The 57,671-nt window shown below is 72.8% G+C and carries 53 protein-coding genes and 1 tRNA gene (2 of these 54 cut by a window edge); 17 read left to right on the top strand and 37 right to left on the bottom strand.

The window, feature by feature from the left end; genetic code table 11:
• Positions 1 to 101, bottom strand: partial view of a class II fructose-bisphosphatase gene (gene glpX, locus FB462_RS04990; RefSeq protein WP_114848921.1) — the 5' end (the start) only. The gene continues 889 nt to the left of window position 1, outside the view; 101 of the gene's 990 nt are visible here — the first part of the coding sequence; the start codon lies at positions 99 to 101; its stop codon lies beyond the left edge, outside the window.
• A gap of 121 nt (positions 102 to 222) precedes the next feature.
• On the opposite strand from glpX, the gene fbaA reads away from it, so the two are divergent.
• Positions 223 to 1,251, top strand: a complete 1,029-nt coding sequence (gene fbaA, locus FB462_RS04985; protein ID WP_114849170.1) for a class II fructose-bisphosphate aldolase — start codon at positions 223 to 225, stop codon at positions 1,249 to 1,251.
• A 104-nt stretch (positions 1,252 to 1,355) separates the two neighbouring features.
• Entirely contained in the window at positions 1,356 to 2,612 is a 1,257-nt protein-coding gene (locus FB462_RS04980; protein ID WP_141860522.1) for a M18 family aminopeptidase, read from the top strand.
• A gap of 29 nt (positions 2,613 to 2,641) precedes the next feature.
• On the opposite strand, the gene FB462_RS04975 is transcribed toward FB462_RS04980, so the two are convergent.
• Together FB462_RS04975 and FB462_RS04970 are read right to left on the bottom strand one after the other, a co-directional pair.
• Positions 2,642 to 3,310, bottom strand: coding sequence for a DUF6264 family protein (locus tag FB462_RS04975; RefSeq protein ID WP_058741755.1), 669 nt, complete (start codon positions 3,308 to 3,310; stop codon positions 2,642 to 2,644).
• A complete protein-coding gene (locus FB462_RS04970) occupies positions 3,307 to 4,371 on the bottom strand; it encodes a 4-hydroxy-3-methylbut-2-enyl diphosphate reductase (RefSeq protein ID WP_141860520.1) in 1,065 nt (354 codons plus the stop codon). Before FB462_RS04970 ends, FB462_RS04975 begins: the two co-directional genes overlap by 4 nt.
• A gap of 148 nt (positions 4,372 to 4,519) precedes the next feature.
• Here FB462_RS04970 and xseA point away from each other — a divergent pair, with 148 nt between their 5' ends.
• The 5 genes from xseA (at position 4,520) to FB462_RS04945 (ending at position 8,988) form a co-directional block, all read left to right on the top strand.
• Entirely contained in the window at positions 4,520 to 5,761 is a 1,242-nt protein-coding gene (xseA, locus tag FB462_RS04965; protein WP_141860518.1) for an exodeoxyribonuclease VII large subunit, read from the top strand.
• A gap of 144 nt (positions 5,762 to 5,905) precedes the next feature.
• A complete protein-coding gene (locus FB462_RS04960; protein ID WP_141860516.1) occupies positions 5,906 to 6,175 on the top strand; it encodes an exodeoxyribonuclease VII small subunit in 270 nt (89 codons plus the stop codon).
• A complete protein-coding gene (locus tag FB462_RS04955; RefSeq protein ID WP_141860514.1) occupies positions 6,172 to 6,810 on the top strand; it encodes a DUF4245 domain-containing protein in 639 nt (212 codons plus the stop codon). The genes FB462_RS04960 and FB462_RS04955 overlap by 4 nt, the downstream gene beginning before the upstream one ends.
• Positions 6,811 to 6,847: 37 nt before the next feature.
• Positions 6,848 to 7,462: a carbonic anhydrase gene (locus FB462_RS04950; protein WP_141860512.1), complete on the top strand. Its 615-nt coding sequence runs from the start codon at positions 6,848 to 6,850 to the stop codon at positions 7,460 to 7,462.
• A gap of 95 nt (positions 7,463 to 7,557) precedes the next feature.
• A complete protein-coding gene (locus FB462_RS04945) occupies positions 7,558 to 8,988 on the top strand; it encodes a class II fumarate hydratase (protein WP_167510019.1) in 1,431 nt (476 codons plus the stop codon).
• Positions 8,989 to 9,074: 86 nt separating this feature from the next.
• Here FB462_RS04945 and phoH2 read toward each other — a convergent pair whose 3' ends face one another.
• The 3 genes from phoH2 to FB462_RS04930 form a co-directional block, all read right to left on the bottom strand.
• On the bottom strand, positions 9,075 to 10,436 hold the full coding sequence (gene phoH2, locus FB462_RS04940) for an RNA 5'-3' helicase PhoH2 (RefSeq protein WP_188868842.1): 1,362 nt from the start codon (positions 10,434 to 10,436) through the stop codon (positions 9,075 to 9,077).
• Positions 10,437 to 10,691: 255 nt separating this feature from the next.
• A complete protein-coding gene (locus tag FB462_RS04935) occupies positions 10,692 to 11,801 on the bottom strand; it encodes an aminotransferase class V-fold PLP-dependent enzyme (RefSeq protein WP_141860510.1) in 1,110 nt (369 codons plus the stop codon).
• Positions 11,802 to 11,931: 130 nt separating this feature from the next.
• Positions 11,932 to 12,717, bottom strand: a complete 786-nt coding sequence (locus FB462_RS04930; protein WP_114848914.1) for an isoprenyl transferase — start codon at positions 12,715 to 12,717, stop codon at positions 11,932 to 11,934.
• Between the two features lie 69 nt (positions 12,718 to 12,786).
• On the opposite strand from FB462_RS04930, the gene trhA reads away from it, so the two are divergent.
• Positions 12,787 to 13,482 (top strand): PAQR family membrane homeostasis protein TrhA, encoded by a 696-nt coding sequence (gene trhA / locus FB462_RS04925; RefSeq protein WP_058742782.1) that lies wholly within the window; start codon positions 12,787 to 12,789, stop codon positions 13,480 to 13,482.
• Between the two features lie 136 nt (positions 13,483 to 13,618).
• Here the strand turns inward: trhA and FB462_RS04920 are convergent, their stop codons facing one another.
• Both FB462_RS04920 and mca read right to left on the bottom strand, forming a co-directional pair.
• A complete protein-coding gene (locus tag FB462_RS04920; protein WP_141860508.1) occupies positions 13,619 to 13,915 on the bottom strand; it encodes a hypothetical protein in 297 nt (98 codons plus the stop codon).
• Positions 13,912 to 14,802, bottom strand: a complete 891-nt coding sequence (mca, locus tag FB462_RS04915; protein ID WP_181819151.1) for a mycothiol conjugate amidase Mca — start codon at positions 14,800 to 14,802, stop codon at positions 13,912 to 13,914. The genes FB462_RS04920 and mca overlap by 4 nt, the downstream gene beginning before the upstream one ends.
• Before the next feature lie 224 nt (positions 14,803 to 15,026).
• On the opposite strand from mca, the gene FB462_RS17220 reads away from it, so the two are divergent.
• Complete coding sequence (locus tag FB462_RS17220) at positions 15,027 to 15,350, top strand: DUF4307 domain-containing protein (RefSeq protein WP_167510018.1); 324 nt, start codon at positions 15,027 to 15,029, stop codon at positions 15,348 to 15,350.
• Positions 15,351 to 15,417: 67 nt separating this feature from the next.
• Positions 15,418 to 15,906: a transcription elongation factor GreA gene (gene greA, locus FB462_RS04905; RefSeq protein WP_141860506.1), complete on the top strand. Its 489-nt coding sequence runs from the start codon at positions 15,418 to 15,420 to the stop codon at positions 15,904 to 15,906.
• A 159-nt stretch (positions 15,907 to 16,065) separates the two neighbouring features.
• Here the strand turns inward: greA and FB462_RS04900 are convergent, their stop codons facing one another.
• From FB462_RS04900 to FB462_RS04890, 3 genes are all read right to left on the bottom strand, one after another.
• Positions 16,066 to 16,557 carry a hypothetical protein gene (locus FB462_RS04900; RefSeq protein ID WP_141860504.1) on the bottom strand — a complete coding sequence of 164 codons (492 nt, stop codon included), beginning with the start codon at positions 16,555 to 16,557 and terminating at the stop codon, positions 16,066 to 16,068.
• Between the two features lie 95 nt (positions 16,558 to 16,652).
• Positions 16,653 to 17,912 carry a threonine ammonia-lyase gene (gene ilvA / locus FB462_RS04895; RefSeq protein WP_114848909.1) on the bottom strand — a complete coding sequence of 420 codons (1,260 nt, stop codon included), beginning with the start codon at positions 17,910 to 17,912 and terminating at the stop codon, positions 16,653 to 16,655.
• A 63-nt stretch (positions 17,913 to 17,975) separates the two neighbouring features.
• Entirely contained in the window at positions 17,976 to 19,214 is a 1,239-nt protein-coding gene (locus FB462_RS04890) for an AI-2E family transporter (RefSeq protein ID WP_114848908.1), read from the bottom strand.
• Positions 19,215 to 19,307: 93 nt separating this feature from the next.
• Here FB462_RS04890 and FB462_RS04885 point away from each other — a divergent pair, with 93 nt between their 5' ends.
• Positions 19,308 to 20,573: a winged helix-turn-helix domain-containing protein gene (locus FB462_RS04885; protein WP_141860502.1), complete on the top strand. Its 1,266-nt coding sequence runs from the start codon at positions 19,308 to 19,310 to the stop codon at positions 20,571 to 20,573.
• Positions 20,574 to 20,613: 40 nt separating this feature from the next.
• Here FB462_RS04885 and FB462_RS04880 read toward each other — a convergent pair whose 3' ends face one another.
• On the bottom strand, positions 20,614 to 21,195 hold the full coding sequence (locus tag FB462_RS04880; protein WP_141860500.1) for a LemA family protein: 582 nt from the start codon (positions 21,193 to 21,195) through the stop codon (positions 20,614 to 20,616).
• Between the two features lie 242 nt (positions 21,196 to 21,437).
• Between FB462_RS04880 and FB462_RS04875 the strand changes: the two genes are divergently transcribed.
• Positions 21,438 to 23,909 (top strand): Ig-like domain-containing protein, encoded by a 2,472-nt coding sequence (locus tag FB462_RS04875; protein ID WP_141860498.1) that lies wholly within the window; start codon positions 21,438 to 21,440, stop codon positions 23,907 to 23,909.
• 106 nt (positions 23,910 to 24,015) lie between these two features.
• Here the strand turns inward: FB462_RS04875 and FB462_RS04870 are convergent, their stop codons facing one another.
• From FB462_RS04870 to FB462_RS04835, 8 genes are all read right to left on the bottom strand, one after another.
• Positions 24,016 to 25,365, bottom strand: coding sequence for a threonine/serine exporter family protein (locus FB462_RS04870; protein ID WP_141860496.1), 1,350 nt, complete (start codon positions 25,363 to 25,365; stop codon positions 24,016 to 24,018).
• 40 nt (positions 25,366 to 25,405) lie between these two features.
• Positions 25,406 to 25,479, bottom strand: a tRNA-Leu gene (locus FB462_RS04865).
• Positions 25,480 to 25,566: 87 nt separating this feature from the next.
• On the bottom strand, positions 25,567 to 27,042 hold the full coding sequence (locus FB462_RS04860) for an NAD(P)/FAD-dependent oxidoreductase (protein ID WP_058743367.1): 1,476 nt from the start codon (positions 27,040 to 27,042) through the stop codon (positions 25,567 to 25,569).
• Between the two features lie 43 nt (positions 27,043 to 27,085).
• Positions 27,086 to 27,634: a DUF501 domain-containing protein gene (locus FB462_RS04855; protein ID WP_114849163.1), complete on the bottom strand. Its 549-nt coding sequence runs from the start codon at positions 27,632 to 27,634 to the stop codon at positions 27,086 to 27,088.
• A 35-nt stretch (positions 27,635 to 27,669) separates the two neighbouring features.
• Complete coding sequence (locus FB462_RS04850; protein ID WP_141860494.1) at positions 27,670 to 28,227, bottom strand: FtsB family cell division protein; 558 nt, start codon at positions 28,225 to 28,227, stop codon at positions 27,670 to 27,672.
• A 396-nt stretch (positions 28,228 to 28,623) separates the two neighbouring features.
• Complete coding sequence (gene eno, locus FB462_RS04845; protein WP_058728084.1) at positions 28,624 to 29,907, bottom strand: phosphopyruvate hydratase; 1,284 nt, start codon at positions 29,905 to 29,907, stop codon at positions 28,624 to 28,626.
• Between the two features lie 79 nt (positions 29,908 to 29,986).
• On the bottom strand, positions 29,987 to 31,231 hold the full coding sequence (gene hisS / locus FB462_RS04840; RefSeq protein WP_141860492.1) for a histidine--tRNA ligase: 1,245 nt from the start codon (positions 31,229 to 31,231) through the stop codon (positions 29,987 to 29,989).
• 397 nt (positions 31,232 to 31,628) lie between these two features.
• Positions 31,629 to 32,276 carry a MazG family protein gene (locus FB462_RS04835; protein WP_167510017.1) on the bottom strand — a complete coding sequence of 216 codons (648 nt, stop codon included), beginning with the start codon at positions 32,274 to 32,276 and terminating at the stop codon, positions 31,629 to 31,631.
• 99 nt (positions 32,277 to 32,375) lie between these two features.
• On the opposite strand from FB462_RS04835, the gene nhaA reads away from it, so the two are divergent.
• Complete coding sequence (gene nhaA / locus FB462_RS04830; protein WP_180225602.1) at positions 32,376 to 33,554, top strand: Na+/H+ antiporter NhaA; 1,179 nt, start codon at positions 32,376 to 32,378, stop codon at positions 33,552 to 33,554.
• 149 nt (positions 33,555 to 33,703) lie between these two features.
• Here the strand turns inward: nhaA and mfd are convergent, their stop codons facing one another.
• The 15 genes from mfd to FB462_RS04755 form a co-directional block, all read right to left on the bottom strand.
• Complete coding sequence (gene mfd, locus FB462_RS04825) at positions 33,704 to 37,315, bottom strand: transcription-repair coupling factor (RefSeq protein ID WP_141860488.1); 3,612 nt, start codon at positions 37,313 to 37,315, stop codon at positions 33,704 to 33,706.
• 91 nt (positions 37,316 to 37,406) lie between these two features.
• Positions 37,407 to 37,991, bottom strand: coding sequence for an aminoacyl-tRNA hydrolase (gene pth, locus FB462_RS04820; RefSeq protein ID WP_058742290.1), 585 nt, complete (start codon positions 37,989 to 37,991; stop codon positions 37,407 to 37,409).
• A 31-nt stretch (positions 37,992 to 38,022) separates the two neighbouring features.
• Entirely contained in the window at positions 38,023 to 38,664 is a 642-nt protein-coding gene (locus tag FB462_RS04815; protein ID WP_114848897.1) for a 50S ribosomal protein L25/general stress protein Ctc, read from the bottom strand.
• A 356-nt stretch (positions 38,665 to 39,020) separates the two neighbouring features.
• A complete protein-coding gene (locus tag FB462_RS04810) occupies positions 39,021 to 39,977 on the bottom strand; it encodes a hypothetical protein (RefSeq protein ID WP_141860486.1) in 957 nt (318 codons plus the stop codon).
• 9 nt (positions 39,978 to 39,986) lie between these two features.
• The gene (locus FB462_RS04805) at positions 39,987 to 40,643 is read right to left on the bottom strand and encodes a response regulator transcription factor (protein WP_114848895.1); all 657 of its coding nucleotides are present in this window, start codon (positions 40,641 to 40,643) and stop codon (positions 39,987 to 39,989) included.
• Complete coding sequence (locus tag FB462_RS04800; RefSeq protein ID WP_167510016.1) at positions 40,640 to 41,842, bottom strand: sensor histidine kinase; 1,203 nt, start codon at positions 41,840 to 41,842, stop codon at positions 40,640 to 40,642. Before FB462_RS04800 ends, FB462_RS04805 begins: the two co-directional genes overlap by 4 nt.
• A 96-nt stretch (positions 41,843 to 41,938) precedes the next feature.
• A complete protein-coding gene (locus FB462_RS04795; RefSeq protein ID WP_141860484.1) occupies positions 41,939 to 42,865 on the bottom strand; it encodes a hypothetical protein in 927 nt (308 codons plus the stop codon).
• A 31-nt stretch (positions 42,866 to 42,896) separates the two neighbouring features.
• Positions 42,897 to 44,249, bottom strand: coding sequence for a D-mannonate dehydratase ManD (gene manD, locus FB462_RS04790; RefSeq protein WP_229666765.1), 1,353 nt, complete (start codon positions 44,247 to 44,249; stop codon positions 42,897 to 42,899).
• On the bottom strand, positions 44,246 to 45,529 hold the full coding sequence (locus FB462_RS04785) for a mannitol dehydrogenase family protein (RefSeq protein ID WP_114848892.1): 1,284 nt from the start codon (positions 45,527 to 45,529) through the stop codon (positions 44,246 to 44,248). Before FB462_RS04785 ends, manD begins: the two co-directional genes overlap by 4 nt.
• Positions 45,526 to 46,398 carry a sugar phosphate isomerase/epimerase family protein gene (locus tag FB462_RS04780; protein ID WP_114848891.1) on the bottom strand — a complete coding sequence of 291 codons (873 nt, stop codon included), beginning with the start codon at positions 46,396 to 46,398 and terminating at the stop codon, positions 45,526 to 45,528. Before FB462_RS04780 ends, FB462_RS04785 begins: the two co-directional genes overlap by 4 nt.
• A complete protein-coding gene (locus FB462_RS04775; protein ID WP_229666767.1) occupies positions 46,395 to 47,624 on the bottom strand; it encodes a Gfo/Idh/MocA family protein in 1,230 nt (409 codons plus the stop codon). Before FB462_RS04775 ends, FB462_RS04780 begins: the two co-directional genes overlap by 4 nt.
• Positions 47,621 to 48,460, bottom strand: coding sequence for a sugar phosphate isomerase/epimerase family protein (locus tag FB462_RS04770; RefSeq protein WP_114848890.1), 840 nt, complete (start codon positions 48,458 to 48,460; stop codon positions 47,621 to 47,623). The genes FB462_RS04775 and FB462_RS04770 overlap by 4 nt, the downstream gene beginning before the upstream one ends.
• Positions 48,461 to 48,540: 80 nt before the next feature.
• Positions 48,541 to 49,491 (bottom strand): carbohydrate ABC transporter permease, encoded by a 951-nt coding sequence (locus FB462_RS04765; RefSeq protein WP_058742280.1) that lies wholly within the window; start codon positions 49,489 to 49,491, stop codon positions 48,541 to 48,543.
• Positions 49,488 to 50,474: a carbohydrate ABC transporter permease gene (locus tag FB462_RS04760; protein ID WP_141860483.1), complete on the bottom strand. Its 987-nt coding sequence runs from the start codon at positions 50,472 to 50,474 to the stop codon at positions 49,488 to 49,490. The genes FB462_RS04765 and FB462_RS04760 overlap by 4 nt, the downstream gene beginning before the upstream one ends.
• Positions 50,474 to 51,826, bottom strand: coding sequence for an ABC transporter substrate-binding protein (locus tag FB462_RS04755; RefSeq protein ID WP_141860480.1), 1,353 nt, complete (start codon positions 51,824 to 51,826; stop codon positions 50,474 to 50,476). The genes FB462_RS04760 and FB462_RS04755 overlap by 1 nt, the downstream gene beginning before the upstream one ends.
• A 144-nt stretch (positions 51,827 to 51,970) precedes the next feature.
• Here FB462_RS04755 and FB462_RS04750 point away from each other — a divergent pair, with 144 nt between their 5' ends.
• The 3 genes from FB462_RS04750 to FB462_RS04740 are packed head-to-tail and all read left to right on the top strand — an operon-like array spanning position 51,971 to position 55,166.
• Positions 51,971 to 53,032: a LacI family DNA-binding transcriptional regulator gene (locus FB462_RS04750; RefSeq protein WP_141860478.1), complete on the top strand. Its 1,062-nt coding sequence runs from the start codon at positions 51,971 to 51,973 to the stop codon at positions 53,030 to 53,032.
• Between the two features lie 11 nt (positions 53,033 to 53,043).
• A complete protein-coding gene (uxaC, locus tag FB462_RS04745; RefSeq protein ID WP_141860476.1) occupies positions 53,044 to 54,483 on the top strand; it encodes a glucuronate isomerase in 1,440 nt (479 codons plus the stop codon).
• 50 nt (positions 54,484 to 54,533) lie between these two features.
• Complete coding sequence (locus tag FB462_RS04740; protein ID WP_141860474.1) at positions 54,534 to 55,166, top strand: class I SAM-dependent methyltransferase; 633 nt, start codon at positions 54,534 to 54,536, stop codon at positions 55,164 to 55,166.
• Between the two features lie 28 nt (positions 55,167 to 55,194).
• Here FB462_RS04740 and FB462_RS04735 read toward each other — a convergent pair whose 3' ends face one another.
• Together FB462_RS04735 and FB462_RS04730 are read right to left on the bottom strand one after the other, a co-directional pair.
• Complete coding sequence (locus tag FB462_RS04735; RefSeq protein ID WP_141860472.1) at positions 55,195 to 55,941, bottom strand: response regulator transcription factor; 747 nt, start codon at positions 55,939 to 55,941, stop codon at positions 55,195 to 55,197.
• The gene (locus FB462_RS04730) at positions 55,938 to 57,230 is read right to left on the bottom strand and encodes a sensor histidine kinase (protein ID WP_114848883.1); all 1,293 of its coding nucleotides are present in this window, start codon (positions 57,228 to 57,230) and stop codon (positions 55,938 to 55,940) included. The genes FB462_RS04735 and FB462_RS04730 overlap by 4 nt, the downstream gene beginning before the upstream one ends.
• A gap of 214 nt (positions 57,231 to 57,444) precedes the next feature.
• Between FB462_RS04730 and FB462_RS04725 the strand changes: the two genes are divergently transcribed.
• On the top strand, positions 57,445 to 57,671 hold the 5' portion of the coding sequence (locus FB462_RS04725; protein WP_229666769.1) for an SHOCT domain-containing protein. 22 nt of this gene lie beyond the right edge of the window; only the first 227 of its 249 coding nucleotides appear in the window; its start codon is at positions 57,445 to 57,447; the stop codon falls past the right edge of the window.

The raw sequence follows: 57,671 nt of genomic DNA, 5'->3' as shown, positions 1-57,671 counted from the left end.
TGCGCACGGATCGCGGCGGCCTCCGTCGCACGCACGAGCTCGAGCGCCAGGTTGCGGTCGGGCTGGAGGAACAGGGAACCGGTCTCAGTGCTGGGAGTCACGACCAGAGCCTACCCACCGCCCTCACAGGAGCTACACCGGGTGCACGGACGTGCACCCGTAACGCCTCCAGTCCGCCTGACTAGGCTCGGCGTGGACACCACCACGTCGAAGGAGATCGCAGTGCCCATCGCAACGCCGGAACAGTACGCCGAGATGCTCGAACGAGCGAAGGCCGGCAAGTTCGCCTACCCCGCGGTGAACGTGTCCTCCTCGCAGACGATCAACGCCGTCCTCCAGGGACTCCAGGAAGCCGGCTCGGACGGCATCCTCCAGGTGACGACGGGCGGCGCCGACTACTTCGCCGGCCACACCGTGAAGAACCGCGCTGCCGGCGCCCTCGCGATGGCGCGCTTCGCCCACGAGGTCGCGAAGAACTACGACATCACGGTCGCGCTGCACACCGACCACTGCCCGAAGGACGCCCTCGACGGCTTCGTCCTGCCGCTCATCGCCGCGAGCGAGGAAGAGGTCCGCCAGGGCCGCAACCCGATCTTCCAGTCGCACATGTGGGACGGCTCCGCGGTGCCGCTCGACGAGAACATCGAGATCGCCAAGACCATGATCGAGAAGACGCGGAACATCAACGCGATCCTCGAGGTCGAGATCGGCGTCGTCGGCGGCGAGGAGGACGGCGTCCAGCACGAGGGCACGAACGACGCGCTCTACACGACCCCGAACGACGTCGAGAAGGTCGTCGACGCGCTCGGCCTGGGCGACCAGGGTCGCTGGATCGCGGCGCTCACCTTCGGCAACGTGCACGGCGTGTACAAGCCGGGGGGCGTCAAGCTGCGTCCGGAGCTCCTCGGCGAGATCCAGCGTTCCGTCGCCGAGAAGCACGGCACCGGCGAGAACCCGCTCGACCTGGTCTTCCACGGCGGCTCCGGCTCGACCGACGACGAGATCCACGAGGCCGTCCGCAACGGCGTCATCAAGATGAACATCGACACGGACACGCAGTACGCGTTCACGCGCTCGATCGCCGACTCGATGTTCCGGAACTACGAGGGCGTGTTGAAGGTCGACGGCGAGGTCGGCAACAAGAAGCAGTACGACCCCCGCGCCTGGGGCAAGGTGGCCGAGACGGCCATGGCGGCCCGCGTCGGCGAGGCGGCGAAGGTCCTCGGCTCGGCCGGGCACACCAAGGGCTAGTCCACACCGGACGGGAGGCACGGGGCGCGTCCGACGGACGCGCCCCGTCCTGCGTCCGGTCACCACTGGGCGTCGTGCACCGCGGGCCGTGCCACGATGGTCGGGTGACCGCCGACGCCATCGCCTCCGAGTTCGCCCAGTACGTCACCGAGTCCCCCACCGCGTTCCACGCGGCAGCGGCGGCCCGCGACCGACTCGTCGCGGCGGGCTTCACCGAGCTGTCCGAGCTCGACGCGTGGCCGACCGAGGCCGGCGCCTACGTCGTCGTCCGTGACGGCGCACTCATCGCCTGGCGACTGCCGGAGGGCGCGACCGCGACGACCCCGTTCCGCATCCTCGGCGCGCACACCGACTCCCCCACGTTCCGCGTCAAGCCGAACCCCGCCGTGCGGACCCTCGGGTGGGAGCAGCTCAACGTCGAGGTCTACGGCGGAGCGCTCCTGTCGACGTGGTTCGACCGCGACCTGCAGATCGCCGGCCGGGTGGTCGACGCCGACGGCAGCGTGCGGCTCGTGTCCACCGGGCCCGTCGCGCGCATCCCGAACCTCGCGATCCACCTCGACCGCGGGGTGAACGACGGCAAGGAGATCGACCGGCAGCGCCACACGATCCCGATCGTCGGCGTGGGCGGCGACGACGGCGGCACGGACGTCACCGCGTGGCTGCGTGCCCGGGTGGGCGACGCGGTGTCGTGGGACCTCTTCCTGGCCGACACGCAGGCCCCGGCGCGGATCGGCATCGAGCGGGAGTTCCTGGCGTCCGGACGGATGGACAACCTGACGAGCGTGCACGCGGGACTCCGCGGGATCGTCGACGCCCCCGCGGACGGCGCGCACATCCCCGTGTTCGCCGCGTTCGACCACGAGGAGATCGGCTCCTCGACGCCGTCCGGTGCCGGTGGTCCGTTCCTCGAGGACGTGCTCGGACGCTTGCAGGAGGGCCTCGGCGCCTCGCGGTCCGAGGCTGCCCGGGCGTTCCGTGCCTCGTGGCTGCTGTCGAGCGACGCCGGGCACCTCGTGCACCCGAACCAGCCGGAGAAGCACGACCCGACGAACCGCCCGCGTCCCGGCGGCGGTCCGCTCCTGAAGACCAGCGCGAACCAGCGCTACATGACCGAGGCGAAGGGCGAGGCGGTCTGGGCTGCCGCGTGCGACACCGCCGGCGTGCCGTGGCAGCCGTTCGTCAACGTGAACACGATCCCGGGCGGCTCGACGATCGGCCCGATCGCGGCGACGCGGCTCGGCATCCCGACGATCGACATCGGCGTCGGCCTGCTGTCGATGCACTCGGTCCGTGAGCTCGTGCACGTCGACGACCTCGCGGCACTGCACGGCGCGGTCGCCGCCTTCCTGGCCGGGTAGGGCTCGTCGGGCGCACTCGTCGGGCGGGCTCAGCCGCCGGAGTGCTGCATCACGGCCTGCAGGAACCTGGGGTCCTGCAGCACGACCACGATGAACGCGGTGACGCTGATCGCCGTGGCGACGACCCCGCCGAGGAGCGGCACCCAGAAGGTCCGTCGGCGTGCCCGGAGGCGACGGATCGACCACCACGTCACCAGCGCGAACACGACGACGCTGCCGATCGCACCGACCACGGCCGCGGTGGACAGGGCTGCTGGGTCCGCGAAGGTCGTGTACTGCTGCTCGAAGGTCTCGCGCACCGAGGACGCGACCTGCGACACCGAGAGCGACTGCACGGTCGAGAACAGCCCGGTGACGAGCAGTCCGACCGTCAGCACGAAGTCGAGCGGGGACGCGCCGAACCGGCTGCGCGGTACCTGCTGGGCGGCCGCCGCGGACTTCGCCGTCGCGATCGGCTGCTCCTCGCGGCGCTCCTGGGCTCGACGCTCGTCCTCGCGGCGCTGGGCCTCCAGGACCGGGTTCACCCACCCCTCCGGGGCGTACTCGCCGTACTCCGGTGCCGGACGGCCGTGGACCCGGCCGACCGCGGGACCGGCAGCCGACCCGGCGGAGGCGGGGCGTGCCTCCCGGCCGAGCGCCGTCTCGTCGACGTGACCCGGCTCGCGGGCCGGGGCCGCGGACCAGTCCCCGCCGCTCACCGGCGACGCCCGCCGAGCGCACGCGTCGGGTTGCCCGACGCGTCGGTGCGGAGCTCCTTCGGGAGCGAGAACATGAGGTCCTCGTGCGCGGTGACGATCTCCTCGACGGTGCCGTAGCCGGCGTCCGCGAGCTGCTCGAGCACCTCGGCGACGAGTTCCTCGGGCACCGAGGCGCCGCTCGTCACACCGACCGTGGCGACGCCGTGGAGCCACTCCTGGCGGATCTCCTCGGCGTAGTCGACCCGGTGCGCGGCCTTCGCGCCGTGCTCGAGCGCGACCTCGACCAGTCGGACGCTGTTCGAGGAGTTCGCCGAGCCGACCACGATGACCAGGTCGGCGGCGGGGGCGACCTTCTTCACCGCGACCTGGCGGTTCTGGGTGGCGTAGCAGATGTCGTCCGACGGCGGGTTCTCGATGGACGGGAACTTCTCGCGGAGCCGGCGGACGGTCTCCATGGTCTCGTCGACGCTCAGCGTGGTCTGCGACAGCCAGACGAGGTTGTCAGGGTCCGGGACCTCGAGCGCGGCGACGTCCTCGGGGCCGTTCACCAGGATGGTGCGTTCGGGGGCGTGGCCCATCGTGCCCTCGACCTCCTCGTGCCCGGCGTGGCCGATGAGGATGATCGTGCGCTCGGCCTTCGCGAACCGGGTGGCCTCGCGGTGCACCTTCGTGACGAGCGGGCAGGTCGCGTCGATGGCGTGCAGGTCGCGCTCGGCGGCGCCGGCGACGACCGCCGGGGACACTCCGTGGGCGCTGAAGACGACGTGGGCGCCGTGCGGGACCTCGGTGACGTCGTCGACGAACACCGCACCGCGCTGCTCGAGCGTGGAGACGACGTGCACGTTGTGGACGATCTGCTTGCGCACGTAGACGGGTTCGCCGTACTGCTCCAGGGCCTTCTCGACCGCGACGACGGCCCGGTCGACCCCGGCGCAGTAGCCGCGCGGGGCGGCGAGCAGGACCTTCTTGTCGCCCGGGACCGGCTCGTCCCGCAGGCGACCCCGCGCTGCGTGCACGCGCGGCGGGGCGAGCGGGACCGTTCGGCCGTTGGTGATCGTCACGCCCCCGATGATAGGTGCGCGGGCGGCACGGGGCCTGGGACGGCGGGGTGCGCGGCCCGGCATCGCCGACGGTCGCGCGGCCACGCGGTGTCGCCGGTCGGCGGTCGCTCGGCCCGGCGGTGTCGCCGGGATGCGGCAGCATGGGGGCATGGCGATCGAGCAGGGCCCACCGACGGCCGACAACCCGTGGCCCGTCGCGCTGCTCGGCGCGAAGATCCGCGACTGGATCGACCGGCTCGGCGTCGCCTGGGTCGAGGGCGAGATCACCCAGTGGAACGTCGCCGGCGGCAACGTCTACGGCAAGCTCAAGGACGTCGAGGTCGACGCGACCGTGTCCTTCTCGATCTGGTCGAGCGTGCGCTCCCGCGTGCCGGCGGACCTGAAGCAGGGCGCCCGGGTGGTCGCGGCCGTCAAACCGAACTACTGGGTCAAGGGCGGCTCGCTGACCATGCAGGTCGTCGAGATGAAGCACGTCGGGCTCGGTGACCTGCTCGAGCGCCTCGAACGGCTGCGCCGGACCCTGGCGGCCGAGGGGTTGTTCGACCCCGCCCGCAAGAAGCGCCTGCCGTTCCTGCCGCACCGCATCGGCCTGATCACCGGCAAGGACTCCGACGCCGAGAAGGACGTCAAGCGGAACGCGCAGCTGCGGTGGCCGCAGGTGGAGTTCCGCACGGTGCACACCGCCGTGCAGGGCGAACGCGCGGTGGGCGAGGTCACGGCCGCGATCGTCGAGCTCGACGCCGACCCGACCGTCGACGTCATCATCGTGGCCCGCGGTGGCGGAGACTTCCAGAACCTGCTCGGCTTCAGCGACGAGGGGCTGGTCCGCACCGCGGCGGCCGCGTCGACGCCGATCGTCTCGGCGATCGGGCACGAGGCCGACCGGCCGATCCTCGACGAGGTCGCTGACCTCCGCGCCTCGACCCCGACCGACGCGGCGAAGCGGGTCGTGCCGGACGTGGCCGAGGAGCTCGCCAACGTCCGGCAGGCCCGGGCACGCCTGGGCCTGCGGCTGTCGCACACCCTGTCGGTCGAGGCCGACCGGATCGCCGCGCTCCGCTCCCGCCCCGCCCTGGCGTCGACCGCGTGGCTCGTCGACACCCGGGCAGAGGAGGTGGCGCGCGACCTCTCCCGCGCCCGCGAGCTGCTCGACCGTCGGCTCGAGCGCTCGCACAGCGACGTCGGGCACCTGACCGGCCGGCTCCGCGCGCTCTCCCCGCGGGACACGCTGCGGCGGGGCTACGCCATCGTGCAGACCGCGGACGGCGGGGTCGTCCGCGGCACCGACGACCTGTCGGGGCCGACGCCCGTGCACGTGACGCTCGGGGCGGGCACGGCGACCGGCACGCTCGAGCCGGACGGGCCGGGGCCGGACGGGTCCGGAGCCTGACGGGTCCGGGGCCTGACGGGTTCGGGGCCTGCCGCCGAGCCGGACGCGCCCGGCGCCGCGGGCCGCGGGATCCGGCGCCGCACCGTTCTCCACCGGTCCGGCCGCCGGTACGCCGCGTCGGAGGGTGCTCGGTAGGATCGAGTGGTGTCGACCCAGCAGGAACCCGTGCCGTCCGACGTGCAGTCGCTGAGCTACGAAGCGGCGCGCGACGAACTCGTGCGCGTCGTCACGGAGCTCGAGCAGGGGTCCGCGACGCTCGAGCGTTCGCTGGCGCTGTGGGAGCGCGGGGAGTCCCTCGCCGCCCGGTGCGAGGAGTGGCTGGTCGGCGCCCGCGCCCGGCTCGACGCCGCCCGTGCCTCCACCGCCGGTGCGAACGCGGACGGAGCGGGCGACCAGGACGGAGCGGACCGGTGACCGACGCCGACGGCCGCCCGATCGTCGCCGAGCTCGGCCGCCCCGAGACGGCTGAGGAGACCTGGGCGCGCAAGGACGCCGCACGCCGCACCCGTCGTGAGCACCAGACGGCGTTCAACCTCGTGCTCGCCCTCATCGCCTCACTCGGCATCGTGCTGTTCCTGGTGCTCGTCGTGGTCCGCCCCGACCAGACCGTGGACCGGACCGTCGACTACCAGCAGATCGCGTCGCAGGCGAACGTCCCCGGCGTGACCCTCGCCGCCCCGGACCTGCCGAAGGACTACAGCGCCAACCGCGCCGACTTCCAGGACAAGACCTCCGACGAGGTCAAGGTCTGGACGGTCGGCCTGATCACGCCCGACAAGCAGTACATCGGCCTGCAGCAGGGCATCGACGCGAACGCCTCGTGGGTCGCGAACCAGCTCGACCAGAAGCCGTCCACCGGTGACCGCACCATCGCGGGCACGAAGTGGACCGTGTACGACCGGCGAGCCGAGGGCAAGGACGCGGGCAACCACGCGTACTCGCTGGTCGGTACCTTCGACCGGAACACCATCGTCCTGTCCGGCACCGCCGACGACGCGTCCTTCACGACCGTCGCCACGGCCGTGTCGAAGCAGTTCGCGCAGCAGTGACCCACCCGACGCAGCCCACCCGACCCCGAGGAAGCCCATGCCCGACCGCGCCGCCGCCACCCCGTCCGAGGCCCTCCGCCTGCTCGTCGAGGGCAACGCCCGCTTCGCCGCCGACAAGCGCCGCACCGGCCGGATCGACCCGGACCGCCGTGGTGAGCTCACCGGTTCGCAGGCTCCGTTCGCCACCGTCCTCGGGTGCTCCGACTCGCGCGTGCCGTTCGAGCACGTCTTCGACGCCGGTATCGGCGACCTCTTCGCGATCCGCAACGCCGGGCAGATCGTCGACGACGTCGTCCTCGGCTCGATCGAGTTCGCGGTCGTGGCGCTCGGCACGCCGCTCGTCGTCGTGCTCCGCCACACCCGCTGCGGAGCGGTCGCCGCCGCCCGCTCCGGTGAGCCGGTGCCCGCGCCGCACCTGCAGGCCCTCGTCGACGCCATCGCGCCGAGTGTCGAGCAGGTCCGCACCACCGACGCCGACCTGCCGCAGGAAGCCGTCGGCGCCGCCCATCTCGAGGCCACGCTCCGCCAGGTGATCGAGCGCTCCGGCGCCGTCTCGGACGCGATCGCCGAGGGACGGCTCGCGGTCGTCGGCGCGACCTACGACCTGGGGACCGGCGAGGTCTCCATCGACACCGTAGTCGGACAGGCCTGACCGGCGCCGACGACGCAGGCCCCGACACCGACGGGACCGTACGACCGCGTCGACGCGACCGCGCCGGCGAGCACGACAGGAAGGACCACGACGACGTGACCGACACCACCGCGACCACCGCCCCGGACAGCACCCCCGAGGGCGACTACCGCATCGAGCACGACACCATGGGCGAGGTCCGGGTACCGGCGTCGGCGCTCTACCGCGCCCAGACCCAGCGTGCCGTCGAGAACTTCCCGATCTCCGGTGCCGGCCTCGAGTCGGCGCAGATCGTCGCGCTCGCCCGGATCAAGCGCGCCGCCGCGGTCGTCAACGGCGAGCTCGGCATCGTCGACCCGGCCGTCTCGGACGCGATCGCGCAGGCCGCGGACGCTGTCATCGGCGGGCAGCACCACGACCAGTTCCCGGTCGACGTCTACCAGACCGGCAGCGGCACCTCGTCGAACATGAACATGAACGAGGTCCTCGCGACGCTCGCCACCCGGATCGCCGGGTCGGACGTGCACCCGAACGACCACGTCAACGCGTCGCAGTCCTCGAACGACGTGTTCCCGACCTCCGTGCACGTCGCCGTGACCGAGGCGCTCATCCGCACCCTCGTCCCGGCGCTCGAGCACCTCGCCGAGTCCCTCGAGGCCAAGGCGACGCTCTGGGCCGACGCGGTGAAGTCCGGCCGCACGCACCTGATGGACGCGACGCCGGTCACCCTCGGCCAGGAGTTCGGCGGCTACGCGCGCCAGGTCCGGCTCGGGGTCGAGCGGGTGCAGGCGACGCTCCCCCGCGTCGCCGAGGTCCCGCTCGGCGGCACCGCGGTCGGCACCGGCATCAACACCCCGAAGGGCTTCCCGCAGCGCGTCATCGCGCAGCTGGCGTCCGACACCGGGCTGCCGATCACCGAGGCGCTCGACCACTTCGAGGCGCAGGGCGCGCGTGACGCCCTGGTCGAGGCGTCCGGCGCGCTCAAGGTCATCGCGGTCAGCCTGACGAAGATCAACAACGACCTGCGCTGGATGGGCTCCGGTCCGAACACCGGCCTGGGCGAGCTGCACATCCCCGACCTGCAGCCGGGGTCGTCGATCATGCCCGGCAAGGTCAACCCGGTCATCCCCGAGGCCACGCTCATGGTCGCCGCGCGCGTGATCGGCAACGACGCCACCATCGCGTGGGCCGGGGCCTCGGGCGCGTTCGAGCTGAACGTCGCGATCCCGGTGATGGGCACCGCGCTCCTCGAGTCGATCCGCCTGCTCGCGAACAGCTCGCGGGTCCTCGCCGACAAGACGATCGACGGGCTGCAGGCGAACCTCGAGCGCGCGCGGGCCTTCGCCGAGTCGTCGCCGTCGATCGTGACGCCGCTCAACCGGGTCATCGGCTACGAGGCCGCCGCGAAGGTCGCGAAGTACGCCGTCGCCGAGGGCATCACCGTGCGTGAGGCCGTCGTGGCCCTCGGCCACGTCGAGCGGGGCGAGGTCACCGAGGAGCAGCTCGACAGCGCTCTGGACGTGCTGTCGATGACGCACCCGAACTGACGGGCGCACCCACCGACGGACGGGAGGCACGGTGCCGGCTGGCACCGTGCCTCCCGTCCGTCCCGGGGTCGCGTCCGCCCCGCGCGCTACACCAGGTCCGGCGAGTCGAGCAGGTCCGTCACGAGCGCTGCGATCGCCGAACGCTCGGAGCGCGTCAGCGTGACGTGCGCGAACAGCGGGTGCCCCTTCAGCCGCTCGATGACCGACGCGACCCCGTCGTGCCGCCCGACGCGCAGGTTGTCCCGCTGCGCCACGTCGTGCGTCAGGACCACCCGCGAGTTCTGCCCGATGCGCGAGAGCATGGTGAGCAGGACGTTGCGCTCGAGGGACTGTGCCTCGTCGACGATCACGAACGCGTCGTGCAGGGAGCGCCCGCGGATGTGGGTCAGCGGGAGCACCTCGAGCATGCCGCGCTCGACGACCTCGTCCAGGACGTTGTCGGACACCAGCGCGCCGAGGGTGTCGAACACCGCCTGCGCCCACGGGTTCATCTTCTCGTTGGCGTCGCCGGGCAGGAAGCCGAGCTCCTGGCCGCCCACCGCGTAGAGCGGCCGGAACACCATGATCTTCTTGTGCTGCTGCCGTTCGAGGACGGCCTCGAGCCCGGCGCAGAGCGCGAGCGCCGACTTGCCGGTGCCCGCTGACCCGCCGAGCGAGACGATGCCGATCTCCGGGTCGAGCAGGGCGTCGATCGCGAGCCGCTGCTCCGCCGAGCGCCCACGGAGCCCGAAGACCTCGCGGTCCCCGCGCACCAGGGCGACGGACCCGGCGGTGTGCACCCGGCCGAGGGCCGACCCGCGCTCCGAGTGGATGACGACCCCCGTGTTGACCGGGACACCGGCGAGCTGCGACGACGGGACCTCCTCGCGCTCGTACAGGTCGGCCATCTGCTCGCCCGACACCTGCAGGTCGGTGATGCCCGTGTAGCCGGAGTCGACGGCGAGCTCGGCGCGGTACTCCTCCGCCGCCATGCCGATCGACGACGCCTTGACCCGGAGCGGCAGGTCCTTCGACACGACGACGACGTCGAGTCCGTCGTTCGCCAGGTTCATCGCGACCGCGAGGATCCGGGAGTCGTTGTCACCGAGCTGCAGGCCCGAGGGCAGCACCGACTGGTTGGAGTGGTTCAGCTCGACCCGGAACGACCCGCCGTCGGCGAGGGCGATCGGGAAGTCGAGTCGTTCGTGTTCGATGCGCAGCTCGTCGAGGAGTCGGAGGGCCTGCCGCGCGAAGTACCCGATCTCCGGGTCGTTGCGCTTGGCCTCCAGTTCGCTGACGACGACGACGGGCAGGACGACCGCGTGCTCGGCGAAGCGGAACAACGCCCGCGGATCGCTGAGGAGCACCGATGTGTCGAGCACGAACGTGCGCTGGGCGACCGAGGTGGACGAGTCCGCGGTGTGGTGCTGCTGGGTTCCGCGAGAGACGTTCTGAGAGGTCACGACCACTCCATCCCCGGGCCGCGCGCGGCCCGGTCACTGTCCTCGACGCGGCCGTGGAGCGGGTCCCGAAGCACCGACTGTGGCCGCTTCGATCGGGCGCGGTGCCCGATGGGGCCAAGCTACGTCCGCCCTCCGACAGCGGCATCCCGACACGCTGTTCGGCAGGTTACGGTCACGTGAACGGGACAGTTCCGGCCTGGAGGCTCGAGGCGACGCCGCCGCGCGGCTCGCGTCCGTCCGCGCGCACCTGCGCGACCGGCATCACTGCATGGTCGCGTAGGACAGGCAGGCGTCGCGGAACATGTCGAGCGTCTCGTCCGTCGTGGACGCGAACACCGACACCCGGGCGACCCCGAGCCGCGTCGTGGCGGTGACCCCGTGGTTGTGGAAGGCGGCGGACAGCGCCGTGAGACGGCCCTGCGGCGGCCGGAGCACGACGATCCCGGCGCGCTCGCGCGGGTCGCGGCTCGACTCGACGGACAGCCCGAACTCGTCGGCGATGTCGAAGACCCGCTCGACCCGCTCGGCGACCTGCTCCTGCACCGCGGCCACGCCGACGGACACGAGCCGTTCGAGCGCGACGGCCGTGCGGGCCTGGGCGACCGGATCGGTCCTGGTCATCTGGAACCCGGCGGCCCCGGGCTTCACCGAGGGCACCTCGGTCGGCCAACCGGTGGTGCCCTGCGGGCCGGACAGCGCCGGGCGCAGGCGGTTCAGGGCGCGGTCGCTGAAGGCCGTGAAGCCCGTGCCCCAGCCGGCGTGCAGCCACTTCTGCCCGCCGGTCGCGACGACGTCCGCGAGCTCGTACGGGGCGTCCACGACGCCGAAGCCCTGGATCGCGTCGACGATCAGGAGCCGGTCGCCGATGACCTCGCGGATCGCGGCGAGGTCGGCGAGGTACCCGGTCTGCCAGTCCACGAGGGACACGGCGACCGCGGTGACGTCGTCCGAGAGCCGCGACGCGATGAGCGACGGCGTCATCCACCCGGCGCCGGACTCGACGACGACGGGCTGCACGCGGCCGCCCGTGGCCGAGGCGGCGCTCGCGAGGGCGAGGGGCAGCGACGGGTACTCGTCCGCGGCGACGAGCACGCCACCGGTCAGGCCGAACGCGGTGTGCAGCAGCCCCGGGGTCGTCGCGGTCTGGGAGACGACCTGGTCCTCACGCCGGCCGACCAGCCGCGCGGCGACCGTCCGGACACGGGCGTCCTGCTCGTCGAGCGTCTCCATGGCGCCGAAGCGCATGTGCTCCTGGATGGTCCCGAGCACGCGCTGCTCCTCGAGCACCGCGGTCTGCACGGGACCGAACGCGGCGTGGTCGAGGTAGCCGGGCTCCTCGGCGAAGCCGGCGGCGTACTCGGTGGTGTTCACAGGGGCAACCTTCCGTGGGTGGAGAACCCTGTGAGTGTACTGGGATGCCCGGGCGCGGGCGAACGCAGGCCGCCGGACGCACCGGAGGACGCGGCGCGAGCGGCGACCGCAGGACGGCTCCGGCGCGCCCTCAGCCGCCGAAGCGTCGGGACCGCAGGCCGAAGTCGCGGACGGCGCGCAGGAAGTCCACCTCGCGCAGGTCCGGGTAGAAGGCCTCGACGAAGTAGAACTCGCTGTGCGCGCTCTGCCACAGCATGAAGTCGGAGAGCCGCTGCTCGCCCGACGTCCGGATCACGAGGTCCGGGTCCGGCTGCCCCTGCGTGTACAGGTGGTCGCCGATGAGCTCCGGGGTCAGCACCTCGGCCAGGGTGTCGAGCGTGCCGCCGCCCTCGCCGTGCGCCCGCACGATGCTCCGCATGGCGTCCGCGATCTCGCGGCGGCCGCCGTAGCCGACCGCCAGGTTGACGTGCAGGCCGGTGTGCTCCGCGGTCTTCGCCTCGGCGGTCTCGAGCGCGTCGACGAGCGCCGTGGGCAGCCCCTCGTTCGCCCCGACGTGCTGGACGCGCCAGTCGCGGTGGTCGGCGAGCGTGCCGGCCAGGTCGGCGATGATGCCGATGAGCTGCTCGAGTTCCTCGCCGCCACGGCCGGTCAGGTTGTCCGACGACAGCAGGTACAGCGTCACGACCTCGATGCCGAGGTCGTCGCACCAGTCCAGGAACTCGGGGATCTTCGCCGCGCCGGCCCGGTGTCCGTGCGCCGCGGACTCGAGTCCGAGCTGCTTCGCCCAGCGGCGGTTTCCGTCGACGATCATGGCGACGTGCTTCGGCATCGCCTGTCCGTCGATCTGGCGGCGGATACGACGCTGGTAGGCGCGGTAGAGGATCCCGCGCCCGGCCCACTGCACCCTGCCGCTCACGGCACGACTGTAGTGCACCGATCCTCCGATGTTCGGCTGCCGTTCGGGCAGTGGCCCTACTGTCGCCCCATGCAGGACGAGACCGCGACCCTCCCCCACGTCCCGTTCACCGAGGAAGCCGTCACCGAGCCGCCCCGTCCGGCCTGGCGCGGGTGGATCCACCTCGGCACGTTCCCGTTCGCCGTCGCGATGGGCGTCGTGCTCATCACGCTCGCCGACAGTGCGGCCGCGAAGGCCGGGAGCGCCGTCTTCATGGCGTCGTCCCTGCTGCTGTTCGGCGTCTCCGCGACGTACCACCGGTTCCCGTGGGGGCCGACGGTCAAGAAGGTCCTCAAGCGGATCGACCACACGAACATCCTGCTGCTCATCGCCGGCACGTACACGCCGATCGCGATCTGCGCCCTGCCGCACACGCTGATGGTCGTCGTGCTCTGGGTGATGTGGTCCGGCGCCGCGCTGGGCATCGCGTTCCGCGTGCTGTGGATCGGTGCGCCGCGCTGGCTGTACGTCCCGATCTACCTCGTGCTCGGATGCGCCGCGCTGGGGCTGCTGCCGCAGTTCTTCGCCGCGAGCGTCCCGATGACGGTCCTGGTGCTCTCCGGCGGGCTCGCCTACATCCTCGGTGCGCTCGTGTACGGCTTCAAGCGTCCCGACCCCGCCCCGACGGTGTTCGGGTTCCACGAGGTCTTCCACGCCCTGACGGTCGTGGCCTTCGCCGCCCAGTGGGTGGGTGTGCTCATCGTGGCGCTGCACCCGGTGCGCTGACCGTTCCGGGGCGCGTCACGGACGCGAGGCGCGTGGCGGTCCCGCCACGCCTCCCTCGCAAGCTCGGTCGGCGCGGCCCGCGTGCCGCTGGCGCGTCACCGCTGAGCGGGCCGCGCCAGTCCGTCGGTGGTGCCTTCTACCCGCGTTCGGTGTCGTCGCCCACGTCGGTGCGGCCGTCCTCGGCCGACCGCCGCTCCGGCTCGTCCGTCGCGGTCCCGGCGTCGCCCTGCTCCAGGCGCTCCCGGATCTCGGCGCGGTAGCGCGTCCGCCGGATGCGACGCGTCATGTCGACCACGAGCAGGATCGTCACCACGGCGACGACCGCGATGGCGATGAAGCCCGCGACGCCGGGGGTGACGTCGACGTCCGGGACGGTCGACGGGCTCGGGCTGGGGTTCGTGGCGGCGATGATCGTCGCCGTGATGGTGCTCACGCGGTGGTGTCCTCGTCCTCGGGGATCCCCGCGAACAGGTCGGACTCCGGCAGGTCGGTGGGCACGCGTGCCTCGACGAGCTGGTAGTCCTCGGTGGGCCACACCGTCGCGAGGAGGTCGTTCGGCCAGGAGAAGAAGGCGCTGTCCGGCGGCACCTGGCTCGCGTGCGCACGGAGCGCGGCGTCACGGGCGTCGAAGTGGTCGCGGACGTCGACGTGCGACGTGGACAGGTCCGGTCGGTCCGCGAAGCGCTCGACCCACTCGCCGAGCTGCACGAGCGCCGTGTCCTCCGGGTTCCGCTCCCGCATGGCGTCGTAGATCGTCCGGAAGCGCCGTGGGTTCATCGTCCGCTCGTAGTAGAGCTTCGACACCGCCCACGCCGGGCCGGCCGCCGGGTACTTCGTCGGGTCCGCGGCGTCGCGCCAGGCGGCGACCGAGACCTCGTGCGTGCGGATGTGGTCCGGGTGCGGGTAGCCGCCGTTCTCGTCGTAGGTGACGAGCACGTGCGGACGGAACCGACGGACCACGCGGACGAGCGTCTCGGTCGAGTACTCGAGCGGGACGGTGGAGAACGTGCCCGGACGGACCGTCTCGCCCTGCTCGGCGTCGGGCAACCCGGAGTCGTGGTACCCGAGCCAGACGTGCTCGATCCCGAGCGCGGCCTGCGCGGCGGCCATCTCGGTGCGGCGGTACCCGGCCATGTCGCGGTGCGCGCGGCTCGTCGCCGGCTCGCCGAGGTGGTCGTTGAGGATGTCCCCGGCCTCGCCGCCCGTGCACGAGACGACCATGACCTGGTGGCCCTCGGCGACGTACTTCGCCGCGGTGGCCGCTCCCTTGCTCGACTCGTCGTCGGGGTGGGCGTGGACGGCCAGCAGGCGGAACGGCACGGGGGTCCCTTCGGAGACGAGTGGGATTCGGGCGGTGCACAGCGGGGCGTGGCCTACCCTGGGACCAGGATAATCACCCCAGGAGCCCCGAACTGTCCGAACCGCTTCCCCCCGTCGCCCCCGACGCCACCCGCACCGCTCCGGCCGGCGCCACCGCGGCGACCCTGGACGACCGCTACGGTCGCACCGCGGGCAACCGGAAGCGCTCCCGACTGCTCGCGATCGTGGCCGCCGCCGCCGTGGTCGTGGTGTTCGCCGCCTGGGTGGTCTGGGCCGGGCTCGACCAGAGCTCGCACGGGCTCGACAGCACGGACGTCGGTTACCAGGTCGTCTCCGACCACGAGACCGTCGTGCACTCCCAGGTGTCCGTCGACCCCGGGACCGAGGCGAAGTGCGCCGTGCAGGCCCTCGACAAGTCGTACTCGATCGTCGGGTGGAAGGTCGTCACGCTGCCGCCGTCGAACGAACGCACCCGCAGCATCACGACGCCTGTGAACACCACGACGCGCGGCGTGACCGGCTTGATCCACGACTGCTGGGTTCCCTAGACTCGTCTGATTCGCGAGCGAGACCGGCCACACCGGCCGGTCTCGTTCTCTGTCGAAGGGAACCCACATGAGCAACGACCCCCAGGTCACCTGGCTGACCCAGGAGGCGCACGACCGCTTGACGGCCGAGCTCGAGCAGCTCTCCGGCCCCGCCCGCAAGGAGATCGCGGACCGCATCGAGGCGGCACGTGAAGAGGGCGACCTGAAGGAGAACGGCGGCTACCACGCCGCGAAGGACGAGCAGGGCAAGATCGAGGCGCGCATCCGCCAGCTCACCGAGCTCCTCAAGCACGCCACGGTCGGCGAAGCGGACTTCGACGGCACCGTCGAACCCGGCACGGTCGTCACCGCCGTGATCGCCGGCGACGAGTCGACGTTCCTCGTCGGCAACCGCGAGATCGTCGCGGACGGCTCGGACCTCACCGTCTACAGCCCGGTCAGCCCGGTCGGCGCGGCCATCGTGGGCATGCGTGCCGGCGACGAGACCACGTACACGGCGCCCAACGGCAAGGAGATCGCCGTCACGGTAACGAAGGTCGATCGCTACGAGCCGTAGCCCGATCGGCCCCGCACCGTGCGGGACGTGACGAACCACAGAACCGACGTCGAACCGGGCACCCGCCCCGGTTCCACGTCGGTTCTCTGGTTCGACGGGCATCTCCGGTTCGACGGGCATCGACGCGGGAGCGTCGGCGCCCGGCGCCCGGCGCGCGCGTCAGAGCGTCGCGACCTCGCGGTGCGTCAGCGCTCGGGCGCACGGGAAGCACACCAGGTCCCCCACCGCGACGTCCCCGGGCAGCACCGCATCGCGACCGGCCGTCCCCGTCGGGTTCGTCGTCACGGTGACCGCCGCAGCCGGAGCCACCGACCGGCGGCCGATCAGTCGGGCCTCGGCGAGCACGGCGCAGTCGGGCAGCACCGCGTCGAGCTCGACGAGCAGCACGCCCCAGGGCCGCCGGACCCGGGCGACCGCGGCCACGGCGACGCAGACGTCCCGCGGCACCCAGTCGCGCGGGCGGTACCGCGGCGGTGCCTGCTCCGCGGTGTGCACGCAGGGTGTCCCCGCGACCGCCGCGAGTCGCTGCATGGACACCGCACGCACCCGGACGTCGTCGGTCGTCGCCTCGGTGCTCGCCGGCCAGAGCACCGGGTCGAGGGGATCGGGGAGCGAAGCGCGGAGCGAGGGGAGGATCGACGTGAGGGTCATGACGGCAGCATCACGCGCCTCCCGGCCGTCCGCCCCGTCGCAGACGGAACCCTGACGGTCACGCGCGCGGTCCGTGCGGACCGCTGACGGGTTCTCTAGTGCTCGAGGAGCTCGGGGCGGAACCCGACCTCGTGCAGGCGCTTGATGACCTCTTGCGCGTGCTCGGGGCCGCGGGCCTCGATCGACAGGTCGAGCGCGACCTCGTTGATGACGAGGCCCTGGCCGTGCCGGGTGTGCAGCACCTCGACGACGTTCGCGCCGGCCTCGGAGATGACCTGCGCGACACGGGCGAGCTGTCCCGGACGGTCCGGCAGCATGATCCGGATGCCGATGTACCGCGACGCCGCGACGAGCCCGCGGGTGATCACGCGCTCCATCATGAGCGGGTCGATGTTGCCGCCGCTCAGCAGCACGACCGTGCGGCCGGTGTCCTTGACCGCGCCGGACATGATCGCCGCGACGCCGACCGCGCCCGCTGCCTCGACGACGAGCTTCGCCCGCTCGAGCAGCACGAGCAGCGCGCGGGCGGTGTCGTCATCGGAGACCGTGACGATCTCGTCGACGTGGTCGCGGATGATCGGGAAGTTGAGGTCGCCCGGGCGGGCCACGGCGATGCCGTCGGCGATCGTCGGCGTGGTCGCGACCGTGACCGGCTCCCCCGCTCGGATCGACGACGGGTAGGCGGCGGCGTTCTCGGCCTGCACGCCGATGACCTTGATCTCGCGGCCGAGCCGCTCCGCCGTGCCCTTCACGGCCAGGGCGATGCCGGCGATCACGCCGCCGCCGCCGATCGGCACGACCACGGTGTCGACGTCCGGCACCTGGTCGATGATCTCGAGGCCGAGCGTGCCCTGGCCCGCGATCACGGCGGGGTGGTCGAACGGCGGGATGAACACGGCGCCGGTCCGGGCGGCGAAGTCCTTCGCGGCCGAGAGCGCCTCCTCGACGGAGTGCCCGCGCAGGACGACCTCGGCGCCGTAGTGTCTGGTCGCCTGCAGCTTCGGCAGGGCGACGCCGACCGGGGTGAAGATGGTGGCGGGGATGCCGAGCTCCCGGGCGGCGAGCGCGACCCCCTGCGCGTGGTTGCCGGCGCTGGCGGCGACGACTCCCGCTGCACGCTGCTCGGGACTGAGCGTGGAGAGACGGTTGTACGCGCCGCGGACCTTGTACGCGCCGGTGCGCTGCAGGTTCTCGCACTTCAGGTGCACCGGTGAGCCGAGCAGCTCGGCGAGGAACTGCGACGTCTCCATCGGCGTGACGCGTGCGACCCCGGCGATGGTCTCCCGCGCTGCCTCGATGTCCGCGAGCGTCGGGTACGCGGCGGTCTGCGGTCGGGGCGTGGTGGTGTCGGTCACGGGACCATCATCGTCGCTCCCGGGCCGCACGGCGAACTCGTGACGAGCGGCCTGTGGAGGCGCTCAGCCCGCGGTGCCCTTCGCCGCGGTCGGCTGCTCGTCGCTGCCGGGAGCGGGCACGCCGTCGGGGTGCCGCTTCCGCCAGCGCCGCTTCCGCTTCGCCTCGACACTCGCGTGGTGGTCGCGCTGCTTCGCCTCGAGCACGTGGTCCGAGTCGAGGCCCTTCCACCGCCCGCTCGCGATCGTCGTCACCATGGAGTTGACGGTCGCGATGAGCGGCACCGCGAAGAACGCCCCCGCGATGCCCGCGAGCCCGGACGCCGCCGTCACACCGAGCACGACGGCCAGCGGGTGCACCTTGACCGCGCTGCCCATCACGAGCGGCTGCAGGATGTGCCCCTCGACCTGCTGCACGACGAGGATCACGCCGAGCATGATCACCGCGGCGACCCAGCCGTTGAAGATGAGCGCGATGAAGACGGCGAGGAAGCCGGTGACGATCGCGCCGACGACCGGGATGAACGCGCCGAGGAACACGAACACCGCGATCGGGATGACGAGCGGCAGCTGCAGGGCGGCCGCACCGATGCCGATGCCGACGGCGTCGACGAACGCCACGAAGATCTGCACGCGGATGAAGCTCGTCAGGGTGGTCCACCCCGCGACCCCGGCGCCGTCGATGGCCGCGCGCGCCTTCTTCGGGAAGAGCCGGACGGTCCAGCGCCAGACGTTCTTGCCGTCGATCAGCAGGAAGATCACGGTGAAGATCACGACGAAGAGCCCGGCGAGCAGGTGCGTCAGCGACGACCCGGCACTGGCGACGCCGGACAGGATCGACCCCGAGTTGCTCGAGAGCCAGTCGGTGGCCTGGCTGAGGTACTTGTTGAGGTCGCCCTGGCTGATCCCGAGTCCGGAGTTGGTGACGAACTCGCGGATGGTGTCGTACTGCGACAGCGTCCGGTCGCGCAGGGAGGGGTAGGACGCGGCGATCTGGTCGACGACGAGCCAGATCAGACCAGCGACCGCCGCGAGCCCGCCGACCAGGCTGACCACGACCGCGATCCACTTCGGGACGTGGTGCCGCTGCATCCAGTTCGACAGCGGGACGAGGAGCGCCGCCACGACGATGCCGATGAGGAACGGGATGAGCACCTCGCTGAACAGCGTGACGAGGTAGATGACCACCGCGACGACCCCGAGCACGACGAGCACGCGCCACGACCAAGCGCCGGCGATCCGCATGCCGGTGGGCACCGAGTCCTCGACGACGGGATCGGGATGCGTCTTCTTGCCCCAGGCCATGCCAGCGAGTGTACCGACGCGGCACATCGGACGTTCCAGATGCGGCATACGCGTCAGCGGGCCGTGTCGGCGCGGCTCGGTAGCGTCGTCCTCATGGTCAGGACGACGCTCTCCGCCGCCGAGGCACGACGGGTCGCGCTCGCGGCGCAGGGTTTCGGCGCCGCCCCCGCCGACACCGTGTCGACCCGGACGCTCACGGCCGGGTTCGCGCGGCTCGGGCTGTTGCAGATCGACTCCGTGAACGTGTTCGAGCGGAGCCACTACCTGCCGCTGTTCGCCAGGCTCGGGTCGTACGACCGGGCCACGCTGGACCGTCTGACCATGACCCGTCGCGGTCCGTACGCCGAGTACTGGGCGCACGAGGCGGCGTTCGTCGCCCGGACCGACCTGCCGCTGTTCCGCTGGCGCATGGACGCGTTCCGGGAGCGTGACGCTCGCCCGAACCGGATCGAGGGCGTCGAGCGGACCGCCGGTGTCCGACGCGAGCTGCTCGCCCTGCTCCGGGTCGAGGGGCCGATGCCCGCGAGCGCCGTCGAGCACGAGGCGAACGTCCGCCGAGGCCCGTGGTGGGGGTGGAGCGACGTGAAGACCGGGCTCGAGCAGCTGTTCCGCTGGGGCGAGGTCGTGAGCGCCGGACGGTCCGGTTTCGAACGCGTCTACGCGCTGCCCGAGCAGGTCCTGGCACCCGGGGCCCTCGAGACCGCCCCCGACCGGACCACCGCCGTCACCGAACTCGTGCGGCGCGCGGGCCGTGCGCTCGGGGTCGCGACGCGCGCGGACCTCGCCGACTACTTCCGACTGCGCTCGGACGACACCGCCGCGGCCGTGGCCGAGCTCGTCGAACGCGGCGAGCTCGTGCCGGTGACGGTCGAGGGCTGGAAGGAGCGGGCCTGGCTGCACGCCGACGCCCGGGTGCCCCGACGCCTGACCGCAGACGCTGTGCTGAGCCCCTTCGACCCGGTCGTGTGGTTCCGTCGCCGGGCCGAGCGGATGTACGGCTTCCACTACCGGATCGAGATCTACACGCCGGCACCGAAGCGGGTGTTCGGCTACTACGTGCTGCCGGTCCTGCAGGACGACCGGCTGACCGGGCGGATCGACCTGAAGAGCGACCGGCAACGCGGGCTGCTCCGGGTCCGGACGGCCTGGCAGGAGCCCGGAGAGCACCTGGACGCCGAGCGGCTCGCGGAGACCCTGCGGCGGACCGCGACCTGGCAGGGACTCGACGGCGTCGAGGTCACCGCCCGCGGCACCGCTGCGGCAGCCGTCGCCGGGGCGCTCGGTGTGCCGCTCGTGCCGCACGTCGCAGCGGACGACGTTGACGCTCCCGAGTCGACGCCGACGGACGACGCGGCCTGACGGTCACCGGTCGCGCTGCGGGGCGACCGAGCCGACGCGGTCAGAACTGGACGCGCGGGGGTTCGGCGATGGCCGAGGGCTCGGCGGTCTCGAAGAACGACGCCTCCTGCACGCCCTTGCTCTTCGCGAACGTCGACGTGGGGAAGTGCTTGATCTTGGTGTTGAGCTCGCGGACGCCGCCGTTGTACGAGCGTCGCGCGGCCTGGATGCGGTCCTCGGTCTCGACGAGCTCGGACTGCAGCTGCAGGAACGCCTGGCTCGACTGGAGCTGCGGGTAGCCCTCGGCGACGGAGAACACGCTCTTCAGGGCCTTCTGCATGTGGCCCTCGGCCACCGAGGCGCTCGGGGCGTCCGCGGCACTGAGCGTCTCCGCCCGGGCCTTGCTGACGTCCGCGAAGACGGCCTTCTCGTGCGTGGCGTAGCCCTGCACGGTCTCGACGATCGTGGGGATGAGGTCCGCGCGACGCTGCAGGTGGGTGGCGACGTCGTTCCACGAGGCGTCGACCCGTCCCGTGAGGGACATCAGCGACCGGTAGCTCGACCAGAGGGCGATCCCGACCACGACGAGCAGGACCACCACCACGGCGACGACGATGAGCGTCGTGACGAGTCCGGTGTCCATCGGGCGTACTCCTTTGCGCGTCGGGTACCGCGCGGCGTGCCGCGGGCGGTGCGTGGCCGTGCGAGGGCCGCCCACGATCCTACCGAGGCGCTCCCGGGAGGACCGACCGCGGCCACGGTTCACGGGTGATTCCCGAGTGGCGTCCACCGGGCGTCCGGGCGCCGTGCGGGCTCGTGCACCGTCGGACACATCATCCGTGCGGCGGATTGACCGCGGCGCGCGGATCACGTCTGATGGAGGCGGTGAACACGCTCGGGGACAACGTGGACGAGACGGCCGTCGGGGGCGACGGCCGCGCCCGGCGACTCGTCGGCACGGTCGCCGCCCTGTCCGCGGCGGCGGCGCTCGCCCTGTCCGGCGCACTCGTGCTGGGCACCCCGGCTGAGGCGACGGCCGCCACCTCGTCCATGTCCACGTCCACGACCGCGACCAGCACCGCGAAGCCAGGCGTGGCCACGCCGGACGCCGCCGCGCCCGCAGCCACCACCACCACCGAGACCGACGGCACAGCCGACACGACAGCCGCAACAGCCGCACCCGCCGAGCGCACCGCCACCAAGGCCACCCCCGCCCCCACGGGCACCCCGGCACCCCTGCTCGGCTCGCTCCCGCCCGACGCCGGCGGCTCGGGCTCCGACTCCCCGACACCGACCCCCACCGACCGCCCCGCCGTCCGCCCGACCATCGCCGACCCGGGCGACGTCACGACCGCGACCGTCCGCCTGCACGGGACCGGCACCCCCCGACACACCGTCCGGATCACCGGTCCGGGCGGGACGGGCTGCACGGGCACGGTGGGCGCCGACGGTACCTGGGCCTGCATGGCGACGGTCCGCTCGGGGCCGCAGCAGGTGTTCAGCGTCACGGACCGCGACGCCCCCGCACTGGGCTCGTCGAACGCCCCCGCCTCGGACGTCGTCGTCCCGCCGTCCGTCACCACCGCCGGTCCGACCGCGGGTCCGCTCTCGGGCACGGGCCTGCCCGGCGCGACGGTCACCGTCGGCGTCGTCGGCGCCCGCGGCGAGGCGGTCGCCACCGTGCGCGCCGACGGCACCTGGACCGTGGCGCTCGGGTCGGTCGCCGCGCAGGACGGCCGCCTCACGGTGACGGCCTCGCAGACGGCGAGCACCGCGGGCGGCTACCGATCGGACCTCCGCAGTGCTGCGTCCACGCCGCGGACCGTCACGCTCGACCGCACGCCGCCGTCGGCCCCGCGCATCGAGACACCGCGATCCGGGTCCACCGTCGACGCCGGGGGGACCACGATCGCGGGCTCGGGCGAGCCGGGCGCCACCGTCACGGCGTACGTCGACCGCGCTCCGGTCTGCCGGACCCGGGTCGGCGACGACGGCCGCTGGCGCTGCTCGACCGAGGGTTCGGTCCTGAGCGGGGGCACGCACGCGGTCACCGCCCTGCAGCAGGACGCCGCGGGCAACGTCTCCCCGTCCTCCCCCACGATCCGCGTCCGGGCGAGCGGCTCCACCACGTCCCCGAGCACGGCACCGGGCACCCCGTCGGGCACGGCGTCGAACGCATCGCCGACCGGTACCCCTGGACGGACCGCGGGCGCCACGCCCGGCACGACGCCGAGCGCGGGCGGCGGCGGGGCGCCGGGCAGCGCGGGCAGCGGCCCCGGCGGCACGACGGACGGCAGCGCCGGCACCGCGGGCGGCCCCGGGGGCCGCGGCGTCCCGGACTGGTCCGGTCCCGCGGGCGACTGGGCGGCCGCGACGACCTACGACCGCGGAGTGCCGTCGCTGGCAGCGTCGTTCTCGTGGGGCACCGTCCTCGTGGCGACCGCGGTCGCCGCCGGGTTCCTGGTCCTCGTCACGACGCCGCTCGCCCTCGTCGGTGCGGCGGCGCGGGGACGCCTCCGGACCTCGTGGCTCCGCAACCCCTTCGCCGGCGTCCTCGGCCGGAACCGCACGCGCGCCGAGCGTCGCCTCGGCGACGACGTGCTGCCCACCTGGGCAGCCGTCGCGCTCGGTGTCGGGATCGTCACGGTCGCGACGCTGCTCGGCGTCGGGGTCGGTCTCGAGGCCCGCTACGTCCGCCTCGCCGTCGCCGTGCTCTCCGGCTCGGCCGTGCTCACCGCGGCCGTGGTGGTCGCGACCCGCTGGGCTGCGGGGCGCGACCGCGGCACGGTCGGCTTCCGCGTCTCGCCGTGGCTCGTCCTCGCCGCGCTCGTCGCCTGCGCGCTCACCCGGACGACGGACGTCTCCCCCGCCCTGGTCGTGGGCGCCGTCCTCGTCCCGGTCGGCCGCCCGGGAGCCGACACCGGCGCACTCCGTCTCGGGTCCGGTCTGGCCGCGGGTGTCCGCAGCGCCACCGCCCGCACCGGCGCACTCCTCGTGGTCACCGTGGTCGGCTGGGTGCTGCACTCCGTGACCCCGGACACCGGCTTCTGGACCGCGCTCGGCTCCGAGTTCACCACCACGCTCTGCGTCGGCGGCATCGGTGCGCTGGTCGTCTCGCTCGTCCCGCTCGCCGGCTCCGCGGGTGCCACGCTGCTCGACGCGGCCCGGGGCCGGTACGTCGGTCTCGCGGTCGCGTCCCTCGCCCTGGCGGCCGCGGTCTACGCCGGCTCGGCGATCCGGCCGACGGGTCCCGGGGTCGTCACCACCCTCGCGACGGCCGCGGTGGCCCTCCTGGTCGTCGGCTGGTGGTGGCAGCGCCGACCCGGCGCCGCCGTCGGCGGCGACACGGCACGCTGAACCGCGACGTCCGTCACGTGGTGCGTGGACACCGGACGGGAGGCACGGGGCGGGCCCGTCACGCGCCTCCCGTCCGTCGTCCGTCCCGTCCCGGCGACCGCCGCACTCAGCGGGCCGCGTCGGTCGCGTCCGCGCGCGGGTGTGGTGCGTTACGTGCGAAGAGCCCGGGCAGGAGGCCGCCGATCTTCGTCCCGATGCACAGCGACACGAACGTCGCGAGGGGGACGCCGAGCGCCTGCGGGTCGAACGTCGCGACCGCCACCAGCCCGACCGTCCCGGGGACGAGGAGCAGGAACGCGGGGAAGAACGACACGGTCGCCGGGATCACGGGCACGAGCCGCTCGAGCAGTCGGGTCGCGACGAACAGCAGGGCCGCCGCCGCTCCCGTCGCGACGACGCTTCCCCACACCGGCGTCGTGCCACTCACCACCGCGTAGGCGGTGATCATGACCGCGACGGACACGAGCGTCAGCCGCCACCCGGACCGGAAGACCAGGCCGAGGCCGACCGCGAGCCCGACGACCGCCACCCACGACACCCAGTAGGACGGCACGGCCTCCCACCCGCCGCGGTCCGTGCCGACGCCGGCGACCTCCCCCACGAGCGCCGCGGAGGCCGGGTCGACCCGCAGTCCGGTGAGCGCGCTGCCGGCGGCGATGCCCGCGGCCATGAACCCGAGCGTGATGAGCCCCTGGACGAGCCGCGACGACCCGGTGACGATGTCCGCCGCGGTGAGCTCGAGCAGCGCGTTCGTGATGAGCGCACCCGGGACGAACACCGCGACGGGCGCGCACACGGCGAACAGGGGCACGTGGTCGAAGCCGGTGCCGGCGGCGACGAGGCCGACGATGCTCGTCGAGACGAACGCCCCGAGGAACGGGATGATCGCGACGGCCTCGCGGAAGCGGCGCAGCACGAAGCTGATCACCCCGACGAGGGCGCCGACGCCGAGCGCGAGCAGGACCGCCCACCACGGGCAGCGGAACACCACCGCGAGACCAGCCGAGGTCAGGGCGTTGCCGACGATCCACGGCAGGGCCGGGGGCGGCACGGTGCCCGCGCGGATGGCCCGGACGCGGGCGGGGATCTCGGCGAGGCCGATCGACCCGCTCTCCAGGCCGAGCACGAGCCGGTTCGCGCGGGCTGCCTGGCGCGAGGAGAGCTCGATGCCCTCGGCGTTCACGATCGTGGCGGCGCCCGTCGCGACCTCGCTCACCATCACGAGCGCGGGCAGGACCCCCACGGCGAGGGTCGGCCCCACCCCGGCGGCGTCGCGGGCCTTCTCGAGCGCCGAGCGGACGTCGGTGACGGAGCTGCCGGCGTCGAGGAGCAGGGCGCCGAGCGTGCCGAGGAGCATGCCGGTGGGGACGGTCTCGCCGTCGACGACCTCGACGTGGGCCTCGGGGCGTCCGAGGGCGTTGCGCAGGTTCGCGAGGGCGCTTCCGAGTCCGACCACGGACACGATGCTAGGTGGTCCTCGCAGTGGCGACGTTCCGTACCCCCGGTGGGACTCGAACCCACAACTCGGCGATTTTAAGTCGCATGCCTCTACCGGTTGGGCCACGGGGGCGCAGCCGCAACAGCCTACCGACGCGACGACGGCCGCCGCCCCACCGGGGCGACGGCCGTCGTGTCGTGCGTGCGTGCGGTGCGACGCCTACTTGGCGTCGGCAGCGGCCTCGACCGGCTGCGCGTCCTTCGAGACGTCCTCGGCGGGCGTCGCGTACGCGGGGCCGGCCGCGTCGGCGGGCTTGCCCTCCTCCGGGGCCGGCGCCGCGGCGGCCGGAGCCGACGCCTCGACCGCGGGCTTCGGCCGCGAGGCCCAGGCCTCGAACGAAGCACGAGGGGTCTCGCGGTCGTCGAGCGACGCGATGTCGCGGCCGAGGAAGAAGCCACCCACCCAGTCGCCGATGACGCGCCACTTGCGCTCCCACGACGGCATCGCCAGGCCGTGGTAGCCGCGGTGGGCGCCCCAGGCGAGGAAGCCCTTCATCGCGAACTTGCCGGACTGGAAGACACCGATGCCGAGACCGAGGCCCGCGACGGCGCCGAGGTTCTCGTGCTTGTAGTCGTTCGTCGCCTCGCCACGGAGCACGGCGACGAGGTTCTTCGCGAGCTGCTTGGCCTGACGGACCGCGTGCTGGGCGTTCGGGACGCAGAAGCCGCCCACGCCGCCGCCGGTGAGGTCCGGCACGGCCGCGACATCGCCGCAGGCCCACGCGTCGGCGATGACACCCTCGTCGTCCACGACCCGCAGGTCGGGCTGGACGCGGATGCGGCCGCGCTGCTCGAGCGGGAAGTCGGTGCCCTTGACCATCGGGTTCGCCATGACGCCGGCGGTCCAGATGATGAGGTCGGACTCGATGGTCTCGATCGAGTCGTCCTTCGCCTTGAGCTGGCAGACGCCGCCCTCGGCCGAGGCGAGCTGCGTCTCGAGGTGCACGGTGGCACCGCGGGACGCGAGGTTCTCGAGCACCCAGTGCGAGGTCTCGAGCGACACCTCGGGCATGATGCGGCCCATCGCCTCGACGAGGTGGAAGTGCGTGTCGTCGAAGGACAGCTCGGGGTAGCTCTTGAGCAGGTCGGACGCGAAGGAGCGGAGCTCGGCGAACACCTCGATGCCGGCGAAGCCACCACCGACGACGACGACCGTGAGCAGGCGGTCACGCTCGGGACCGGCCGGCAGGGTCGCTGCCTTGTGGAAGTTCACGAGGATCTTGTCGCGGATCGCCGCGGCTTCCTCGATGGTCTTCAGCCCGATGGCCTCGTCCGCGACGCCCGGGATCGGGAACGTGCGGGAGACGGCACCGGCGGTCATGACGATCTGGTCGTAGGACTCCTCCCACGCCTCGCCCTCGGCCGGGGTGATCGTCGCGGTCTTGGTGGCGTGGTCGACCTTCGTGACCTTCGCCGTGACGACGCGGGTCTTCTTGAGGTGACGACGGTGCGAGACGACCGCGTGACGCGGCTCGATCGAGCCGGCGGCCACCTCGGGCAGGAACGGCTGGTACGTCATGTAGGGCAGCGGGTCCACCATGGTGACCTCGGCTTCGCCCTGACGAAGGTGCTTCTCGAGCTTCCAGGCGGTGTAGAAACCGGCGTAACCGCCGCCGACGACGAGGATCTTGGGCACGGGGGATGATCTCCTTGGAGTGGGGTGGTTGCCGGGAGGCTGGTCAGAGTTCGCCGCCACCCGCCCCGACTCCGGCGTCTGCCATGCCATCATACGCCCGGCACTCGCACCGGGAGGGCGACCACTCGATGCGCTCGAGCGCGAGGTCGCCGATGGGGTTGACGCCGGGTCCGGCAGCGAGGGCGTGGCCGACGAGCGCGTGCAGGCACTTCACGCGGGTGGGCATGCCACCGGCGCTGATGCCGTCGATCTCGTCGACGTGCTCGATCGACTCACGGTCGGCCAGGTAGGACTCGTGCGCGGCACGGTACTGCGCCGCCACGGTATCGTCCTCGAGCAGGGCCGCCAGTTCCGGCATGACCTGGTTCGCCTCGAGGGTGCTCACGGCGGCGGTGGCCGCCGGGTGGCACAGGTAGTAGAGCGTCGGGAACGGGGTGCCGTTGCCCAGCCGCGGCTTCGTGGACACGACGGTGGGGTTGCCGCAGACGCAGCGTGCCGCGATCCCGATGACGTCGCGCGCCGGTCGGCCGAGCTGCGCCGACACGACCTGGACGTCGTGCTCGGAGGGCGGGTCGAAGGGAGGGGTCGTCACGGGCACGTGAGCCTACCCGAGTCCCGGCGCTCGGCCTACTTCGTGTCGCTGGTGGCCGCGCCCGTGGGGTCGCCGGTGCCCGAGACGTCCGGTGCGACGAGCTGGTCGGTGGTCTTCTTCGTCAGCCCGGACTCGAGCACCGAGGACAGCATCGCCTGCACCCAGTCGACCTTCGGCGTCTGCACGGTCGAGCTCACCGGGCTGCCCGAGTCGGTGCGGGCCTTCGTGTCCCCGGAGCCCTCGCCAGACCCCATCACGAGGTAGCTCTCCTCACCCGGGTAGACGTAGAGCAGCCGGTCGCGGGCCTGCGCCTCGATGTACGCCGGGTCGTCCCAGCGGGCCACGTCCTGCTTCTTCTGCGCGACGTCGGCCTTCTGCGCGGCGACCTCGCGCTGCTGCTGGGCGATCTGCTCCTGCTGCTGCACGAGCGTCCGGAGCGAGGGTGCGAGCACCACGACGAACAGCACGATGATCGCGAGCATGAGCAGGCTGAACCCGGAGAACCGGATGGTCCGGTACCAGGGCTGCTCGTGGCCGCCGGTCGCCGGCATGGCCACGGGGACGCGGCGGACGCGGGGCTTCTGGCTGGGCACGTCACGACGATAACCCGATTGGGCGGGTCGGACCGGGACCGGCACGCGGGCGTGGGGTCGCCTCCCAGCCGGCCTGGAGGCGCGGTGCCGGCCCGCCCCGCCGGTCCCGTCCCGGCGTGTGGTCGCTTCCGCCGACCGCGTTCGCCATCGTCCTGTCACCCTGTCGCTCCGTGGCCCGTGCTCCCGCCCGTGCTCCCCGCCGCGCCGTCGCCCCCGTCACCCCCGTCGGCCCGAGCGGGCACAACACGCCGCCGGTGGTCCGTCGAGCGGGCGAAACCTGTCGCCGCTCGGGGCCGAGCGTGCCAGATGTGGCCCGCGCGACGGGCGGGGGCGGAGCCCGGGAACGACGAGACGCCGCCCTCCCGGAGGAGGACGGCGTCTCGGTGGTGTCGTGGGTTACAGCGCGGCTGCACGCGGGAACGCCGTGCGGCCGGCGTAGACCGCGGCGTCGCCGAGCTCCTCTTCGATGCGGAGGAGCTGGTTGTACTTCGCGACACGGTCCGAACGGGCCGGGGCACCGGTCTTGATCTGCCCACCGTCGACGGCGACCGCGATGTCCGCGATCGTGGTGTCCTCGGTCTCGCCCGAGCGGTGCGACAGGATCGCGGTCATGCCGTGGCGGTGCGCCAGGGAGACGGCGTCGAGGGTCTCGGTCAGCGTGCCGATCTGGTTCACCTTGACCAGGATCGAGTTGCCGGCCTGCTCGTCGATGCCGCGCTGGAGGCGCTTCGGGTTCGTGACGTACAGGTCGTCGCCGACGAGCTGGAGCTTCGAGCCGAGCTCGGCCGTGAGGTGCTTCCAGCCCTCCCAGTCGTCCTCGGCCAGGGCGTCCTCGATGGTGACGAGCGGGTAGTTCGCGACGAGGTCCGAGAAGTACCCGGTGAACTCCTCGCTCGAGAGCTGCTTGCCCTCGAACGCGTACTTGCCGTCGTGGAAGAACTCGGTCGCGGCGACGTCGAGGCCGAGCGCGATGTCCTTGCCCGGGGTGAAGCCCGCCTTCTCGATCGCGGCGAGCAGGAAGTCGAGCGCGGCGCGGTTCGAGGCGAGCTCGGGGGCGAAGCCGCCCTCGTCGCCCAGGCCGGTCGCGAGGCCCTGCTTCTTCAGCTCGCCCTTGAGGGCGTGGTACGTCTCGACGCCCCAGCGGAGCGCCTCGGAGAAGCTCTCGGCGCCGTAGGGCACGAGGAAGAACTCCTGGATGTCGACGTTGGTGTCCGCGTGGGCACCACCGTTGACGACGTTCATCAGCGGGACCGGCAGCGTGTGCGCGTTCGGGCCGCCGAGGTAGCGGAACAGCGGCAGGTCGGCCGAGTCGGCGGCGGCGCGGGCGACGGCGAGCGAGGCACCGAGGATCGCGTTCGCACCGAGGCGCGACTTGTTCTCGGTCCCGTCGAGCTCGATGAGCGCGGCGTCGACGAGGCGCTGGTCGGTGGCGTCGAAGCCCTCGAGCGCCGGGCCGATCTCGTCGAGGACGGCGTCGACGGCCTTCAGGACGCCCTTGCCGCCGTAGCGGTTCGCGTCGCCGTCACGGAGCTCGTACGCCTCGAACGCGCCGGTGGATGCACCGGACGGGACGAGCGCGCGCGAGACCACGCCGTCGTCGAGGAGGACCTCGACCTCGACCGTCGGGTTGCCTCGGGAATCGAGGACTTCGCGTGCTCCTACGGCATCGATCTGGGCCACGGGGTACTCCCTACGAGTTCGGTGGTGGTGTTTGCGGGTCCGATCCTACCGACGCGCGGCGGAGCGGAGGTGTCGTGCGTCAGGCCAGTGGACGGAACTCGACGCCGTCGAGCGTCTCGGTGTCGGCGCGCACCGTGGCGAAGGCGTCGAAGCCCTGGGCGGCGAGTCCGGCCAGCAGGTTCTTGGTGTTCTTCGTCCGGCGCTCCAGGCGGACCCGACGGTGCGACCCGAGCGCCTCGGCCTTGAGCGCGGCGAGCCGGACCGGGTCGACGTCCTTGTCGTGCACGAGCACGACGGCGTCGGACTCGGCGGACTCCGGGAGCGTCACGAGGTCGACGAGCCGCTCGAAGCCGAGCGAGAAGCCCACCGCCGGGACGTCCTGGCCGAGGAACCGGCCGATCATGCCGTCGTACCGGCCGCCGCCGCCGAGGCTGTAGCCGAAGTCCGGGTGCGCGACCTCGAAGATCGTCCCCGTGTAGTACCCCATGCCGCGCACGAGCGTCGGGTCGAAGCGCAGGTCGACCCCCGGCAGGGCCTCCCGCAGGCGGAGGAGGTCGGCGAACGCGTCCGGCTCCAGCCAGGCAGCACCCCGGACCGCGTCCCAGTCGGCGGACTCGAGCGCACGGATCGTGTCCTCGAGCCCGGGCAGCTCGGCCCCGACGACCTCGCGCAGTTCGGCTGCGACGCCGTCGGCTCCGATCTTGTCGAGCTTGTCGATCGTGATGAGGGCCCGGTCCGCCGTCGCCGGCTCGGTGATGCCCCACGAGGCGAGGAGCCCGAGCAGGATCCGACGGTCGTTGATCCGGATCGTCGTGCCCGCGATCCCGAGAGCGTCGAGCGCCGCCGTGGTCGCACGGATCAGTTCGATCTCGGCGAGCTGCCCGGGCTCGCCGAGCACGTCGATGTCGCACTGCACGAACTGGCGGTAGCGGCCTTTCTGGGGGCGCTCGGCACGCCAGACGGGCGCGATCTGCACCGAGCGGAAGACCGTGGGCAGCTCCGAACGGTGGGAGGCGTAGAAGCGGGCGAGCGGGACCGTGAGGTCGAACCGCAGCCCGAGGTCGGCGAGGTCGAGCGGCGCCTCAGCCTGCTGCAGGTCCTCGGTGGACAGTCCGCGCTTCATGACCGCGAACGCGAGCTTCTCGTTGTCGCCGCCGAGACCGGAGTGCAGGCGTGCGGCGTCCTCGACCACGGGCGTCTCGATCTCGTCGAACCCGTGTCGCGCGTACACGCCCCGGATCACGCCGAGGACGTGCTCCCGACGGGCCTTCTCCGCGGGGAGGAAGTCACGCATGCCACGGGGAGCCGTCACGGTCGTCGCCATGCCCGCAATCCTGCCAGAGTCCGACGCCGCGCTTGCACGAGTGCCGACCCACTGATACTCTGCATGCAGAACCTCGGTCCGGTGGTCTCCTGATCCGATCACCGGGCCGTTCGCGGGGCCGATGTGCTGCAACAGGCCCCGCGGTTCGAGCGGGTGTCCCTGTCGGCGCGTTCCCTGGCGCGCCGTGGCCCGCTCGCGGGCGTCCTCCTTTTTCGGGTTGGGAGGACGCCCGCTTCTCCGTTCCCGGACGCGTCGTTCCCGGACGCGTCGTTCCCGAGCACGTCGTTCCCGGACGCGTCGTTCCCGAGCACGTCGTTCCCGGGCCCGTCGTTCCCGGACGCGTCAGTCGCCGGCGCGACGCCCGGTCGCGAGCATCGCCCTGGCCTGCACACGCCCGTCACTCCCCCTCGCGCCCGACCTCCTCGAGCCGCGCCACCGCAGCACGGAGTCCCGCCACCGGGTCCACCCCTGCAGCCCGTGCCGCCGCGACCTGCGCGAGCATCTCGATCCCCCACCGCTCGTCCGGGCCGGGGTGAGCAGCAGAACCGCCGGCTCCGACCCGCTCGACCACCGCCCCCGCGTCCCCCCGCTCGTCCAACCGCTCGAGCAGCTTCACGGCCCGCTCGAGCGGCGGCATCGCACGCGGCACCCCGTCGAACGCGCTCCGTCGCCCGGCCTTCTCCGCCGCCTTCGCCGCTCGCCAGACGCGGACGACCTCGTCCTCGGTGTCGGCGCGCTCGTCCCCGAACACGTGCGGGTGCCGGCGGACCATCTTGTCCCGGACCCCGGCGGCCACCTCCTCGAGGTCGAAGCCCCCGGCGGCCGCCGACAGCCCCGCGTGCAACACCACCTGGTACAGCACGTCGCCGAGCTCCTCCCGGAGTTCATCGCGGTCGTCGGCGTCGATCGCGTCGACCAGCTCGTACGACTCCTCGACGACGTACCGCGCGAGCGAGGCGTGGGTCTGCGCCCGGTTCCAGACGCACCCACCCTCTGGCGCGAGCAGTCGGTCGACGACGGTGACGAGGTCCTCCACGGCGGTCATGGCGCCATGCTCGCACGCAGGCCGGTCCGGTAGCCTGGCCATGGTGTGTCGGGAAGTCTGGTCGACGGTCGTCGACCCGTACCCCGAACCCGGAGATCCATGCTGGCACTCGTCCGCTCCCCCCGCTTCAGCGCGATCGCGCTCCTGACCGCCGCCGTCCTCGGCCTCGTCGTCGCGAACACCGCGCTCGGTCCAGGCCTCGAACGACTGCTCGACGCCCACTCGCCGTGGGGTGTGGTCGGTCTCGACCTGTCGGTGTCGCACTGGATCAGCGATGGCCTGCTCGCCGTGTTCTTCCTGCTCGTCGCGATCGAGCTGAAGCACGAACTGCTCGAGGGTGAGCTCTCGAACCCGAGGACGGCGGTGATCCCGGCGATCGCAGCGGTCGGCGGCGTGGTCGTCCCGGCCCTGGTGTACCTCGCCGTGACCACGGGCACGTCGTACCAGCACGGCTGGCCGATCCCCACCGCGACGGACATCGCGTTCGCCCTCGGTGTCCTCGCGATGTTCGGCCGCGGGCTCCCCTCGACCGTCCGGGTGTTCCTGCTCGCGCTGGCGGTGCTCGACGACCTCATCGCGATCGTCATCATCGCCGTGGTGTTCGCACACGGCACTGACTTCGCCGCCCTCGGGGGCGCGGTCGTCGCACTCCTCGTGTTCGCCCTGCTCGGGCGGCTGCTCCGCCCGGGACGCACCGGTCAGTCGTGGATCATCGTCGCGATGGTCGCGGTCGGCGTCGTCACGTGGTGGCTCGTGTACCACTCCGGCGTGCACGCGACGATCGCCGGCGTCGCCCTCGGCCTGGTGCTCCCGCGTCGGCCCGGCCACGTGCTGCACGAGCGCGTGGAGCCGTGGTCGAACGCGGTCGTGCTGCCGCTCTTCGCGTTCGCCTCGGCTGCGGTCGTGGTGCCGAGCGTCGGCCTCGGCGAGCTCTCCCCCACGTTCTGGGCGGTCGTCCTGGCCCTGCCGGTGGGCAAGCTGATCGGCATCACCGTCTTCGGCGCCACCGCGACGCGGGTCTTCCGCGCGCCCGGCCGCTCGACACTGTCGTTCGGCTCGATCGTCACCGTCGGGGTGCTCGGGGGCATCGGCTTCACGGTCTCGCTGCTCATGAACGAACTGGCCTTCGCGCGGAGCGAGGAGGTCCTGGACGAGGGCGTGCTCGCCGTCCTCGTCGGCTCGGGCATCGCGATGGTCGCCTCCGCGGTCGTCGTCAGCCTGCGTGCGCGGCGGTACCGCGCTCGGCGCGAACTGTTCGAGGCGGAGGCGACCGAGTAGCGGTCACGACCCACGGGTGGTGACCCACTGACGGACGGGCGCGCCCCGCTCAGCGGCAACGCGAAGCGTTGCGCGGGGCGCGCCGACCGAGCCTGCGAGGAAGGGGTGCCAGCCGGCACCGTGCCTCCCGGTCGTCCAGAGGTCGCCGCTCAGGCGGCCGGTGCCTCGGCCGGCGTCTTCGACGCCCCGTAGACGGCGGTGAGGATGCTCTCCACCCACTGGATGAGGCCGTCGTCGGGCAGGGACTCGCCGTGCGGCTTGGGGAGCGGGATGCTCGACGCGTTCTGCTGCGGGAACCAGCGCGCACCCGGGAACATCCGCTTGAGCCGGACCTGTGCCGAGTCAGCGAGCTCCTTGCCGGCGACCCGCAGGTTCGAGCCCATCACGACCACGTCGGACAGCCCGACCTGCTGCGCCATCCGGCGGAGCCGGGAGACCTCGACCAGGGTGAGCACGGCCTGCGGCGGCTGGCCGTAGCGGTCGGTGAGCTCGTCGAGCACCATGTCGATCGCCTCGGGTTGCGCCGCCGGGGCCGAGGCGGCGGACAGCTTCTGGTACGCCTCGAGCCGGAGCCGCTCGGACTCGACGTAGTCCTCGGGGATGTGCGCGTCGACCGGGATCTCGAGCCGGAGCTCTGTCTGCCCCTCGGCGACGTCCCCGCGGAACTGCGACACCGCCTCGCCGATCATCCGCAGGTACAGGTCGAACCCGACGCCCGCGATGTGGCCGGACTGCTCGCCACCGAGCAGGTTGCCCGCACCGCGGATCTCGAGGTCCTTCATGGCGACCTGCATGCCCGCACCGAGCTCGTTGTTCGCGGCGATGGTCTCGAGGCGGTCCTGCGCGGTCTCGGACAGCGGCTTGTCGGCGTCGTAGAGGAAGTACGCGTAGCCGCGCTCCCGCCCACGACCGACGCGACCGCGCAGCTGGTGCAGCTGGGACAGGCCGTACTTGTCCGCCTTGTCGATGATGAGCGTGTTCGCGTTCGCGATGTCCAGGCCGGTCTCGACGATCGTGGTCGACACGAGGACGTCGAACTTCCGCTCCCAGAAGTCGACCATGACCTGCTCGAGGGCGCCCTCGGACATCTGCCCGTGGGCGACCTGGATGCGGGCGTCGGGGACGATCTCGGCGAGGTGCGACGCCACGGACTGGATGTCCTTGACGCGGTTGTGCACGTAGAACACCTGGCCCTCGCGCAGCAGTTCACGTCGGATCGCCGCGGCGACCTGCAGGTCGGACTGCGGTCCGACGAAGGTCAGGATCGGGTGGCGGTCCTCCGGCGGGGTGGCCAGGGTGGACATCTCGCGGATGCCCGTGACCGCCATCTCGAGCGAGCGCGGGATCGGCGTCGCGGACATCGCCAGGACGTCGACGTTGGTCTTGAGCTTCTTGAGCTGGTCCTTGTGCTCGACGCCGAACCGCTGCTCCTCGTCGATGATGACGAGGCCGACGTCCTTGAACTGGATGCTCTGCGACAGGATCCGGTGCGTGCCGATGACGATGTCGACGGTGCCGTCGGCGAGACCCGCGATGGTCTCCTTCGACTCCTTCTCGGACTGGAAGCGGCTGAGCGCGCGGAGGTGCACGGGGAACCCGGCGAAGCGCTCCTGGAACGTCTCCATGTGCTGGCGGACGAGCAGGGTCGTCGGGACGAGCACGGCGACCTGCTTGCCGTCCTGCACGGCCTTGAACGCAGCACGGATCGCGACCTCGGTCTTGCCGTAGCCGACGTCGCCGGACAGCAGTCGGTCCATCGGGATCGGGCGCTCCATGTCGCGCTTGATCTCGTCGATGGTCGTCAGCTGGTCGGCGGTCTCGGCGAACGGGAACGCCTCTTCCAGCTCGCGCTGCCACGGGGTGTCGGGGCCGAACGCGTGCCCCTTCGACGCCATGCGCGCGGAGTACAGCTTGACGAGGTCGACGGCGATGTCGCGGACGGCCTTGCGCGCCTTCGACTTCGCGGCCGCCCAGTCCGAGCCGCCCATCTTCGACAGCGTCGGGCTCTCGCCGCCGACGTACCGGGAGAGCTGGTCGAGCTGATCGGTGGGGACGAACAGCTTGTCGCCCGGGTAGCCGCGCTTCGACGGCGCGTACTCGAGCACGAGGTACTCGCGCTGCGTCTTCACGGCGTTGCGGCCGCCGCTCGAGACCTCGCGACTGACGAGCTCCACGAACTTGCCGATGCCGTGCGTGGCGTGCACGACCACGTCGCCGGCCTTGAGCTGCAGCGGGTCGACGACGTTCTTGCGTCGGGCCGCGAGCTTCTTGACGGTGCGGGCGCCCTGCTGGACGCTGCGGCCGTAGAACTCGGCTTCGCTGAGGAGCGCGATCCGGGGGTCCGGGGTGGCGAAGCCGGCCTCGACCGAGGCGGTCGTGACCAGGGCGACGCCCGGCTCCGGCGGGGCGGTGAGCTCACCGGCGCGGGCGGCGACCCCGGCGTCCGCGAGGACCTGCACGGCGCGCTCGACGAGCCCCTTGCCCTGCGCCGTGACGACGACCGCCCAGCCGTCGTCGACCAGGTGCTTGACGTGCTCGACGGCGCCGTCCGCGCTCCCGGCGAAGCTCGGGATGGCCTCGGCGCGCACGCGGATGTACTCCCCCGCCTCGGCCGCTGCCTCGGCGTCGGTGAGCACACGGTCGCGGTCGCCCTCGTCGAGCCCGGAGTCGAAGGGCGTGACCGTCCACCAGGTGCGCTGCCCGCGGCCGTTCTTGAGCTGCTGCACGGTGAGGAAGTTGCCCGCGTCGAGGTCGATCGGCGCCTGTGCCCCGGCGACCGCGGCGCTCCACGCGGCCTGCAGGAACTCGGTGTTCGTCTCGGCCAGGCTGTGCGCGCGCCCGGCGACCCGCTCCGGGGAGAGCACGGCCACGGTCGCGGCGTCCGGCAGGTAGCTCGTGACGGGGACGAGGTCCTGCACGAGCGCCGGCGCGAGCGACTCCATGCCCTCGACCGGGATGCCCTCCGCGATCTTCGCGAGCATCTGGGACAGGTTCGGGAACTCGTGCAGCATCTCGCGCGCCCGCTGCCGCACGTCGTCGCTCAGCAGGAGCTCGCGGGAGGCGGTGAGGTCGACGGCGCCGAGGTCGTCGTCGGTCGTGCGCTGGTCGGCCACGGAGAAGGCCTTGATCGCCTCGATCTCGTCGCCGAAGAAGTCGACGCGCACCGGGTGGTCGGCCCCCGGGGGGAAGACGTCGAGGATGCCACCGCGCACGGCGAACTCACCCCGACGGGTGACCAGGTCGACGCGGGCGTACGCCAGGTCGACGAGCTGCGACGCGATCTGCCCGAGGTCGTTGCCGCGGGAGCCGCTGCGGAGCGCGACGGGTGCGAGCGACGTGAGGTTGCCGGCGATGGGCTGCAGCGCCGCGCGGACGCTCGCGACGACCACGGTCGTGCGGCGCTCGGCCGGCGCGGCGTCCTGCCACGCGGCGAGCTTCCGGAGGGTGGCGATGCGCGTGCCGACGGTCTGCGCGCTCGGGCTGAGCCGCTCGTGCGGCAGGGTCTCCCACGCCGGGAACTCGAGGACCTCGGCGTCGGGCACGGTGCACGTGAAGGCACCGCGGACCGCCTCGGCCTCGCGCCCCGTCGCCGTGATGACGAACAGGCACTGGGGGCCGTCGCGCTCGGCCAGGAGCGCCGCGAGCAGCGGCACGCGGAGGCCGTCGACGACGGAGAAGTCGGCGTCACGCCCGGCGGCGCGGAGGACGCGATCGAACGCGGAGGCGCGCGAGAGCGCAGGGATGATGCCCGAGATCGTCACTCAGACGATGGTACCGGCGCCCTCCGACAGCGGTCGCGACGTCCGCGACCCGCGAACGCAGAGCGCTGCGAGGGCGGGAGGCAGCGTCGGGTCACGAAGGAGCGTGGACGCGCTGCTGCGCGGCGAGGAGCCCGAGCTCAGCGATCGCCTCGACCGCGTCGGCGCCGTCGGCGAGCAGGTTCGGCAGCGTCTTCTTCTCGGTCGGCGAGAAGTCGCGGAGCACGTAGTCGGCGGGGTCCTGGCGTCCCGGGGGCCGGCCGATGCCGATCCGCACCCGGGTGAACTCGTTCGTGCCGGTCGCCTTGATGATGTCGCGGAGGCCGTTGTGCCCGCCGTGCCCGCCGCTGCCCTTGAGCCTGACGGTGTCGAACGGCAGGTCGAGCTCGTCGTGCACGACGACGAGGTCGGCCGGGGTGGCGCTGTAGAACCCGAGCACGCTCGAGACCGGACCACCGGAGGTGTTCATGAACGACCCGGGCTTCGCGAGGACGAGCTTCGGGCCGCCCGGCACCAGGCGCCCCTCGGCGACCTGGTTCGGGGTCTTGTGCTTCTTGAACGTCGCACCCATGCGGGCGGCGAGTTCATCGAGGACCATCTGGCCGACGTTGTGCCGGTTCCCCGCGTAGCCGGGCCCGGGGTTCCCGAGCCCGACCACGACGAGGGTCGTTCCTGTCATCAGCGTCGGCCAGACGTCCTGCGAGGAGTGACTACTCGGAGTCGGCGTCGGTCGACTCGGCGGCCTCGCCCTCGGCACCGGCCTCGGCACCCGCCTCGGCGGACTCCTCGTCGGCGGCGATGTCGTCGGCGGTCGCACGCGGGGTGACGATCTGGACGACGAGCGCCTCGGCGTCGGTCTCGAGCTCGGCACCGGCCGGCAGCTCGAGCTGCGAGGCGAGGACCTGCGTGCCGTCCTCGAGGCCCTCGACGTCGACCGTCACGTGCTCGGGGATCGCGGTCGCCTCGACGAGGAGGGAGACCGAGGAGAGGTCCTGCACGTGGATGGTGCCGGAGAAGGACTCACCGGTGACGACGACGGGCACGTCGACCGTGACCTTCTCGCCACGGCGCACGACGACGAGGTCGATGTGCTCGATGATCTGGCGCACCGGGTCACGCTGGACGTCCTTGACGAGGGCGAGCTGGGCCGCACCCTCGATGTCGAGGTCGACGACCGCGTTGGCGGTACGGACGAGCAGCATCGTCTCGTGGCCCGGGAGGGTGATGTGCTGCGGCTCGGTGCCGTGGCCGTAGACGACCGCGGGGATCTTGTCGGCAGCGCGGAGCTTGCGCGCAGCGCCCTTGCCGAACTTGGTGCGGTTCTCCGCTGCGAGCTTGGTGTAGTCGGCCATGGTGCCTCCTGGTGTCGGGGTCGACGCCGGGGTGCCGGCATCGGGGGGGTCTGTGGTGTTGCAACTCGAACGCGTGCACGCGTGAGGAACGCTCCCAGGACTGGGCCGGGTCTCCCTACCGCGTCGATCACGGCCGCGCGTACGCGGCCCTCGCCGAAGTCGGTTTGCGAGTCTAGCAGGAGCAGCCGGGCGTGTCGCACCAGGACCGGGCTGCGGTCCGCGGGTGCCCACGACCGGACGGGAGGATCGTGGCGGCGCCGCCACGATCCTCCCGTCCGGTGCTCCCCACCCGGCGGACGCGGGCCGGTCCCCCCAGGACCACCTGCCCACGTCCGCCGGTCCGTCGGCGCGACGCGTCAGTCGACGCCCTCGGGTGCCGGCGGCGCGAGCCGCTCGATCGTCGCGGCGACGCGGTCCGCGAGCGCGGCCTGGTCGCCGTCCGCCGACCGGAGCACGGCGGCGTCGGTCGCCGTCACGTGCAGGAGGCGGTTCCACTGCGCGTCGTACAGCGCGGCGCGGTACTCGGACGAGGTCTGGCAGGCCACGTCGTGCTCGGCGAGGGCGATCTCGTCGTCGCCCGCGACCGTCCGCGCCTCGAGTGCGAAGGCCTGCCGCATCGCCGTCGTCGGCATGCCGTGCGGGTCGTCGGGGAGCTCATGCGTCGCCGTCCGCGCGAGGCACTGCCGCCAGCGCGTCGCCGCGGCGCGGACCTCGGGCGTGCGGCGGGCGTCCTCGGCCGCGAGGTACGTCAGGCGCTTCGCGGTCTGCGAGGCGCTCTGTGCCGCACCGTTGCCCGTGCCGAGCGTCCGGCGAGATGCTCGGTAGCAGCGGTCGACCTCCGCCCCGGCAGCCGCGGTGTACGCGGCATTGCGCTCAGGGTCCTGCCCCCACGCCAGGATGCCAGAGGCGTTCGCACCGTCCGTCGACGGCGCGTGGTAGCCGCGGCGAGCGGCATCATCAGCGCTCAGTGGTCGTGACCAGGCGAGCGCCGGCGACGGGTTGCCACGCTCGGGCGTCTCGTCGACGACGGACTGGGCTCGCAGACCGTCGAGCGTCGCCCAGGGCATCGGGGAGTCGATGCCCTGGTCGACCAGGCACGGCTGCACGAGCAGGTTGACGGCGTACGTCTCCTCGGAGGACCCGGGTTGGACGTAGCCGTCGAGCGGCATCGACCAGGTGTCCGGGTCCCGCTCGGCGGTGGGTCGGATCGTCTGGTCGGCCGGCTCGGGCAGCTGGTGCAGGACGGCCGCGCCGAGCCCGGCGACGACGAGGAGCAGGGTGCCGGTCTTCGCGGCACGCTGGGTCGGACGCATGGTTTCCCCCTAGGCGCGGACGAGGCCGCGTTCGTGTGCGGTGATGACGACCTGGATCCGGTTCCGGAGCCCGAGCTTCGTCAGCACCGCGCGGACGTGCGTCTTGACCGTGGCCTCGCTGAGGAACACGGCGGACGCGATCTCCTGGTTGCTCAGGCCCTTGGCGACGAGCAGGAACACCTCGCGCTCGCGGGCGCTCAGGGCGTCGAGCACTGCGTCCGGACGGGGTGTCTCGACGAGGGTCCCGTCGGTGCGGAGCAGGTCGAGTGCCTCGGCCTCGGTCGGCGCCGGGCGCCCCTCGTGCACGTCTCGGATCGTCGCGAGCACGACCTCCGGCAGCGCGTCCTTCGTCAGGAACGCGGCGGCTCCGGCGCGCAGCGCTGCGAGCACCGCTTCGTCACGCCGGATCGTCGTGAGGGCGACCACCCGCGGGCGTTCCCCACCGCGCTCGGCGAGCCGGGCCGTGGTCTCGATGCCGTTCAGCACCGGCATCCGGAGGTCCAGGAGGAGCACGTCGGGGTCCTCGGCGGCACAGAGGTCGAGGGCCGCCTGGCCGTCGCCCGCGGTGCCGACGCAGGACATGTCGTCCTGCGCGTCGACGAGCATCCGCATGCCGGACGCGAACAGGCGCTGGTCGTCGACGACCGCGACGCGGATCGCGCTCACCGGCCGGCCTCGGTCGGGAGCCAGCCCGTCACGACGAACTCGTCGGGGTCGTCGCCGTCCCCCGCGCGGAGCCAGCCGCCGGCGAGCCGGGCGCGCTCACGCATGCCGTCGACCCCGGATCCCGGGCCGTCGAGGGCGACGAGCGGCGCGTCCCCGCGTGAGGTCACGACGACGCCGAGTCCCGGCCCGCGCCAGTCCAGGACGACCCGCGCCTCGGCCGTGCGCCCCTGGTGCTTGAGGACGTTCGTCAGGCTCTCCTGCACGATCCGGTGCACGGCACCGTCCGTCGCGGTCCCGAGCCGGACGGGGTCCCCGTGCTGTTCGAGCGTTGCCCGCATGCCGAGTTCGCGCATGTCCTCGACGAGGTCCGGCACGTCGGCGAGCCCGTGCGCCGCGGCCGGACCGGTGCCCTGGATCCGCTCGACGAGCGACCGGACGTCCCCGAGCGCGCTGCGGCTGACGTCGGCGATGTCGCGCAGGGCCGTCGCCGTCGGGCCGTCCGACCCCGCGACCGCCGCGGCGCCCTGGGCCTGCGAGACCACGACCGCGAGCGAGTGCGCCAGGGAGTCGTGGACGTCGCGGGCGATCCGGGCGCGGTCCTGCTCGGCGCGCAGTTCAGCGGTCGTCACCGCGGTCTCGCGCTCCGCGACGGCGACCCTGGTGCGGGCGAGCCCGATCCGCCACGCGGCACCGATCGCGACGCCCACCGCCCAGGCGATGCCGCTCGCACCCGCGATGGCGAGGGAGAGCAGGACGAGGCTGCCGCGCGTCCCCTCGCCCGAAGCGGTCCAGTTCGACCAGACGTCCGGGTCGGCCACGGTCGGCACGGCCATCGCCCAGGCCGCCGCGACGCTCGCGACACCGAGGACCGGGACCGCGAGCCACCGCAGCAGCCCGGACCGGCCGGCACCGACGACCCCGACGACGATCGCGATCGCCAGGTACTCCGGCCACGTCGTGTCCCGCGGGCGGGCGAGCAGGTGGAGCGCCTGCAGCAGCGGGACGACCACCACGAGGCCGAGGGCCGTCGCGGGCATCCAGGACGCCAGGGCGATCGCGACGGCGAACGCACTGACGACGAGCACGTGGCCGGTCAGGTCGGCGCGTCCGGCCTCGGCGACGATCCAGAGCACGAGGTACACGGCGCCCGCGGCGGGTGCCAGGAGGTGCCGTGCCCGGCGGCGGAGGAAGGAGGTCATGTCGGCGAGCGTAGGGCGGGCTCCGGCGCGGGAGCGAGCGGGAGCGGTGGCTTTCATCCGAGGGGATGAGTGGTCGATCCCGGCCGTCGTCGGGGTTCAGTGCCCGACGTCGCGGCGGTGGCGCTGTGCGGCGCGCAGGAGCTCACGTGCGCGGTCGCTCGCCGCCTCGGCGTCGTCGCGGGTACGGGTGGCGCGCTCGACCTCGGCCGTGGCGTCGGCGAGCTGCCGCTCGAGGTCGGCGCGGTGGTCCTCCACGCGCTCCAGGTCCGTCTCGGCAGCGTCGAGCGCGGCGTCCGCGTCGCGGGACTCCGTGCGGGCGAGGGACTCCGCCTTGCGGGCCGCCCGGCGTTCCGCCGCCGGGTCGACGCGTGGTTCTGGTCCGGGCTGCGGCTCGGACTTCGGCTTCGACTCGGTGGGCGGCTTCGCCGGCCTGGAGGCGCGGCTCGGCTTCCGCGCGCTCCTCGCGCTCCTCGCGCTCGCGATCGGGACCGGCTCCGCGCCGGTGCCGGACCACGCCTCCGGGACCGCGTCGGGATCGGCGAGCGCGCCGTCGAGGTCGACGGCGTCGAACCCGGCGTTCTCGAGGGGACGGACGAGCAACCCCGACCGGACCGCGGCGCCCGCGTGCGGATCGGCCATCGCGGCCTCGATCGTCGCCCGGACCTGCTCGAGGACCGCCGGGGTCACGGGGTGCCCGGCGTCGGCGGCCCGGTCGGCTCCGGTCTCGGCGAGTGCGGCGACGACCGCGGACCGCTGGCGTCGGAGCTGTCGGATCGCGTCCGGGTCGGCGTCCGCCTGGGCCTGCCGGATCGTCGGTCCGAGGGCGACCGCCTCGTCGAGGGCGCCCTCGTGCGCGAGCAGGTCGACCACCCAGGCGGCCGGGGCGGGCTTCCGGAGCCCGCCGATCCGGGTCGCGAGCGCACGGTCGTTCCCGCGGACCGCACGCTGCCGGGCGGTGCGCTCCCGCACGAAGTCCGCGGGCGCGACGAGGAGCAGTTCCCTCGCCACGTCCGCGAACTCCACGCCCCCAGCATGCCCGGGCAGGGCGGGCGCGCTACCAGTCGTGGACGGTGCCGTCGGCCAGTCGGTTGAACGGCAGGTACGCCTGCTCGTACGGGTACTTGCCGGCCTCGTCGACGTCGAGCGTCACGCCGAGGCCCGGCTCGTCGCCCGGGTGCAGGTAGCCGTCCGTGAAGGTGAAGGTCTGCCGGAACACCTGGTTCGTCTGCGGCCCGTGCTGCATGTACTCCTGGATGCCGAAGTTGTGGATCGCCATCCCGAGGTGCATCTGCGCCGCGAGTCCCACCGGGGAGATGTCCGTCGGCCCGTGGAACCCGGACTTGATCTGGTACATCGCGGCGTAGTCCATCGTCTTCCGGAGCGGGGAGATGCCGCCCATGTGCGTCACCGCACCGCGGACGTAGTCGATGAGCTGGTCGCGGATGATGTCCTTGAAGTCCCAGATCGTGTTGAACACCTCGCCGATCGCGAGCGGCGTCGTGGTGTGCTGGCGGACGAGCTTCAGCGCCTCCTGGTTCTCGGCGGGGGTGCAGTCCTCGAGCCAGAACAGGTCGTAGGGCTCGAGGGACTTGCCGAGCTTCGCGGCCTGCAGCGGGGTCATCCGGTGGTGGCCGTCGTGGAGCAGCGGCAGCTCGGGGCCGAACTCGTTGCGGACGGCCTCGAACACGGTCGGCACGTGGCGCAGGTACGCCCGGGTGTCCCAGTCCTCCATCGCGGGGAAGGCCCCGCGCTGCGCCGGCTCGAAGTCGTACCGGACGCCGGCGTTGCCCTCGGTGGTCTTGTTCGACGCGATGCCGTAGATGCTCTCGAGGCCGGGGACCCCCGTCTGGACGCGGATCGACCGGTAGCCCTCCTCCTGGTGCTCGCGGATGGAGTCGAACAGCTCCGGGAGCTCCTTGCCCGAAGCGTGCCCGTACGCCATGAGCCCGGTCCGCGAGGCACCGCCGAGCAGCTGGTAGACGGGCATCCCCGCGACCTTGCCCTTGATGTCCCAGAGGGCCATGTCGACGGCGGCGATCGCGGCCATCGTCACCGGGCCGCGGCGCCAGTAGGACGAGCGGTAGAGGAACTGCCAGGCGTCCTCGATGCGGCTCGCGTCCCGTCCGACGAGCAGCGGGACGACGTGCTCGGTCAGGTACGCGGCGACGGCGAGCTCACGGCCGTTCAGCGTCGCGTCCCCGAGGCCCGTGACTCCGTCGGCGGTGGTGAGCTTCAGCGTGACGAAGTTGCGGTTCGGACTCGTGACGACGACCTCGGCCCGGTCGATGAGCTGCCCGCGGTCGGCCGAGGCCCAGGTGTCCGGGCGGCCGGCGGTCGGGTCGGTCGCCGCTCCCCCGTCGCCGGCGCCGGGCACGGGCGCGGCCGGGTTCGTGGTGCTCGTGCTCATCGGAGGACTCCTTCGTCGACGGTGCCGCGAGCAGGTGCCGCGGCGGTGCGGATGCGGTCGGCCGCCGCGGTGACGGCGTCGACCACGGGGGTGGTGTCGAGGTCGGGCGCGACCACGGCGAGGACGTCGTGCACGTCCGAGTCTGGCCCGGGCGCCCCGGGGTCGTCCACCAGCTCCGGTTGCTCGGTGCAGTGCAGCCACCAGGCCGCGAGGGCGGTCGCGGCGCCGGGTCCGACGCCGGCGGCCGGGTCGCGGTCGAGTCGTCGGCGCAGGACGTCGACCACCCGGACCGGCAGCTTCGCCGCGCTCCCGGCGACGATCTGCCGCAGGGTGTGGCGGATCCGCGGGTTCGCGAAGCGTTCGACGAGGGCGGCCCGGGCGTCGTCGACCTCGGCGGCGGGCAGCGGGAGCTCGGCGGCGGCCTCGTCCCAGAGCTGCTCGACCGCGGCGCGGCAGCGGGGGTCGGCCATCGCCTCGGCCACGGTCTCGTGCCCGAGCAGGAGTCCCAGGGACGCCAGGAGCGAGTGCGAGCCGTTGAGGAGCCAGAGCTTCCGCTGCTCGAACGGGGTGACGTCGGGCACGAGGCGCACCCCGGCGGTCTCCCACGCGGGGCGGTCGATCCCGTCGAAGGCGTCCTCGAGCACCCACTCGACGAAGGGCTCGGCGACGACGGGGACACGGTCGCCGGGCAGGGCGCCCGGCAGGTCGGCGAGCCCGGCCACGTCGTCGTCGGTCGTCGCCGGGGTGATCCGGTCGACCATCGACGATGGGAAGGTCACGTGGTCGTCGATCCAGGCTCGGAGGTCGGGGTCCGCCGTCGCGGCGTGCACGGCGTCCCGGAGGACGTCGCCGTTGTGCGTCAGGTTGTCGAGCGACACCAGGGCGATCCGTCCGCCGTCCGCCGCCCGCCGGGCGGCGAGCCCGTCGACCAACCGGGCGGGGACGTCGGAACCGGCGCGGTACCCGGCCTCGGTGACCGTCAGCGTGACGATGCTCGTCGTCGGGGACGCGACCGCGCGCCTCCAGGCCGTGTCGTCGGTGCCGGGGTGAGCGGCCACGATCGTGTCGACCACCTCGGCGACGTCGCCGTCCGCTGCCCGCGTGACCAGGGTGTACCGACAGTCCTGCGCGGCGAGCGCGTCGGCGGCCGCGGGCGAGCGTCCCGTGAAGGCGGTGATCCCCCACGGTTCGCCGGTGGCGTGCTGCGTGTACCAGGCGAGGTGTGCGCGGGCGAACGCACCCACCCCCAGGTGCACGATGCCGGGTCGACGGTCGGTCATGCCGCCACCGGGACCAGGGAGCGGAGGTAGGCGAGGTTGTCCGCGGTGCGCTCGGCGAGCGGGAGGTCGGTCGAGAAGTCCTCGATCGTGACCCAGCCGTCGTAGCCGACCTGGCGGAGCGCATCGAGGTACTCGGACACGGACGCCTGCCCGTCACGCAGCGGCGCCCACTCGTGCTGCCAGACCCGGCTGCCGTCGGCACGGGTGTCGCCGGTGTCGACCCACCGGGCGTTCTTGACGTGCGCGTGGGCGAGGTACGGGCCGAGGAGCTCGAAGGCCGCGAGGTGGTCCTCGTGTCCCTCGATGACCAGGTTGCCGAGGTCGTGGATGACACCGACGTGCGCGGGGTCGAGGCCGTCGACGAGTCGCAGGGCCGCCGAGGCCGACGGGGTGATCGTCATGTGGTGCAGCTCGACCAGGGCCTTCACCCCGAGCTCCGCCGCGCGACCGGCCGTCCACTCGAGGTCGGCCCGGGTGCGGTCGAACATCTGCCCGTACGTCTCGTGCGTGCGCTCGCGCTCGCGCCGGTACCAGGGCATCGTGACGCGGACCTGACGGGCTCCGAGTTCGCTCGTCACCCGGAGCATCGTCTCGACGCCGGCACGGTCGGACACGGGCTGGTACCCGCCGATGCCCGAGTACTCGAGCCCGGCGGCGTCGGTGGTCCGGGCGATCTCGCCGACCTGCTCGGTGATGCCGCTGTACTGCCAGGTCGACCGGTTGCCGGCCCAGAAGCCGGACGAGCCGTCCTCGGTGCGGTCGTCGACGATGCGCCACTCGATGCCGTCCCAGCCCTGCTCGGCGAGGGTCTCGGCGGCCTGCGACGGGGTCCAGTCCGGGGTGGACGCCGTGAACACGGAGAACTTCATCGGCCTGCTCCTTCACTGGCGGCGGTGGTGGCGGTGGTGGCGGTGGCGACGGTGCGGGACGGCGCTCCGACGACCGGCACGACGTCGTCGTACAGGCCTTCGATCACGTCGTCGATCCGGACCGGCTTGCCGAGCGTGGCGCTGACGTACAGCCCGCGGACGGTCGCGAGCGAGACGAGGGCGGCGTCGACCGTGACGCCGGGGTCCCGGCCCTCGCGGATCGCGGCGACGATGTCGGTGTACTGCCGGGCGTGCCCGGCGGCGAAGTGGTCCGGCTCGACCGGCCCGCCGACGACGTGCTCGGGCGGGACGACCCGGTCCTTCTGGTCGGCGGCGTCGGCCACCGCGGTGGTGTTCGCCGTCGTCGCCGCGGACTCGAGCGTCGCGGTGTCGGGGGCGACGTGGAAGTACGCGAGCCGGTCGTCGTCGACGATCGCGGAACCGTGCGTGCCGTACACGGCCCAGCGCGCGGAGAGGCCCGGGTAGGCGGCCGTCGTGCAGTGGACCACGCCGAGCGCCCCGCCGCGGAACCGGACGGTGGCGACGGCGGTGTCCTCGACCTCGATGCGGTCGTGCGCGAGCAGCCCGACCTGGGCGGAGATCTCCTCCGGACGACCGAGGGCCCACACGAGCAGGTCGACGGTGTGCACGCCCTGGTTCATCACGGCGCCGCCGCCGTCGAGCTCCCAGGTGCCCCGCCAGTCGCCCGAGTCGTAGTACCCCTGCGACCGGTACCACGCCACGCTCGCGACCCCCGAGGTCACGGTCCCGAAGTCGCCGCCGTGTGCCGCACCGGCGACGGCGACCGACGCCGGGTCGAACCGGTGCTGGCTGATGACGCTCGTGACGAGTCCGCGCTCGCGAGCGTCCGCGGCGAGCGCCGCGATCTGCCGGGCTCGCGGCATGGTCGTGTCGAGGGGCTTCTCGATGACGACGTGCTTGCCCGCGGCGAGGGCCGCCTCGGCCAGCTGCACGTGCATGCCCGACGGCGAGCAGATCGCGACGACGTCGATGTCGGTCTGTTCGATGGCCTCCTCGATCGTGGACGTCGTGATCGGACGGGTGGCTCCCGTCGACTCGAGTTCGTCGGCGGCGCTCGTGGCCGCGGCGGGGACGGCGTCGACGAGCGCCACGACCTGCAGGTCCGGGTGCTGGACGGCGACGCGGGCGTGGTGGCGACCGATGACGCCGGCACCGACGACTGCCAGCTTGAGTGGTGTGGTCATCGCAGGGTGACTCCGATCTGGTCGGTGAGGGTGCGGAAGGCGCGACCGGCGCGACCGAAGGCCGCGGGGCCGGAGAACCCGCCGAGGTGGGTGAAGTCGCTGAGGTGCGGTTCGAGCGACGCGTAGCCGGCGTACCCGGCGTCGCGGAGTGCGGTCAGGGTGTCGAGCAGTTCGCCATCGCCCTCACCCGCGGGGACCACGGACGCGTCCGCGGCGAGCGCGTCCTTGACCTGCAGGTAGTCGACGTACGGGGCGAGCTGCGCCCACCCGTCGGTGAACGGGCGGACCCCGCACTGCACGTAGTTCGCGTTGTCCCAGGCGAGCCGCAGCGCGGGTGACCCGACGCTCTCGACGACGTCGAGCACACGGTCGGGCACGTCGCCGTAGATGTCCTTCTCGTTCTCGTGCAGGAGCGTGACGCCCTCGCGCTCGGCGAGGTCGGCGAGCGCCCGCATCCGGACGAGGACGTCGTCGCGGACGTCCTCCGGTGCACGGTCCGGGAAGTAGAACGAGAAGATCCGGACGTTCGTCGTGCCGAGGGCGTGCGCGGCGGCGATCGCCCGGCCGAGCCGGCCCACCTCGTGCTCGACGGGTTCGTCGACGGCGACCTTGCCGATCGGTGAGGCGATGGCGGAGACGGTCTGACCGCGCTCGTGGAACAGGCGGTGCAGGCCGGCGAGCTGGTCCTCGTCGAGGTCGACGACGTTCACCCCCCAGGCGCTCCGCACCTCGATCGCGGAGGCGCCGAGCGCCTGCAGCACGGCGACCTGGATCGTGGGGTCGGCGTCGATCTCGTCGCCGAAGCCGGAGAGCTCCCACGTTGGTTGGTCGGTCATTGCGTTCCCTTCGTGAGACCGGACGGGAGGCGCGGGGCGGGCTGGCACCGCGCCTCCTGTCCGTCGTCTGGTTGCGTTCGCTACTTGACGGAGCCGGCCGTCAGGCCGCCGACCAGGTAGCGCTGGAAGATCAGGTAGAGCGCGACGACCGGCACGGCGCACACGATCGAGGCGGCCATCATCTGGCCGTAGATCGGGACGGCGCCGCCCTCCTGCGTGGTGCCGAGCACCTGCAGGACGACCGCGACGGTGCGGGTGTTCGGGGTCGTCATGATCGTGCTGAACAGCACGTCGTTCCAGCCGAGCAGGAAGGCGAAGATCGCCGACACGACGATCCCGGGCCACGACAGCGGCAGGACGACGCTCCGCAGGATGCGTCCGCTCGAGGCGCCGTCGATGCGCGCCGCCTCTTCGAGTTCCTTCGGCAGACCGCGGAGGTAGGTCACCATGACCCACGTCGAGAACGGCAGCGCGAACGTCAGGTAGGTGACGAAGAGGCCCCAGCGGGTGCCGATGACCTGCACACCGGTCGCGCTCGCGATGTTCGCGAAGACGACGAACACCGGCAGGAGCAGGAGGGTCCCGGGGATGGACTGCAGGGCGAGGAGCCCGCGCAGGATCGTGAGCCGGCCGAGGAACCGGAACCGGACCAGGACGTAGGCGGTCGACACGGCGAGCGCGGCGCTCGCGACGGCCACGGCCCCGGCGGTCAGGAGCGAGTTCACCAGCCCCTGGCCGAGGGCGACGGTGTTCCAGATCTCGACGTAGTTCGCCAGCGTGAACTCGGACGGGAAGTACTCGCCGCGGGCGACCGCGACGTCCGAGTTGACCGAGCCGAACAGGATGTAGAGCACCGGCGCGGCGATGAACGCGATGATGACGGCGATCACGACGACCAGGAGCCACCGGGGCAGGAGCCGGGTGACGTCGGTGTCGTACGGGCGCTTGGTGCGCTTCCGGGCGCCCCCGGTGGTGATGCTCTCGGTGAGCGTCGCGGTGGGCCGGGTGCGGGTGGTGCTGAAGGCGCTCATGCGCGGGCTCCGTCGAGGTCGGCGGCGGCGGCCGGGGTCGCTGCTGCGAGGGTCAGCCGGTCGCTGCGGCGCTGCTTGCGGCTGGGGCCGGCGTCGTCACCGGTGTCGAGCTTGACGGCCCGCAGGTACACGAACAGCGGGATGGCGACGATCACGAGCGAGCAGATCGCCATCGCCGCGGAGAGCCCGAAGCGGAACGACTGGAAGCTCGCGATGTACGTCAGGACGGGCATGACCTCGACGCTCGAGGGCAGCGGGATGCCGAACAGCACGAACGGCAGCGTGAAGTTGTTGATGTTGTGGAGGATCGAGATGATCACCGCGAGGCTGAGCGGTCCGCGGAGGTACGGGAAGACGATGTACCGCAGCTTCGCCCACCACGTGACGCCGTCGAGTGCCGCGGCCTCGTGCACCTCGTTGTCGACCGCCTGCAGCCCCGCGAGCGAGAGCAGGTAGACGAAGGGCCAGCTCGTCCAGATCATCACGCCGGCCAGGGCCCAGTAGGACGCCGAGCCGTTCAGCCACAGCACGTCCGTGCCGAGCACCGTGTTCACGACGCCCTGCGGTTGGAGCATCGTGCGGAAGAACGTGCCGACGACGAAGGCCGGGAGCACGTACGGGATGAGGTAGACCGAGCGGACGAGTCCGCGTCCGGGGAACCGGTTCTGCGTGGAGATCGCCGCGGCGACGCCGATCGGGACGGTGACGGCCGTGACGAGCACGGACAGCGACACCGAGATCCAGACCGAGTGCAGGAGCGGCGAGTCCGTGAACGCCTCGGCGAAGTTGGCGAGGCCGACGAACGGGGCGCTGAACCACTCGCGGAGGGTGTACTGGTCGAGGTCGAGCATCGCGATGTACACGCCCACCAGGAGCGGCACGACGATGACGACGAGCATGAGGACACCGCCGGGCAGGAGCATCCACAGGGGGCGCTCGCGCTTGTAGAGGGGTGTCTTGCCGTGTGGCCGGACCTGCGTCATCACAGGCCTCCGTTCTTCTGCCGGTCCAGGGTTGCCTGGGCGTCCCGTTGTGCGGCGTCGAGCCGCTTCCGGAGCTGGTCGTCGGTCACCTCGCCGCTCTTCAGCGACGGGATGGACTGCACGACGACGTCGACGAGCGAGAGCTGGATGTCGGACCACGCGCCGGTGAAGGCGGTGGGCTTCGAGAGCTTGCCGGCCTGGACGATCGGAGCGAGGTCGGGGTTCTCCTGCGCGATGGTCTGCGCGGCCTGCGTGTTGGTCGGCAGCTGCCCGAACAGCTCGAAGTAGCGCTCCTGGGCCGCCGGTGACGAGACCTGCTTGACGAAGTCGAAGGACAGGTCCTGCTTCTTGCCGTAGTCGGCGACGACGAGGTTGTCGCCGGACAGGATGCTCGCCGCCTCGATCCCGTCGGCCGGACGCTCGGTCGCACCAGGGGGCACCGTCGGCAGGAGCGCGTACTCGTACTTGCCGTCGACCGCCGAGCCCTTGAGGGTGTTCAGCGACGTCGTGGTCGTCATCGGGAAGAACGCGGCCTTGCCGTCCGCGAACTGGGCGAGGGCCTGGGCGTTGTTCCAGCCGATCGCGGCCTGGTCGACGACGCCGTCCTTCGTCACCCAGTCGAAGTAGGTGCGGTAGGCGTTCTCGACGGCGTCCGCGGAGATCTCCGCCTTCGAGCCGTCGACGATCGTGTTGCCGGCGTTCTGCGCCATGCCCCAGACGAACTTCCACGGGTCGAACCCGTCGGCGTAGGCGATCGCCATGCCGAAGTGGCCGTCACGGGTGGTCGCCTTCGCGTCCGCGGTGAGCTCGTCCCAGGTGGTCGGCAGGTCGGTGATGCCCGCCTGGGCGAGCAGGTCCTTGTTGACCGCCATCACGAACGGCCGGCTGGCGAACGGGATGCCGATCTGCTTCGACGCGCTCGGCCCGGAGATGCCGAGCGAGGCGGCGTCGAACTGGTCCTTGCCGCCGACCGCCCGCCACTCCTTGCTGCCCATCTCGACGAAGGCGCCGGTGGCGTACGCGGTGGGGGTGAACGTCGTGCCGATCGCGTAGACGTCGGGGCCCTGTCCGGAGATGACGCTCGTCTGGATGGCGGTCAGCTCCTCCTGCGCGGAGGAGTACGTCTCCCACTGGATCCGGGCGCCCGTGGTGCGCTCGAACTCGGCAGCGGTCTCCTGCTGCCACTGCTTGCGCTCCTTGGGGTAGGTGGTGTCCGCGCCCATCATCACGCGGAGGGTGTTCGGGTCGTCGCCGCTGCCGTTCACGATCGCGCAGCCCTGGAGCGTGAGGGCGGCGACTGCGACGACGGCGGCACCGACGAGGGCGCGGGTCCTGCGTCTTCCTGTGCTCATGCGGGGGTTTCCTCCTCGAAGCCTCCACCGGGCTGAGCCCGGCCGACCGGCGGCGCTGCCGGCTGTGCGCCCCACTGTCCCGCTCCGTGGCAACATGCGGCAACCGGTTGCCACTTGTTGCCACGGCGGCTTAGCGTCACCACCGTGAGCAGCGCAGACACCGACACCGCTCGGCGGGTGACGATCCGGGACATCGCCGACGCGACCGGTGTGGCCCCGTCGACGGTGTCCCGTGCGCTGTCCCTGCCCGACCGGGTGAACCGCGCCACGCAGCAGCGGATCCAGGACGCGGCGCGGGAGCTCGGCTACGTCCCGAACCAGCAGGCACGGGCCCTGACGTCCGGTCGCACCCGGGCCGTCGCCGTGCTCGTCTCGGACATCACGAACCCCTTCTACTTCGACGTCATCCGTGGCACGCAGCACCAGCTCGCCGCCGCCGGGTGGACGCAGCTGCTCGTCGACACCGAGGAGTCGGCCGAGGCGGAGCTCGCGGCCCTGAGCGCGATCGCGACGAAGGCCGACGGCGCGGTGCTCACCGCGTCCCGCCTGTCCGACGCGCAGATCGCCCGGTTCGCGGAGCGGACGCCGCTCGTCGTCGTGAACCGCCGACCGGCGGGGGTCCCCTCGGTGCTCATCGACACCCCCGGCGGGGTCGAGCAGGCCGTGCAGCACCTCGTGTCGCTCGGTCACCGGGACGTGCTGTACGTCGCCGGTCCGGACAGCTCGTGGTCGAACGAACGCCGCTGGCGGGCGCTCGTCCGCGTGGGGAAGCGCCTGGGTGTCCGGGTCGCACGGATCGGCCCGCACGCGCCGTTCGTCGACTCCGGTGCCGCCGCTGCCGACGCCGCCGTCCACGCGGACGCGACGGCCTGCATCGCGTTCAACGACCTCATCGCCATCGGCATGCTCACCCGACTGCGGGAGCGCGGCGTCCGCGTCCCGGACGACATGTCCGTCGTCGGGTGCGACGACATCTTCGGTGCCGACTTCTGCAACCCACCGCTCACCACGATGACGTCGCCGATCGAGCGTGCCGGACAGGTCGCCATCCGGATGCTGCTCGGTCGGCTCGGCGCGTCCCCGTCCGACGATCCGCTCGGCGACCCGGTCGGCGACCACCCGGCGAGCGCCGTCGCCCTGCCCACCCACCTGACCGTGCGGGAGTCCACCGGCCCCGCACCGGCCACCGCCCGCCGTCCGTCCTGAAGGAGTCGACGATGACCCGGACCAGCACCGCCACCCCGCTCGCCCCGCACCCCGACCGGCTGTTCGCCGCCGACCCCGCCGCGCGGACCGTCGCCCGGACCGTGTACCAGGCCGTCGCGGACGCGCCGATCATCTCCCCCCACGGGCACGTCGACGCGGCCCTGATCGCGGACGACCAGCCGTTCGCCGACCCCGCGTCGCTGCTCGTCACGCCCGACCACTACGTGCTGCGGCTGCTCCACGCCAACGGCGTCGGCCTCGACGAACTGGGACGACCGGACCGCTCCGGCGACGGGTCCGTCCCCGACGGTCGACAGATCTGGCACCGGCTGGCCGCGCACTGGGACGACTTCGCCGGCACGCCCGTCCGGTACTGGTTCGAGACGGAGCTGCACGACGTCTTCGGTCTGACGGAGCAGCCGTCGGCCGAGAACGCCGACGCGCAGTACGACCACCTGGCGGAGCTGCTGACCACGCCCGCGTTCCGTCCGCGGGCGCTCTTCGACACCTTCCGCATCGAGGTCCTCGCCACCACCGACGACCCGACCGCGGACCTCGCCGCGCACGCGCGGCTCGCCGCCGACCCGTCCTTCCGTGGACGGGTGCTGCCCACCTTCCGCGCGGACGCGGTCTTCGACCCGTCCCGACCGGACTGGAGGCACGTGGTCACGTCCATCGGTCAGGCCGCGGGCATCGACACGGGCACCCACGCGGGCCTGCTCGCCGCGCTGCGCGCGCGACGGCGGTACTTCATCGAGCACGGCGCGACCGCGACGGACACCGGCGTGCTCGACGCGGGTTCGACCCCGCTCTCCACGGCGGCACGGGAGCGCATCCACACCACGGCGCTGCGCGGCCCGGCGTCCCTGACCGAGGCGGACGCCGTCGCCTACCGGCACGACATGCTCTACCGCTGGGCGGAGATGAGCGTCGAGGACGGGCTGGTCATGCAGCTGCACCCCGGCGTGCACCGAAACCACCACCGGCCGACGCTCGAGCGCTTCGGGCCGGACACCGGGCACGACCTGCCCGCGGTCGGGTCCTTCACCGAGCCGCTCCGGCCGCTCCTCGAGGCCTTCGGCACCGCCCCCGGGTTCCACCTCGTGCTCTTCACGGTCGACGAGACGGTGTTCTCGCGCGAGATCGGGCCGCTCGCCGGCTTCTACCCGGCCGTCTACGCCGGAGCGCCGTGGTGGTTCATCGACACCCCGGCGGCGATCGGCCGGTACCGCGCCGCGGTCACCGACTCGGCGTCGTTCACGAAGACGTCCGGGTTCATCGACGACACCCGGGCCTACTGCTCGATCCCGGCGCGGCACGACATGGCGCGGCGGGCGGACGCGGCGTACCTGGCCTCGCTCGTCGTGTCGCACCAGCTCAGCGAGGAGGACGCGGTGCGCACCGCCCACCGGATCGTGTCGGACATCCCGCGGGCGACGTTCAAGCTCTGACCCGGTGCTCGTCGCCGGCCGATCCGGCGGCCGACGGGTACGGTCGTCGGATGGTCGAGCGGGCGGCTTCGCGGGTGCAGCGGGCGGACGAGCGGGTGCAGCGGGCGTACGCCGCCCGGGCGGACGAGTACGCGGCCGTGCTCGGGTCGATGGAGGCCGTGCACGTGGCGGACCGGACCCACGTCGAGCAGTGGGCGGCCGGCTGCCACGGCGTCGTGGTCGACGCCGGATGCGGGCCCGGGCACTGGACCGCACACCTGGCCGGGCTCGGACACCGGGTCGTCGGGCTCGACGCGGTCCCGGCGTTCGTCGCGATCGCGCGGCGGACGGCTCCGGACGTGGAGGTGCGCCGGGCCACGCTCGAGTCGACCGGGCTGCCGGCCGGGAGCGTGGGCGGGGTGCTCTCGTGGTACTCGCTCGTGCACCACGAGCCGGATGCCGTCCCGGTCGCCCTCGCGGAGTTCCACCGGGTGCTCGACGCCGGTGGCGGGCTGCTCGTCGGCGCCTTCGCCGGTGCCGTCCTGGAGCCGTTCGACCACGCGGTGACGACGGCGTGGCGGTGGCCGGAGGAGCGCCTGGTCGCGGCGGTCGAGGACGCGGGGTTCACCGTCGTCGACGTGCGGGAGCGCGAGGACGAGGGGGTGCGGCCGCACCTGGCGGTCAGCGCGGTGCGGGCGGGGTGATGTCGCCCGCCGTCGCGGCAGGTGGTCGTCAGGGCTGCCAGCCGGGGGTGGCCAGGCCGGTCTCGTAGGCGAAGACGACGAGCTGAGCGCGGTCGCGGGCGCCGAGCTTGATCATCGCGCGGGCCACATGGGTCTTCGTGGTCATCGGGCTGACGAACAGGCGCTCGGCGATCTCGGTGTTGGTGAGTCCGAGGGCGACGAGCTGCATGACCTCGCGTTCCCGCTCCGTCAGCACGTCGAGCGACGGGGCGAGGGCGCTCGGCTTCGCGTGCGCGGCGTAGGCGGCGACGAGGGACCGGGTCGCCCCCGGGGACAGCAGGGACTCCCCCGCCTGCACGGTGCGGATCGCCCGGAGGAGCTCCGCGGGCTCGGTGTCCTTCACGAGGAAGCCGGCGGCACCACCGCGGATCGCCTCGAACACGTAGGCGTCCTCCTCGAAGGTGGTGAGGACGACGACGTGAACGCTGTCGAGCTCCGGGTCCGCGGCGATGCGTCTCGTCGCCTCGAGGCCGTCGGAGCCCGGCATGCGGATGTCCATGAGGACCACGTCCGGACGCTCCCGACGGACGGCGTCGACCGCGGCGTCGCCGTCGCCCGCGTCGCCGACCACCGTCATGCCCGGTTCGGCGTCGACGAGCGCGCGGAGCCCAGCCCGGACGAGCACCTGGTCGTCGACGAGCAGGACGCGGATCTGCTCGCCCCCATCGTCGGCAGGGGTCGAACCTGCGGAAGTCGGGCCTGCGGGGCTCGGGCCTGCGGGGCTCGGGTCGGTCATGCTGGCTCCTCGGATCGGTCTGGTGGCCGGTTCGTCGGCACGGGCAGGCGCGCGGCCACCCGCCACCCGCCGTCCGGGGTCGGTCCGGCCGTCATCGTGCCGCCCACCGCGTCGGCGCGCTCGCGCATCCCGATGAGCCCGTTGCCCGACTCCCCGAGCCGGGTCGACCGCTGGACGGCTCCGGGCAGCGGGTGGTCCTGGACGACGAGGTCGAGCACCTCGGCGCCCACCGAGACGGTGACGTCGACGCGGTGGCCCGGCGCGTGCTTCATCACGTTCGTCACGGACTCCTGCACGATCCGGAAGGCGTTGCGGTCCACCACGCCGCCGACGGTCGTCGGGTCGCCCTCGACCCGTGCGGTCACGTCGATGCCCGCCGCCCGCGCACGGTCGACGAGGTCCGGGACCCGGTCGAGCCCCGGCACCGGGTTCCGCTCCGGCACGACCCGGCCGTCGGGGTCGGGACCGGCGCCGTCCGCCGAGCGCAACACCCCCAGGATCGTCCGGAGTTCGACGAGGGCTTCGCGGCTGGTGTCCCGGATGCTCGTCAGTGAGTCCCGCGTCCCCGGAGGCAGGGTCGCGCCGAGGTGCAGCGCCACCCCTGCCTGCAGGTTGATGAGCGACATGCTGTGCGCGACCGAGTCGTGCAGCTCCCGCGCGATCCGGACGCGCTCGTCCCTGGCGCGCTGCTGCTCGGCCTCGGCCCGGGCACGCCGACGCTCGGCGACCCGTTCGAGACGGACACGGGCGAGTTCGGTGACGACGATCGTCACGGTCACCCAGGCGAGCGCGAGGACGGCGGCGTCGATGCTGTACAGGGGCGATCGAGCCGTCAGCAGGTCGGCGGACGGCAGCAGCCCGACGGCGACGACCGCCGCGGCGAGGACCGAGCGCCGGTGCCCGCGGAACCAGGCGTTCGCCATCGCCATCGTCAGCGCCGCCACGAACGGGCCGCGGGGCGACACCAGCAGGGCGTACCCCACGGTCGTCGCGAGCGTGACGGCGAGGACGCTCCGCGGGAACGACCATCGCCAGGGCAGCACGAGCACGCCCGCCACGAGCAGCACGACCGCGAGCGGGACGACGTCCACGGGCTCGACCACGACGCCGGCGCCCGCCCAGGGGGGACGTTGCCCTCGCGGGGGTCCGCCGCTGATGCGCGACGCGAGCAGGGTCCCGGCGACCTGCACGACCGCGACGGGGAGCACCCGACCGACGCGGGCGAACCGCGGGCTCCCCGAGGACCGGCGGCGATCGCCGGTGGTCGGAGCGGGGGCGTCGGTGGTCACGGGGCGAGCCTAGGGGCGGCAGCGCGCCGGGGCGTCGGGCCGCCGCACCATCTGTGGACTACTCCCCCGGGCGGAGTCGCCTGTGCAGGAGTGGCGTCGTCGCGACTGCGGGAGCAGCCGGAAGTGGGCCCGGTCGGCGGACGCGCGCCGTGCCTCCAGGCCGGAGGCTCGTCCTGTCGCACCAGCGACGACCACGCAACCACAGGAGGCCATCGTGATCCCCGCACTCTCGTCCACCGCCGCCGTCGGTCCGTACGCCCACGGACCCGGCTTCCCGTTCCTCGCGCTCCCGCTGTTCTTCTTCCTGGCGCTCGTGGCGCTCGGCGTCGTCTTCGGCGTCCTCCGCCGCGGGTCCTGGCGGGCGCGCTCCGATGCCCGGTCCGTGCTCGCGGACCGTTTCGCCCGGGGCGACATCGACGCCGAGGAGTACCGCGGGCGGCT

The organism is Curtobacterium citreum (assembly GCF_006715175.1).
Taxonomy (GTDB): Bacteria; Actinomycetota; Actinomycetes; order Actinomycetales; family Microbacteriaceae; genus Curtobacterium; species Curtobacterium citreum.
This window is presented reverse-complemented; position numbering and strand designations above follow the sequence as displayed.

Bases quoted from the DNA above. Each gene is read 5' to 3' on its own strand.
- FB462_RS04815 (WP_114848897.1), bottom strand. From the start codon at position 38,664: ATGGCCGACTACACCAAGCTCGCAGCGGAGAACCGCACCAAGTTCGGC.
- FB462_RS04890 (WP_114848908.1), bottom strand. From the start codon at position 19,214: ATGGCCTGGGGCAAGAAGACGCATCCCGATCCCGTCGTCGAGGACTCG.
- FB462_RS04775 (WP_229666767.1), bottom strand. From the start codon at position 47,624: ATGACCACACCACTCAAGCTGGCAGTCGTCGGTGCCGGCGTCATCGGT.
- FB462_RS04950 (WP_141860512.1), top strand. From the start codon at position 6,848: ATGCCCGACCGCGCCGCCGCCACCCCGTCCGAGGCCCTCCGCCTGCTC.
- greA (WP_141860506.1), top strand. From the start codon at position 15,418: ATGAGCAACGACCCCCAGGTCACCTGGCTGACCCAGGAGGCGCACGAC.
- FB462_RS04885 (WP_141860502.1), top strand. From the start codon at position 19,308: ATGGTCAGGACGACGCTCTCCGCCGCCGAGGCACGACGGGTCGCGCTC.
- FB462_RS04735 (WP_141860472.1), bottom strand. From the start codon at position 55,941: ATGACCGACCCGAGCCCCGCAGGCCCGAGCCCCGCAGGCCCGACTTCC.
- FB462_RS04765 (WP_058742280.1), bottom strand. From the start codon at position 49,491: ATGAGCGCCTTCAGCACCACCCGCACCCGGCCCACCGCGACGCTCACC.
- FB462_RS04800 (WP_167510016.1), bottom strand. From the start codon at position 41,842: ATGACCTCCTTCCTCCGCCGCCGGGCACGGCACCTCCTGGCACCCGCC.
- FB462_RS04810 (WP_141860486.1), bottom strand. From the start codon at position 39,977: ATGCGTCCGACCCAGCGTGCCGCGAAGACCGGCACCCTGCTCCTCGTC.
- manD (WP_229666765.1), bottom strand. From the start codon at position 44,249: ATGAGCACGAGCACCACGAACCCGGCCGCGCCCGTGCCCGGCGCCGGC.
- FB462_RS04785 (WP_114848892.1), bottom strand. From the start codon at position 45,529: ATGACCGACCGTCGACCCGGCATCGTGCACCTGGGGGTGGGTGCGTTC.
- FB462_RS04780 (WP_114848891.1), bottom strand. From the start codon at position 46,398: ATGAAGTTCTCCGTGTTCACGGCGTCCACCCCGGACTGGACCCCGTCG.
- nhaA (WP_180225602.1), top strand. From the start codon at position 32,376: ATGCTGGCACTCGTCCGCTCCCCCCGCTTCAGCGCGATCGCGCTCCTG.
- hisS (WP_141860492.1), bottom strand. From the start codon at position 31,231: ATGGCGACGACCGTGACGGCTCCCCGTGGCATGCGTGACTTCCTCCCC.
- FB462_RS04835 (WP_167510017.1), bottom strand. From the start codon at position 32,276: ATGACCGCCGTGGAGGACCTCGTCACCGTCGTCGACCGACTGCTCGCG.
- FB462_RS04760 (WP_141860483.1), bottom strand. From the start codon at position 50,474: ATGACGCAGGTCCGGCCACACGGCAAGACACCCCTCTACAAGCGCGAG.
- uxaC (WP_141860476.1), top strand. From the start codon at position 53,044: ATGACCCGGACCAGCACCGCCACCCCGCTCGCCCCGCACCCCGACCGG.
- pth (WP_058742290.1), bottom strand. From the start codon at position 37,991: ATGACAGGAACGACCCTCGTCGTGGTCGGGCTCGGGAACCCCGGGCCC.
- FB462_RS04740 (WP_141860474.1), top strand. From the start codon at position 54,534: ATGGTCGAGCGGGCGGCTTCGCGGGTGCAGCGGGCGGACGAGCGGGTG.
- xseA (WP_141860518.1), top strand. From the start codon at position 4,520: ATGGCGATCGAGCAGGGCCCACCGACGGCCGACAACCCGTGGCCCGTC.
- FB462_RS04900 (WP_141860504.1), bottom strand. From the start codon at position 16,557: ATGACCCTCACGTCGATCCTCCCCTCGCTCCGCGCTTCGCTCCCCGAT.
- trhA (WP_058742782.1), top strand. From the start codon at position 12,787: ATGCAGGACGAGACCGCGACCCTCCCCCACGTCCCGTTCACCGAGGAA.
- FB462_RS04755 (WP_141860480.1), bottom strand. From the start codon at position 51,826: ATGAGCACAGGAAGACGCAGGACCCGCGCCCTCGTCGGTGCCGCCGTC.
- FB462_RS04770 (WP_114848890.1), bottom strand. From the start codon at position 48,460: ATGACCGACCAACCAACGTGGGAGCTCTCCGGCTTCGGCGACGAGATC.
- FB462_RS04880 (WP_141860500.1), bottom strand. From the start codon at position 21,195: ATGGACACCGGACTCGTCACGACGCTCATCGTCGTCGCCGTGGTGGTG.